We start from the raw sequence: 56,741 nt of genomic DNA on the forward strand, positions 1-56,741 counted from the left end.
GTGAGCGGGCTTGCCCCGCGTTGGGCTGCGAAGCAGCCCCATCAATCTGTGGTGAACCCGACGGGGGACAAGCCCCCTCACCACAGCAAGCCCGCTCCCACAGTTTGATTCGGTTTCTTCAGGAATACCGGGTTATTTACCCGGTACCAACGTCAACCGCGCTTTCCCATACACCGTATCAAAGTTCTGCGGCTGCATCGGGAAGCTCAGGTATTGCGCCTTCAGCCACGGGTCGATGCCGTTGGCATAGTTCGGGCTGGCCGGGTTGCCGGATTGGCCGATGCCGCTCTGGCCCATCATCGGTTCCGCCTGGCCGAAGTCGACGATCATCCGCAGCGCCGGCACCTGGGTCGTGTCGAAACTCTGCCCCCAGCTATACGGTGCGCTGTTCAGTGTGTTGTGATCGCCGCCCGCTGCCAATGGCCCGCGAATGGTCTGGCCGGTGGTGTTCTTCCAGGTGTAGCTGTGCAACTTGCCCCACTGCCAGGCTTTGTGATCGGCGCCCAATGCGCTGTCGCCTGCGGTAATCGCGGCGGCCAGGCTGCGAGCGAGGATCGCCGGCTTGTCGGTTTTCTGCCCGGTGCGCGCGTCATTCCAGAACGGGCTGTCTTCGCGCCCCAGCAGGTGGTCGGCCACGGCCGAGTAAGACAGGTTGGCGTTGCCGATAAAGGCTTTCCAGGTGGCGCTGTTTTCCGGGCCGAGTTCGTCGAGGAAAATCTGCTTGGCGCTTTCCTGCAGGAACAGTTCATAAATCGCCGCGTCGGCGGAGGTGGCGGCCAGTCGGCCATCGAAAGCCATCAGGCGGTCCAGCGCTTCCCGCGCCTTGGCTCGTTCGGCCACCGGCAATGCTTCTATCGCCTGTTTCAGCGGCTGGGCCATGCCCGGCGCCTGGAACATGCTCTTGAGCTTGGCGGCAAACGTGGTGGTCTGGTCGTACTGCATGGCGATCATGCTGCGGCTGTCATGCTTGCCGCTGCTGGCCAGTTGCGCGATCCGTTCGGCCCGCTCTGGCGCGGCCCACGAGTTGGACAGTTGCATGCCGTAGCCGCGTGGAATAGTGCGCTGGTTGGCGGTGCCGATCCAGCCTTGGGCAGGGTCCTGATCGTAAGGGTGCAGCATCGCGTCGGCGTAGCCATCCCAGTCGAAACGCCCGTCCCAGCCCGGCGACGGCACCAGGCCTTCGCCTTCACGACGATTGGGGAAGCGCCCGGTCACTTGCCAGCCGATGCTGCTGGCATCGGCGAAGACCATGTTCAAGGCAATCGCGCGAATTTCCCGGGTGGCGTCAGACGCTTTACCGGCATTTTGCGCGCGGGACAGGTCAAAGAACGCGTCCAGGCTCTTGTCGTCCTTGAAGTCGGCGGTCTGCAACGCCAGGCCGTAGCCGCTGTTCAGCGACTGGGCACTGTTGAGCAGCGGCCCGTGGCGGGTTTCATACACCGCTTCGCGAATCGGCCGCTGGCCCTTGGCGAAGTAGGTTTCGTTACGCACGATGGCCGGCTGCCATTTGCCGTTGTTCTCGTAGTACAGCGCGTTGCCCTGGCGCTTGACCTTCTCCAGGAACACATCCTGGGTGTCGCCCGCGACCTGGCTCATGCTCCACGCCACCTTGCCGTTGAAGCCGGAAAGCAGGGTGGGCAAACCGGTGATCGACACACCGGCAGCCTGGTATTTCGGCGAGCGGATCTGCACATAGTTCCACAGCGACGGCGCCTGCATCGAGGTCGACAGGTCATTGGCCAGCAGGCTTTTGTTGCTGCGGCTGCGCTGCGGGCCGATCGCCCAGTTGCTGGAGCTGGAAGTGCCCAGGGTGTTGAGGGTGCCGAGGTGTTCGCTGAGGCTGGTCAACGCAGCGAGGCCCGGGATCTGGCTCAGGTTGATGCCCTTGAGCTTGTCGGCCTCGGCCACCGGCAACGGTTCGTCCGGGTAGCTTGGGGTCAGCCAGGCGAGTTTGTCGGCGCCGACTTTTTGTGCCAGCACCAGCGAGGACAATTCTTCCTGCACGTTGGTCGACTCGCTGAAATTCAGCAGGCAGAACAGCAGCGCCGAATCTTCCGGCTTCCAGTATTCAGGCTTGTAGCCGCTCTGGGCCAGGTCTGGTGGCAGCTTGTCGCGGTAGCGGAACAGGTAGGCGTTGACCCCGCGCGCATACACTTCAAAGAAGCGCTTGAGGCGCGGCGACGAGGCGTTATACAGCTCGCCGGCGCTTTTGCGCAGGTTGACCGCCCGCATGAACCGGTCGACATCCAGCACATCCGGCCCGGACATTTCTGCCAAGCGGCCCTGGGCCAACAGGCGCAGGGTGACCATCTGAGTGATGCGGTCGCTGGCGTGCACGTAGCCCAGGGTGAACAGCGCGTCATGGAACGTGCTGCTTTCAATCAGCGGGATGCCCTGGCTGTTGCGGCGCACGGAAACATTCTGCGCCAGGCCCTTGATGGGCTGTACGCCGGAAACCGGAGGCAAGGTGTCTTGGGTGCTTTGTAACTGGCAACCGGCCAGGCCCAGGGCACTGGCGATAGCCGCGGCAACGCCGAACCGGGGAAGAAAATGTGAGAGGGCTGGCGAGGCCATGGCAAAGCTCCTGCGGGGGGTAGCGTCAGTAAAGGCGCTACGTTAGTGAGCGCGGCGAAACGACGCAAGCGGGAGGCGATGCTTATTTTCAGGATTTGCGTAAGGTTTCAAGTCGAGCGCAAATCAGTGTGGGAGCGGGCTTGCTCGCGAAAGCGGTGTGTCAGCTAAAAAGTTGTGACTGATCCACCGCCTTCGCGAGCAAGCCCGCTCCCGCATTTTTGATACGGCTTACCTTCAGGATTTCGGCGGATTGACCTTCTGCACCAGCTCATAAGCGCGCACCGTCGCCGGGCGTTGCTTGATGTGGTTGAACCAGCGTTCTACATGTGGGAAGTCTTCCAGCTTCTGGCTCTGCCACTTGTGGGAAACGATCCAGGGGTAGATCGCCATGTCGGCAATGCTGTATTCCTCACCTGCCACAAACTTGCGGTCGGCCAGGCGCCGGTCCAGCACGCCATACAGGCGGGCGGTCTCATCCACATAGCGTTTGATCGCGTAGGGAATCTTCTCCGGGGCGAACTGGCTGAAGTGGTGATTCTGCCCGGCCATCGGGCCCAGGCCGCCCATTTGCCAGAACAGCCATTGCAATGCTTCCTGACGACCACGCAGGTCCTGGGGAATGAACTGGCCGGTTTTTTCCGCGAGGTACAGCAGGATAGCGCCAGACTCGAACAGGGAAATCGGCGCGCCGCCGTCGGTCGGGTTTTGATCGACGATGGCCGGGATACGGTTGTTGGGGGCGATTTTCAGGAAGTCGGGCTTGAACTGGTCGCCCTGGCCGATGTTGATCGGGTGCACCTCGTAAGGGATACCGGCTTCTTCCAGGAACAACGACACTTTGTGACCGTTGGGGGTGGTCCAGTAATACAGGTCGATCATGAAGCTCTCCAAGGGTGGTGACGCTTGAGCGAATGCCTGTAGGTATAGGTAATGTTAGGGTGACGAAAATTCAATGAAACATTTGGGTCTATCGATATGGAAATCCGTCCGGGCGCAGCGTTGATTCTGATTGATCAGCAAAAAGGCATTCATCATCCCAAGCTGGGGCGGCGCAATAACCCGCAGGCGGAAGCGCGCATGCTTGAGCTTTTGGCCCATTGGCGGCGCAACGCGTGGCCGGTGATTCATGTGCAGCATTTGTCCCACTCGCCGGAGTCGGTGTTCTGGCCGGAGCAGTCGGGGGTGGAGTTTCAGGAGGCGTTTGTTCCCCAGCCGGGTGAGCAATTGATCCAGAAGCGGGTGCCGGATGCGTTTTGTGGGACGGGGCTGGAAGCGAATTTGCGTGAGGCCGGGCTTCGGCAAGTGGTGCTGGTGGGCGTGGCCACCCATAACTCGGTGGAGGCCACGGCCCGTAGCGCCGGCAACCTGGGGTTTGAGACGTGGGTTATCGAAGATGCTTGCTACACCTTCGATAAGGCGGACTTTTTTGGGCAGATGCATTCGGCCGAGGCAGTACATGCCATGTCTTTGGGCAACCTGCACGGCGAATATGCCACGGTGATTTCTTCCGAACAGTTGCTGGAGTGACCTTTGTGGCGAGGGAGCTTGCTCCCGCAGGACCGGGCTGGCGCTCCAGTGCGAAGCGCTCCCAAGTGCCTCACCTCGGTCCGCCTGAAGAAGCGCGTGCTCAGGTTTTGGGGCTGCTGCGCAGCCCAGCGGGAGCAAGCTCCCTCGCCACAGAAGGCCTAAGCCACCGCTCCATCTACTAACACCTGCAACGTCTGCTGCGAACACCGCTCAATGCGCACCTGCACGGCATAAACTTCTGCAAACAGAGCCGTATCCAGCACCTCATCCGCCGCGCCACTGGCGTATAACCGGCCTTGGCGCAGCACCGCGATATGGTCGGCATAACGCGCCGCCAGGTTGATGTCGTGCAGCACCACCACCGCAATCAGGTTGTGCTCGCGCACCAAACCCCGAACGCAGTCCATCACCTTCAACTGGTAGTTCAAATCCAGCGCACTGGTCGGCTCATCCAGCAGCATCACCTGCGGGCGGCGTGCAATCAGTTGTGCCAGGCTGACCAGTTGCCGTTGGCCGCCGGATAACGTGCTTAATAGCTGATCCGCCAGATGAGCGATGCCAATCCTTTGCAACGCATCAAAAGCCTCGCGCATGCACGCTTCGCTTGAAAGCGGGATGCCATCGACACTCGCCACCCGCAGCGCCGCGATCACGCTTTCCATCACGCTCAGGCTCAACCCCGGCGGCAGGTTCTGCGGCATATAGGTCACACGGCGAGCCCGCTCGCCAACAGACATTTTAGTCAGGTCCAGGTCACCCAATCTGACAACACCCTGCATCTTTTCCAGCCCGGCCACCGCCCGCAGCAACGTCGACTTACCCGCACCGTTCGGCCCGATCAACGCAGTCAAGCTGCCATGGGCCAAGGTCGGCAAACTCAGGTCATGCACGATCTGGCGCCGTCCATAACTCACGTGGGCGTTCTGAATCGACAACCCGCTACTCATAACTGCCTCCCGCGCTTGAACACCAGCAACACGAAAATCGGCACGCCCACCAGCGCGGTGACGATGCCCACCGGCACTATCACACCGGGCATGATCAGCTTGCTGGCGATGGACGACAGCGACAGCAGCAACGCGCCGACAAGCGCGCTGGCCGGCAGCAGGAAACGCTGGTCTTCACCCACCAGAATCCGTGCGATATGCGGACCCACCAGGCCGATAAATCCGATGGTCCCCACAAACGCCACGGCGGTGGCCGACAGCAGGCTGATGCGCAATAACGAGAAAAACCGCAGGCGTTTCACGTCGACACCAAAGCTTTGCGCGCGGTCTTCGCCCATGCGCAGCAAGGTCAGGCGAGGGGCGGCGGCGAAGGAGAAGGGCATGACCACCGCGACCACAAACGCGAGGATGCCGAGCTTGTCCCAGTTGGCCCGGGTTACGCTGCCCAGGGTCCAGAACACTAGTTGTTGCAGCACGTCTTCGGTGGCAACCAGTTGCAACAGGGCGACCACCGCGTTGCAACTGAACACCAGCGCAATCCCGAACAGCACCAGGCTTTCGACCCCGGCACCGCGTAGGCGTGACATGGCTTGTAGCAAAAATACCGAGGCGGCGGCGAACACAAACGCCGAAATGGAAATTGCCGTGTTGGCCGACACCCACAGCGTCGTCACCGGAAACACAATCACCAGGGACGCGCCCAACGCCGCCGCCGAAGAAACCCCCAGCGTGAATGGACTGGCCAGCGGGTTGTTAAGGATCGCCTGCATCTCGGCGCCCGCCAGCGACAACGCGCAACCAACCAACACCGCCATCAAGGCGTAGGGCAGGCGCACGTTCCAGATAATCACCTGGTCGGTGGCGCTCAGGTGGGCGGGGTGCAGCAAACCATCGAGCAGGGCGCCAAGGCCCATGCCCGAAGGGCCGCTGGCCAGGTCCACGAGGATCGCGCAAATCAGCGTTCCACCCAGCAGGGCCAGTAGCCAGCAGCGGCGGGCCAGCAGGCGGCGGTAGCCCTGGCTGGCGGTGGCGAGGTTGAGGGCTTGGGTGGTCATTTAGCCTTGCCATCAATCCAGTAAGCACCCTGCAACGGCATGCCCAGGAACTGCTGGTTCATGGCTTCCATGGTCGCCTGCGGATCCAGCTTGGCGAACAACTCCGGATGCACCCACTTGGCCAGCGCTTCAATCGCCAGCAGGTTGTACGGCGAGTTGTAGAAGTCATGCCACAAGCCGTGGGAATTGCCCTCACGAATCGCCCGAAGGTTCACAAACTCTGGGCGAGCCAGCACGGTGTCAAAGGCCGCACGCGCGTCTTCGTTGCTCACGCCAGCGCCAAGAATCAACCCAGGCTTGTGATTGCCGGTGGCCACATACACGTCCGGATCAGCCTTCAGTGCGCACTCGACACTGATATCACCCAGCGCCCCTGGCACTACGTCGGCAGCGATGTTGCGACCGCCTACCAGCTTGATCACTTCACCCATGCCGCTCTTGCCGGTGGTGTGCCCCGGTGCCTGCCAGGCGCCGGCCAGCAATTCCAGGAACACGCTTGGGCGCGGGCCGGCTGGCAAGGTGGCCACTGCGTCAGTGATCACCTTGATGTGCTGGTCATAAAAGTCGAGAAACGCCTTGGCCTGGGGTTCCCGGCCAAGGGCCTGGCCCAGGGCCGTCATGCTGGTGTGAGTGCCTTGCACCGGGTTGATACGGAAGTCGACGAACAACACCGCGATCCCCGCCTTGGCCAACACATCCGCCACCGAGCTGTGTTCGGTCGGGCCGTGGCCGGAGATGCTGAACACGGCGAGGTCTGGTTTCAGCGAGAGGATTTCTTCGGCGCTGACGCTTTGCTCCGAGGCCTGACCAATCAGCGGAATGTCTTTTACCGTCTGAAATTTCGCCACGTAGGCGTTGTAGGTGTGGGCGTCCAGCAGCTTCAAATCATTCTGCCAACCGACGATCCTTTGGAACGGCGCGTCCTTGTCCAGCAAGGCAAACGCCGAAATCAACCGGCCTTCGCCGAGCACCACGCGCTGCACGTGGTCTGGCACCTCGACCTTGCGGCCCAGCACGTCGGTGACTTCACGGGCTGCGGCGGTTTCGGCGTGGCCAAGGATCAGCACGGCAAACAGCGCGCCCAGCTTGAGGAAGTTGCGGGGTTTCAGCATGGCGAGAACTCCAGGTGCAGGCGGTACTTGAGCTAAATTACAATTAATCTCATTTAGATTCGGTAGTCTAAAGACCGATACCGGCCGCCACGCCGTGGCTTTGTAATGGGGATGCGCAATTTCCGCTTCCCACAACATTCCATTACATTTGCGCGTACTCCTGGCTGACGTTTCGGCTATCTCCTGCCTTTTGAGTTTCGGACGAATTGCCCCATGGCCAAGCAAGATCATCTGCTGATCGTTGATGACGACCCGCAAATCCGCCAACTGTTGTGCGACTACTTAAGTGACGCCGGTTTTCAGGTGTCGACCGCTGGCGACGGCAAGGAAATGCGCCGCCGCCTGGCGCTGAATGTCATCGACCTGATCGTGCTCGACGTGATGCTGCCGGGCGAAGACGGCCTGAGCCTGTGCCGCGAATTGCGGGTCAGCTCCAACACGCCGGTGATCATGCTCACCGCCAAGGGCACGCTGATCGACCGGATCGTGGGCCTGGAAATCGGCGCTGACGATTACTTGCCCAAGCCGTTCGACCCGCGGGAGCTGCTGGTGCGGATCAAGGTGGTGTTGCGCCGGGTGCAGAGTTTTCCGGACCGGGCGCGGCTGGACGAGGCACCGAGTATCAGCTTTGCCGGCTGGCAACTGGACACCCGAGCGCGGCAATTGCTCTCGCCGGAAGGCGTGGTGGTGAGCCTCGGCAACTCGGATTACCGGGTGTTGCGCCTGTTGTTGCAGCATCCCAACCGGCCGCTCAGCCGCGACTTTCTGCTCAACCATGTGTTCGACAAGGACAGCACGCCGTTCGACCGCTCGATCGATGTGTGCGTCAGCCGCTTGCGTTCGCAATTGCCGGCTGGGCTGATCAAGACCGTGCGCAACGAGGGCTACATGCTCACCGCCGACGACGTGGCGCTGCAATCGTGAAACTGCTGCCGCGTTCGCTGTTTGGCCGGCTGGTGCTGATCCTGGTCAGCGGCATGCTCGCGGCCCAGGCCCTGACGAGTAGCATCTGGTATGACATGCGCCACGGCCAGGTCCTGGAAATCCCCAGCCGGCTGATCGCCACACGGTTGGCGGACGTAGTGCGGTTGGTGCACAGCGATCCGGCGCAGGCTGATGTGCTGATCAAGATGCTCGATACGCCGCGCTTTCATCTGGCGCTCAGAGAACAGGCAAGTGAGGTGACCAGCAGTATCAGCGACAGCGACCAGGCCACCGAGCGCTTGCTGAATAAAGTGCTTTCGGAAAAAACCGGCTACACCCAGAACCTGCATCTGTTGAGTCTCAAGTTGCTGGACGCTGAAGGCCAGCACGCCGGACTGTCGACCTTGCTCGGCTCCAAGCCGGTGGTGGGGCAGTTCCTGATTGACCTGCGTTTGCCGGACGGGCGCTGGTTGCAGGTGCAGGCCACCGAGGAACAGGGCTGGACCAGTACTTCGCCGATGGACTTGCTGTTCGACTACGTAATGCGCATTTATCTGCTGCGGGTGCTGGTGCTGGTGATCATCGCCCTGGTGGCGGTGCGCCTGGCCATTCGCCCGCTCAATGCCTTGGCCCAGGCTGCCGAAGCGTTGGGCCGGGACATTCAACGGCCACCGCTGGCCCTCGATGGGCCCACCGAAGTACGCCGCGCCGCCCAGGCGTTCAATGCCATGCAGCAGCGGCTGATCGCCAACATCGCCGAGCGCACGCGCTTTCTTGCGGCGATTTCCCACGACTTGCGCTCACCCATCACACGGCTGCGGTTACGTACGGAAATGCTCGACGACAACCGCACCAAGGAGCGTTTTCGCAGCGACCTGGAAGAAATGGAGCACATGGTTGCCAGCACCCTGGATTTTGTCAGCAGTGGCGAAATCAACGAGACGCGCCAGAACATCGACATCAACGCCTTGCTGCAAAGCTTGCAGGCAGATCTGCAGGATGTGGGTGAGACGGTAATGATAGACGGGCGGGCCAAACAGCCGCTGCCGGGGTATGCCCGCAGCCTCAAGCGCTGCGTGCAGAACGTGCTGGAGAACGCGGTGCGTTATGGTTGCGAGGTGGTGGTGCGGGTTGAGGACAAGGCGGACAGCTTGAAAATTGTGATCAGCGACCGTGGGCCGGGGATTCCCCAGGAACAGCTGGAACAGGTGATGGAACCGTTTTACCGGGTGGAAGGTTCACGCAATGTGGAAACCGGCGGATACGGGTTGGGGTTGAGCATCGCGCATACGATTGCCAGTGCCCATGACGGGCGGTTGAGCTTGAGCAATCGGGAGGGTGGGGGATTGGAGGTGGTGTTGCTGTTTCAACGCAAGGTTCAAGGCTGAGTCAGGATTTTGTGGTCAGGTAGATAGTGTGGCGAGGGAGCTTGCTGTGGCGAGGGAGCTTGCTCCCGCTGGGCTGCGCAGCGGTCCCAAAAAAAGCGGGAGCGCTGCGCACTCCAGCGGGAGCAAACGCCCTCGCCACAGCAAGCCCCTCATCACAAAAAGGTGCTTATCGCACAGGCATCAAGCCCCGTGGCACTTCTTGAATTTCTTCTCGCTGCCGCACGGGCAAGGATCGTTACGACCCACGTCCTTCAACGTATTGCGCACCGGCTCCTGATGAGCGTGGCCGCAGTTCGGGCCGTGGACATGGCCGTGGTCGTGATCATGGTGATTGTGATCGTGATCGTGGTTGCAGTCAGGACCATGGACATGGGGTTGCTGAGTCATCGATGTCGCTCCGGAATAAAATCGCCGGGGATTATCTCGCCATTGCGCATCACCTGCACGTCGTTCCCGATAAATAAACCGGTTTTCAACTCGCCTTCAAGACGATACGGCGTGGGTTGCTGAGGTTTTTTCAGCATATCGACCACGTCGCGGATCTGCGGCCACAGGTTGGTGCGCACCGATATCCGGAAAAACGTGTGGCCATGGGGCGGGACGGTGAGCCATTCGTCAGACTCGCCCTCGGTCAGCAGGATATTGCCCAGGGTGACTTTGTAGATAAGGCCGCGCACGGTCAGGTCCGAGTCATCGCGGTTATCCACACGGAAATACAGCTTGAATTTTTGCTCCAGCAACTTGACCCGTACGGGTTCAACCTTCACCAGGCGCACCTCGGGGGCGGGTGCTTCGTCGGCGAACCAGGACGCGCAGCCGGACAGCCCTAGCATCAATGCCAGTAGAAGGCTGTAAGTCCTGATTACCCGCGCCTGAGAAGCCATGCCGTTACTCCGTATGAAGAGTCAGCATAGCAAGCGCGAGCCTGCCGGGTATCAACGAATGTCAGAGGTAGCTGGAGCAGCACTTCTTGAATTTCTGCCCGCTGCCACACAGGCAGGCGTCATTGCGCCCGGCCTTCACGTCTACCGTCGGGTCGATGAAGTACCAGTGCTCATCGTTCTGTACGAATGAGGACCGCTCGCTGTGGCTGTGTTCGCCAGTGCTGTCATGCCAGCGTGCGGTAAAGGTCACGAAGGCATGTTCCGGCTGGCCGCCGAAGACCTCGGAGCTTTCCACTGAAAGGCCCAGCCAGGTGCTTTGCGCGCTCCAGGCGCTGATGGCGGCGGTGTCCAACCCGGCTTGTTGCGCAGGCAGGGTGGTTGCCACCAGGTAGTCCACCAGGCCCAGCACATAGGCGCTGTAGCGCGAGCGCATCAACGCTTCGGCGCACGGTGCCGGGTGGCCGGCGTGATAATGGCCGCAGCAGGCATCCAGCAGGTTGCCACTGCCGCAGGGGCAAATGGATGTACTCATCGGGTTACCACCAATACTTTCCAAAATTTTCCGGGTTGGCCCAGAAGCGGGCGTTCAGCCAATCCGGCACCTGTTTATAGTCAAGCAGATCATAGGTAAACAGCGTCAAAACCTGATCGTCGCGCTGGAAACGCTCACCGGCTTGCAGGGCCAGGGAGAAGAAGTCGGTGTCTTTCCAATTGCAGGCGGCCAAGTCCACCAGCACCGCAATGCGGCTGGCATTGAGGTTGCGAATGCCCCCCAGCAGAGTCAGGCCCTCAGGTTTTGACAGGTGTTCCAGGCAGTCGACCACCAGCGCCAGGTCAAAACGCTGGGCCGCGAGGTCGGCGGGCAAGGGGCCGGGCTCGGCAAAGGACACCACGGTGTCCGGATGGGCCTCCTTGAACGCATCCAGCGCCGGGAACTGGCTGGCACCCAATAACAGCAGGCGTTTGGGCGCGTGTAGATCAAGCAACGCGGCGAGCGCTTGCTGGGGTGTACGGGTAGAAATACCGGCGGTCATCGAAGATCCTCACATCAGGACCGTAGAGACTAGCCTGCCTGAGCGTGCGGGCCTAGAGCGGGCGGCGAGAATAAACAGCCCGGCCCAATGAATACAGGGGTGTGACACGCTGGCGCAGATGAAAAGAGCCGTCTTTACTCCACCCATCGGCCCCCGCCGATCCCCTCAGGAGAAAGTCAGATGAGCATCATGCGGACAGCTCTACCCTTGGTTCTGCTAACCGGAGTATTGACAGGTTGCGCAGGCTTGCAAAAAACCGACTGGCCCACGTGCGCCGCGGTCGGCGGTGTGACCGGTGCTGCCATCGGCGCGACTGAAAGCTCTGCCTATGCAGGCTATGGCGCGTTGCTGATCGGCGGCATGGCCGGCGCCTATTGCTGGGTGCATGGCGATGGCGATGAAGACGGTGACGGCGTGCCGGACAGTCGCGACAAGTGCCCGCACACGCCTAAAGGTGTGCAAGTTGATGCCAATGGCTGCCCTCCGGTCCCGGTAGCGGTGGTTCAAGAAGAAGTGGTGGTGGTCAAGGAAGAAACCATCGTGATTCGTGATGTGCACTTCGAGTTCGACTCCGCGAAGTTGACGGCTGCGGACAAAACCAAGCTGGATATCATCGCCACCCGCCTGAAAAAAGAGGCCCCGAGTGCGCAACTGCGCGTCAGCGGGCATACCGACAGCGTAGGTAAAGACGCCTACAACCAAAAACTCTCTGAACGACGCGCGCATTCGGTGACCGACTACCTGGTCAGTTCCGGCATCCCGCGCAGCAGTTTTGTCTCCGTGACCGGCGCTGGCGAAAGCCATCCGGTAGCCGATAACAAAACCGCTGACGGCCGCGCGCTAAACCGCCGCGTGGAAATTCAGATCAACCGCTGACCAACCCTCAAGGCCCCTGTGGGATCCACAGGGGCCCCTTCATCAATTTTTTAATCCTTCACTGGCATAACGCCTGTAGAAGTCGTTACTGTGCGCCCAAAGAATAATGTGCAAGGGGAGCGTGCGGGATGAAGGTGTTTTGGGGGCTGGGGAAGTTTTTGACGTTGCTGTTCTGGGGCGTGGTGGTGGTCAATCTGTTCACACCGCTGATCAACCCGTTCCACCTGTTGGTCAACCTGGCCGGCAGCCTGTTGTTGTTGACCCATATTCTGGAACTGCTGTTGTTCAACGGCAGTGTGAAAAACCGTGCCCATCCCTGGCGTGACCGCTTGCAGATCCTGCTGGTGGGTATGTTCCATGTGCAGAGCTTTTCGGCGCCGGCACCGGCTAATGATGTAAACAAGGAGGCCAATCATGCGTAAGGTTTTTCTGTTGGCCCTGCTGGTCAGCCCCATTGCCCTGGCCCAGAGCGTCAGCGTTGAGACCAACTCGTTGATGCGCTTGCCTAACAGCAGCGGCGTGTTGCAGTTGGAGCGGCTGGATGTGGCGGATTACGGCACCTTGCTGATTCCCGCCAATATCACCCAGGTGACGGTGGATGAACTGCACCTGGGCCGCGACGCACGTATCGCCATCGTGCCCGGCAGCACCGCCCTGCAACTGCAGGTGCGCCAGGCACAACTGGAGCATGGCAGCCAGATCACCTCACGTGGGGCTCCGGGTACCCATGAGCGCCCGGCAAAGGCTGGGCGTGACTTGATCTTGCGCATTAATTCGCTGACGGCCGATGAGCTGTCGGTGGATGCACGTGGTGGTGCGGGTGCCCAGGGTTATTCCGGGCTGGATGGTGCCAACGGCGAAGACCCGGGTTGCACCTGGGGCTCGGCCGGGCGCGGTTCCAATGGCGACAACGGCGGCGACGGGCTGCCGGGTGCGGCGGGCGCGCAGGTTCGGGTCGAGTTGCCGCAGGACTTCCCGGGCGAGAAGATCAAAGTCTGGGTGGACGGCGGTGCCGGCGGTTTGGCGGGCACGGCGGGCAAACCGGGTAAAGGCGGGCAGTCCAAGGGTTGCCTGGTGTACCGTGCCGATGGCGGTGAGAAGGGCCGGGCCGGGTTGGAAGGTCAGCCAGGGCCGGCAGGGCCTGCGGGGGTTGTGACTGTTCAGAGGCTCTGAGGCGACTGGCCTGACGCCTTCGCGAGCAAGCCCGCTCCCACACTTGATCGCATTCCCATAGGGTAAACGCGGTCAAATGTGGGAGCGGGCTTGCTCGCGAAAGCGGTATACGGGGCGCCTTAGAACATCGGCCGTGCCGAAGCAATCGCCACCAGCACCAACCCCACAATCAAATTAATCCCCACCAACTTACGAATCTGCCCCAGCGCCGCAGCCCCGGCTGGCCAATCCTCAGCCGCCACTGCGGTGCGCAACTCCGGCAACTTCAGCGCCTGAATCCGGATAAACAGCGCCGTCATCACCACATACAATCCCATCATGATCTGCACATAACGCGGCGCGGTCTCAAACCCGCTGAAGCGCAGTTGCAGCAGGCCGACACCGCTGATCGGCAAGACCAGCACCGCCACCCAGACCCACACGAAAAAACGTTGAAACACATTTACCCAGAGTTTCAGCCGGGCAGGCCCGTCCAGCGCGGCCATGGCGGCGGGGCGCAGGATCATCCAGGCGAAAAACATACCGCCGACCCAGATCAGGGCGGCCAGTACATGCAGGGTATAAGCAAGGCTAAACACGGTCATTGAGGTACTCCGTTCTGCGCGGGATTAATTAGCGAGGTATGATAGCGGCCGATCCGAACCACTGAAAATTTATCCAGCGTTTTTTGCGCCCGACTATTCATGATCAGCACTGAACTCAAAACCACGATCCAGGGCGCCTACTCGCGTTTTCTCGAAGCCAAGAGCTTGAAACCGCGCTACGGCCAGCGCCTGATGATCGCCGAAGTTGCCAAGGTCCTCGGGGATATCGACACCGACGACGAAGGCCGGCGCAGTGGCGACCCCGCCGTGGTGGCCGTCGAAGCCGGAACCGGCACCGGCAAAACCGTAGCTTATTGCATTGCGGCGATTCCCACCGCCAAGGCCGCCGGCAAGCGCCTGGTGATCGCCACTGCCACCGTCGCCCTGCAAGAGCAGATTGTCTACAAAGACCTGCCCGACCTGATGCGCAACAGTGGCCTGAATTTCACCTTCGCCCTGGCCAAGGGCCGTGGGCGCTATATGTGCCTGTCCAAGCTCGACGTGTTGTTACAGGAAGGCCACGCGCAAACCGCCACGGCCTCGCTGTTCGAAGAAGAAGGCTTCAAGATCGAAGTCGATGAGGTCAGTCAGAAGCTGTTTACCAGCATGATCGAGAAACTGGCCGGCAATAAATGGGACGGCGACCGCGACAGCTGGCCGAATGCCCTGGAAGACGCCGACTGGGCGCGCCTGACCACCGACCACAGCCAGTGCACCAACCGTCATTGCCCCAACTTTGGCCAGTGCGCCTTCTACAAGGCCCGCGAAGGCATGGGCAAGGTCGACGTTATTGTCACCAACCATGACATGGTCCTCGCCGACCTGGCCCTGGGCGGCGGTGCCGTATTGCCCGACCCGCGCGACACGCTCTACGTGTTTGACGAAGGCCATCACCTGCCCGACAAGGCTATCGGCCACTTTGCCCATTACACGCGCCTGCGTTCCACCGCCGACTGGCTGGAAACCACCGCCAAGAACCTCGCCAAGTTGCTGGCCCAGCACCCGCTGCCCGGCGACCTGGGCAAGCTGATCGAGCAGGTTCCGGAGCTGGCGCGGGAGATCAAGACCCAGCAGCAGTTCATGTTCAGCGCCTGCGAGCAGGTAGCAGACTTCAAGCCCGGCGAAGATGTAGAAGGCCGCGAACGGCCGCGTCATCGCTTCGTCGGCGGGCTGATCCCCGAACACATGCGGGAAATGGGCATCGAACTGAAGAAGGGCTTTTCACGCCTGACCGACCTGTTCACCCGTCTCACCGATTTGCTCAAGGAAGGCATGGACGGCGAGGTCAACATCGGCATCGCCAGCAACCAGGCCGAAGAATGGTACCCGTTGTTTGGCAGCCTGCTATCGCGTTCCCAAGGCAACTGGGAGTTGTGGACCGCCTTTACCGTCGAAGACCCGGAAGACAACCCGCCCATGGCCCGTTGGCTGACCTTGTCGGAAAGCGGTGCGCTGTTTGATATCGAGGTCAACGCCAGCCCGATCCTGGCGGCGGAAATGCTCCGACGCAACCTGTGGAACGTGGCCTACGGCACCCTGGTCACCTCGGCTACGCTGACGGCCCTGGGCACCTTCGACCGCTTTCGCATGCGCGCCGGGCTGCCGAAAAAGGCTGTCACCGCCGTGGTGCCGAGCCCGTTCCATCACGCCGATGCGGGTGTGCTGCGGGTGCCGGACCTCAAGGCCGACCCACGGGATGCGCCGGCACACACGGCGGCGATCATTCGTGACCTGCCGTCGTTGGTGGAAGGTTCCCGGGGCACGCTGGTGTTGTTCTCGTCGCGCAAACAGATGCAGGACGTGTTCGACGGCCTCGACCGTGACTGGCGCAAGCAGGTGTTTATCCAGGGCAACCTGTCGAAACAGGAAACCCTGAACAAGCACAAGGCACGGGTGGATGGCGGCGACTCCAGCGTGCTGTTTGGCCTGGCGAGTTTCGCCGAGGGTGTGGATTTGCCCGGCGCCTACTGCGAACACGTGGTGATCGCCAAGATCCCGTTCTCGGTGCCGGATGATCCGGTGGAAGCCGCGCTGGCTGAGTGGATCGAGGCCCGGGGCGGTAACCCGTTCATGGAAATCTCGGTGCCGGACGCCTCCCTGAAGCTGGTCCAGGCCTGCGGGCGCCTGCTGCGTACCGAAGAAGATCGCGGCACCATCACCTTGCTTGACCGGCGTCTGGTCACCCAGCGCTACGGGAAAGCTATCCTGAATGCTTTGCCGCCATTCCGGCGGGAAATTTCTTAAGACCCTGTGGGCGAAATCGCCCACTTCGTGGTCTATCTCACCATCGCTTCACGTCATCAGGCCAGTCATCGGCCGTTTGGGAGAACCCTGTTCACATGATTCGCACGCTGCCTGCTGTTTTTGCCTTGTTGTTTGCCGCGCCATTGCTGGCTGCGCCTGCCGGGCAACAAACGTTGTTCAACTTTGTACGGCCCGCCGATGTGGTCAAGGTGGCGACCCAGGACGCCAGCCTGCCGCAATACAACGCTGAACAAACCCCTGAAGGCGAAGTGCTGCGTCGTATCACCTTCAACCCGGCGGCCGAGCCGAGCCTGGTGCTCAGCCCGCAAACCGGCGCCTGGGACTGGTCGCAATCCGGCGCCATCAGCCTGCGCATTCAAAGCGCGATGGACTGGGCGCTGACCCTGTACGTCAAGGTGCAAAGCAATGATGGCAGGACACTGTTCAGCCGTATCGACCTGCCCGCAGGCCCGGCGCAGACACTGCTGATTCCCCTGCAAGCCAACTCGCCGCTGAGCCAGGGCATGAAGGCCGGGCCGCCAATGCCGATCACCGTCGATGGCCAGCGCGTGTTGCTGGCCAGCAGCGAAGGGGAGATCGATCGCAGCCAGATCGTGTCGGTGACCCTTTCGATGATCAAGCCCAACGTTGCCCAAAGCATCTTGCTGGAGCGCTTTGGCGTGCAGGACATCGAGCCGGTGCTCAAGGCCACCTACAGTGACTTGGTGGACGCCTACGGGCAGTCTACCCGTGCCAAATGGCCGGAAAAGGTCAGCAGTGACGACCAGTTGAGGGCCGCGGCGGTCAAGGAACAGCAACAGCTCAAGGGCTGGCTGGCCGAACGCGACAAGGCCTCCCTGGACAAGTACGGCGGCTGGAACAAGGGCCCGGCCTTTGACGCCAGTGGCTTCTTCCGCACCGAGAAGCGCGACGGGCGCTGGTACCTGGTGACACCGGAAGGCCATCCGTTCTATTCCCTTGGCGTCAACACCGTGGCCCCGGACAATAGCCAGACCTACGTGGCAGGCCGCGAATGGATGTTTGCCGCGCTGCCCAAGGCCGGCGAGCCTTTCGATAAATACTACGGCAGCGGTGACAGCCGAAGCGGCAACGGCGCCGATCAGGGGCGCAGCTTTAATGTCGGCCGCTGGTACGACTTCTATGGCGCCAACCTGCAGCGTACTTATGGCCAGCCTTGCGTGCCGCCTGCGCCTTGCGCGCCGCAAGGTTTCGACCAGAAACGCTGGGTCAGCCACACCCTCGACCGCTTGCAAGCCTGGGGTTTCAACACCGTTGGCAACTGGAGTGCGCCGCAGTTGGCGACCGCCGACCGCGTGCCTTACACCCTGCCACTGTCGATCGTCGGCGATTACGCGAGCATCAGCACCGGCACCGATTGGTGGGGCGGCATGCCCGACCCGTTCGACCCGCGCTTCGCCATGGCCACCGAGCGTGCGGTGGCGATTGCCGCCCGTGATCATCGGGATGACCCGTGGCTGATCGGTTTCTTTGCCGACAACGAACTGGCCTGGGCCGGTCCCGGCGACGATGCGAAGTCCCGCTACGCCTTGGCCTACGGCACTTTGCGCATGACCACTGACGTACCGGCCAAACGCGCGTTTCTCAAGCAATTGCGCGACAAGTACCGTAACCAGGACGGCCTGTCGAAGGCTTGGGGCATCGAGCTGCCTGCCTGGGAGCTGATGGAAGACCCGGGCTTCGTGCCGCCAATGCCGAACCCGGAGCACCCGGAAATCGAAGCGGATTTCAAATACTTCCAGAAGACCTTCGCCGATGCCTATTTCAAGACCATCTCTGATGCGTTGAAGTGGCATGCGCCCAACCAGCTGTTGCTGGGTGGCCGATACGCGGTCAGCACGCCGGAAGCGGTGGCGTCCTGCGCGCAGTATTGCGATGTGCTGAGTTTCAATATGTACACCCTCAAACCCCAGGATGGTTACGACTTCGCAGCCCTGCGGGCCTTGGACAAGCCGGTGCTGATCACCGAGTTCAACTTTGGCTCGGCGGACCGTGGCCCGTTCTGGGGCGGCGTGACGCAGCTGGCCAAGGAAGATGATCGCGCAGTTGCCTACGCCAACTTCCTCAAGCAGGCCATGGCTGAGCCGTCAATTGTTGGCGTGCATTGGTTCCAGTACCTGGACCAGCCGGTAACCGGTCGTCTGTTGGACGGTGAAAACGGCCACTTCGGCCTGGTAGGTATCACCGATGTGCCGTTCCAGGGTTTCGTCGACAGTGTGCGCAAAAGTAACCTGGCCGCCGTCGACCAGCTGGGCAAAGAGGCCGAAAAGGCCAAGGCTGCCAGCGCGGTTCATTCCGGTGAAGGCGGCAAGCCCGGGCGTGACGGCAATGCTGAAGGACCGGGGGCAGGGCACTCCGGCGGGCACTCGGGCAAGGGGCATTGATGGGGCCTGATCGACGAGTGCGGGTTCACAAATCACTCAATGGCTGGAACAATGTCGGCCACTTTTTGCGGTACTTTTCCGAGGGGGCTTAGGTGCAGATTCAGGGTCATTACGAGCTCCAATTCGAAGCGGTGCGTGAAGCCTTTGCCGCGCTGTTCGACGACCCTCAGGAACGTGGCGCCGCGCTGTGCATCCAGGTTGGCGGCGAAACCGTGGTCGACCTGTGGGCCGGTACCTCCGACAAGGACGGTGCCGAGGCCTGGCACAGCGACACCATCGCCAATCTGTTCTCCTGCACCAAGACCTTTACTGCCGTCACGGCGCTGCAACTGGTGGCCGAAGGCAAGCTGCAGCTTGATGCGCCGGTCGCCAGATACTGGCCGGAATTCGCGGCCGCCGGCAAAGAAGCTATCACCCTGCGCCATCTGCTCTGCCACCAGGCCGGGCTGCCGGCCTTGCGTGAAACGTTGCCTGCCGAAGCGCTGTACGACTGGCAAATGATGGTCGACGCCCTCGCGGCCGAAGCGCCGTGGTGGAAGCTCGGGGAAGGTCATGGCTATGCGGCGATTACCTACGGCTGGCTGGTGGGCGAATTGCTCCGTCGCGCCGACGGGCGCGGGCCGGGTGAGTCCATCGTGGCCCGGGTTGCACGGCCGTTGGGCCTGGACTTTCATGTGGGTCTGGCAGACGAAGAATTCTATCGAGTTGCCCATATAGCCCGGGGCAAAGGCAATGTAGGCGACGAGGCGGCACAACGTTTACTTCAAGTAACGATGCGCGAACCGATGGCGATGACTACCCGTGCATTTACCAACCCACCGTCTATTCTGACCAGCACTAATAAACCCGAATGGCGACGTATGCAGCAGCCAGCGGCAAATGGTCACGGTAATGCGCGAAGTCTGGCGGGTTTTTATAGTGGGCTGCTCGACGGTAGTTTGCTGGAAGCCGATATGCTTGAAGAGTTGACCCGCGAACACAGTATCGGCGCGGATAAAACCTTATTGACACAAACCCGGTTTGGCCTGGGCTGCATGTTGGATCAACCGCACGTGCCAAACGCCACGTTCGGCCTTGGCCCACGGGCCTTCGGGCATCCAGGTGCCGGTGGTTCGGTGGGCTTTGCCGACCCGGAACATGATGTAGCCTTTGGTTTTGTGACCAATACATTGGGGCCTTATGTACTTATGGACCCGCGGGCGCAAAAGTTGGTAAGAATATTGGCCGGTTGTCTGTAAATAGCTTGCTGTCTTGCGTTTTTTTGTTACAAAGACACCTACAAAAAGACGCTAGGCAAAATGTTGTAACTTTAATGTTCCAGAAGCGTCTGTTTAACGGGTCATTCAGGCCCCTGATTTTTTCTCATTTTGTGGATATCTCATGTTATCGAACAAGTCCTTGGCACTGGCGCTATGCCTCACTATTACTGGCTGTGCACAAACCCCACAAAATGATGCCGAAGGTGGGCATTGGTGGTCATTTGGCTCCGATAAGGCTGCTACCAAGGACGCAGTGAGCCAAGCCGACACCAAACCGGATGCCAAGCCTGCCGTTGCTGCCAAGGCGGCTGCGCCGGTAGCGCCTGCCGCTGCTGCACCTGCCCAAGCCCCGGCCCCGGTTGCCAAGGCGGATACCGGTTCCAGCTGGTGGCCGTTCTCGTCGAAAGCCGACGATGCCAAGGCTGACCTGAAAGCCGACCTCAAGGCCGCAACGCCTGCAACCGGCGCACCGGCTGCCGCGCCAGCTGCTGCCCCTGCTGTTGCCAAGACAGATACCGATACCAAGTGGTGGTGGCCGTTCGAAAGCAAGCCAAAACCATTGGCCAAGGTCGACGTTGCCAATATCCCGATGCCTGATCCAAAGATCACCCAGGCCTGGCTGGACGATTACGAGCCACGCCTGCGTGCCGCAATCAAGGACAGCAACCTGCAACTGGAACGTCGCGACAACGTATTGGTCGTGATTGCCCCGGTAGACGGCTCCTACAACCCGAAACGCCCGGCGATGTTGCTGCCGGTGACCCTGGGTCCGTTCACCCGCGTTGCCAAGGCCGTTGAAGGCGATCCGAAGACCGCCGTACTGGTCCTGGGCCACGTTGATACCTCGGGTGCCGAGCCGGTAAGCCAGGCGCTGACCAAGGAACGTGCACAGTCCATCGCTTCGATCTTCAGCCTCAGCGGCCTGAAGCAGGACCGCCTGATGCTGCGTGGCATGGGCGACATGATGCCGCGTGCCGCCAACGACAGCACCCAGGGCCGTGCCCTGAACCGTCGCATGGAAATCATGTTCACCCAGCGCACCACCATGCTGGCCTTGCTGAGCAAATACAACTCGGCCAACCCGCCGAAGGCTGAAATGGTGGCTGTGCAGGACGTTCCTGCTCCAGCGGCTGCTCCGGTCAAAAAAGCCGCTCCGGCGAAAAAGCCAGTCGCCAAGAAAGCTGCCGCCAAGCCGGCTGCCAAAAAGGCCCCAGCCAAGCCCGCCGTGAAAAAACCGGCACCGGCCAAGGCCGCTGCTCCAGCCGCTTCGAACGACCAGGCAAAAAACTGATTATTTGAGCAATAAGGATAAAGCCGCATGACCCAGGCACTGGCCGATATGCGCCGTGACTACACACGGGATGGTTTGAGCGAGGCCCAGGCCCCGGACGAACCGTTTGCCTTGTTCCACCAGTGGTTTGCGGATGCGGTGAAAACCGAGCAGCCGCCGGTGGAAGCCAATGCAATGACCCTGGCAACGGTCGACCAGGACGGTCGCCCGCATTGCCGGATCCTGCTGCTCAAGGGTCTGGACACACAAGGCTTTACCTTCTTCACCAATTATCAGAGCGCCAAGGGCGAACAGCTCGCGGCGCAGCCGTTTGCCGCCATGACCTTCTTCTGGCCGACCCTGGAGCGCCAAGTGCGTATCGAAGGTCGGGTAGTGAAGGTCTCGCCCGAGGAGTCGGACGCTTACTTCCAGGTCCGCCCGCTGGGCAGCCGCCTGGGTGCCTGGGCTTCCCCGCAAAGCCGGGTGATCAGGGACCGCGAAGAGTTGCAGGACCTGCTCAAGGCCACCGAACAACGCTTCAGCGATACCCAGCCCGACTGCCCCGAGCATTGGGGTGGTTATCGGCTGCTGCCGGAGCGCATCGAGTTCTGGCAAGGCCGAGCGAGTCGTTTGCACGACCGCTTGAACTACCGCTTGCAGGATGCTGACTGGACCCGTGAGCGTCTGGCGCCCTGAGCCCACCTTTCGTCACCTCGCCTGAATGTAGCACTGCACGCTGAAGTCTCTAATCAGGGGCTTCGGTGGGGCAGCGCTGCGCCGTGTCATGCAGCCGTCGCGGATGGCTACAATCGGTCCATGAAGATCCTGATGGCGGCGGGGTTGCTACCGTTCGTCGAGTTTTTCGGCACAGTTACTCTGTACTAAGGCTGAATGAAAACAATTTTCTGCCCGGCATGCCGTGACAGGCGGCAAGCCACAGCGGTTTAATGGATACCTGTCCTTTGGAGTTGATGCTATGCGTAAGTCCGTTTTACTGGTTGCCTGCTTTACCACCCTGTCGCTGCTGCTGGGTGGCTGCGCCTCGAGTCTGACCGGCGACTCGTACTCCCGTGACGAAGCACGTCGTGTACAGACTGTTCGCATGGGCACCATCGAATCCCTGCGTCCGGTGAAAATCGAAGGCACCAAGACCCCAATTGGCGGCGCTGCTGGCGCAGTCATCGGCGGCGTTGGCGGCAGCGCCATTGGCGGCGGCCGTGGCAGCATCGTGACTGCCGTTATCGGCGCAGTCGCCGGCGGCCTGCTGGGCTCGGCCACTGAAGAAGGCCTGACCCGCACCCAAGGTGTTGAAATCACCGTTCGCGAAGACGACGGCAGCATGCGTGCCTACGTCCAGGCCGTTCAAGAGAACGAAATCTTCCGCATCGGTGATCGCGTTCGCATCATGACTGTGGATGGGACCAGCCGCGTTACTCGTTAAGGGTACGTTGCGGGAAAAGAAAAACCCCAACCGGGTGACTGGTTGGGGTTTTTTGTTGGGTGGCGTATGGCGGCTCACGCATTGCAGGTGAGTTGAAAGTAATAAAGTGGGTCACTGAGGGCTCTGCCCACCAAAGCTTCAATAGCTGAAAGCTGAACCGCAGTCAGATCGTAACCTTCCCATCCCTGTTGTTTTGTGGGCCATTGCATTATGGCTTCAAGCTCCTCTTCGCAGTCATGCGGCAGTTCGACTACGAACTCTTGCAAGTCAGTATTCTTATCAAATGCTTCCAACAAATACTTCATGGTTCGACTCTCCTTACTTTTTTCTTCTTTGTTTTTTTCTTGGAGGTGGGCTCTCCAGTAATGTGATCAAACTCACCCAGATGCCTGCCTCTGGCGTCATACATTTCGAGCGCGCCATGTTGGAGATCCCATTCAAGTATTAAACCCGCGGGCGTTTTCCACCTTTTTCTTAGTGCTCCCCCGCCTTTTACAGGAGTTTTGCGACCTGCGACTTTGGCGTCAGGGTACGCAGGAAGCAACGCTGGCGCCGAGTGGTAGTCATGGTCCCCCGGTCTAACGCTGACCACCACGTAGAGCGGCCGAACCCCCGAGTCCGCCGGAAACACCAGAATGAAATCCCTGTATTCCGGCGGGTAGATCGGGTCAACGATGATGCTGGCGGCCTTCTCGGTCGGCGGATACACCCAGATTTGCGGTGCCTGCGGCGCAGCTTCCAAAGCAGGGATACCAAGTGTGCCAGCCGGATCGATGGCAGGCGTCCAGATCAGCTCAATCCCGTCGCCCAAGTCCGCGACCTGATGTGTGCCTCGCAGCCCAAACTGCACGACATCGATCATTTCCCAGTCGCGATTTTTCCCTGTGTAGAAGGCGTATCCCTTGAGGGTGCCGTTAGCTAATTGCTCGACGTGCAGGCGAACCCGTGTGCGTGCTCGTGGCATTGAGCGCAGTTGACGGTCGCTGTAGAACGCGCTGTCGCCCAAGCTGGAGGGCCAGATAAGTGCTGCAATCCCAAGCATCAGGCCTGCTGCGACTGTTCCAGCACCGGCTGCGACGCTTGATGCCCCGCCGATCGCGGAACCGCCCAGTGCCAATGTTCCGAGCCCGGCCGGGAGGGCGCTGCCGCTGATCTTCTTGAGTGGCAGTAGCCCCTCACTGTCGGTTTCACGGCCACCAAGCAGCACGTGCTCGCCATAGTCCGCTATGCGATCAAGCGGTATGTAACCGGACGGATTGTTGTAGTCGATGAGGGCGTCCGGCAGATTACAGGACTTTGCGAATACGCAGCCGACCATGGGCAATGGCGTTGGCGGCGGCTCCACTTTGCGCCTGGCCTCGTAGCCTTCCTGGCGAGCAAGCATGGCTTCATATGCTTGCTGCCTGGCCTCACGCTCAGCCAACTCGCGCTCGTTCATGTTCTCGAGCCGTCGGTAGCCCCCCGTGCCGGTCCCGTAGCATCGCCAGACCTGAGGTATATCCTTGTTGCTTGCCATCGTGCCCTCCTGGCGTGTTGCATAACGACGTCCGGTGTTGGAGCCGGGAGCACGACGTTATTGCAAGCAGCGAAGGGTGGATGTAGGACGGTTCTGTGAGATGGCGCCGAATGGGCCGAGAGGAGGTTGGAGCCGGCAGCCCGGCTCCAAAAAGCGATTACGCCTGAACGAGCGCCTGCTTGCGACTGGCCATCGCCGTCACCGCATACCCGATCAACGCCGCCAGTATCGAACCGGTCAGGATGCCCATCCGGTCCATACCCGCGTATTCACTGCTGCCCGGCAAAAACGCCAGGGAGCCGACAAACAGGCTCATGGTGAAGCCGATGCCGCACAGGATCGCCACGCCCAACACCTGGCCCCAGTTGGCGCCTTGGGGCAGCACGGCAAGGCCGGTTTTTATCGCGACCCAGGTGAAGCCCAGCACGCCCACGGTCTTGCCCAGCAGCAGGCCGGCGGCGATGCCCAATGGCACATGGTGGGTGAAGCTTTCCAGGTTGACGCCGGCCAGCGAGACGCCGGCATTGGCAAAGGCAAACAGCGGCAGGATCGCGTAGGCCACCCAGGGATGCAGCGCGTGCTCGAGGGTCAGCAGCGGCGAAGGCTCGGCATTTTTGGTGCGCAGCGGTATGCAGAACGCCAAGGTCACCCCGGCCAGGGTGGCATGCACGCCACTCTTGAGCACGCAGACCCACAGGATCAGCCCCACAATCATGTAAGGCCCCAGCTTGACGACGCCGAGCCGGTTCATCGCAATCAAGGCGATCAGGCACGCCGCCGCACCGGCCAATGAGGCCCCGGACAGATCAGTGGAGTAGAAAATAGCGATAACGATGATCGCGCCAAGGTCGTCGATGATGGCCAGGGTCATCAGGAACAACTTCAGCGACACTGGTACGCGCTTGCCCAACAGGGCCAAGACGCCCAGGGCGAAGGCAATGTCGGTGGCCATGGGAATCGCCCAGCCACCGAGCGCGGCCGGGTTGTCCTTGTTCAGGGCCCAGTAGATCAGCGCCGGCACGACCATACCGCCGATGGCGGCCGCGCCGGGTAGCACCACTTGCGAGGGCTTGGACAGTTGGCCATCGAGCACTTCGCGTTTGACCTCAAGGCCGATCAGCAGGAAGAACAGGGCCATCAGGCCATCGTTGATCCACAGCAGCGCCGGCTTGGCGATTTTCAGCGCGCCAATTTGTGCGACCACCGGGACGTCGAGAAAACTCGCGTAAAAGTGCGACAGCGGTGAGTTGTTGATGATCAGCGCCAAAGCGGCGGCAGCGATCAGGAGCAGACCGCTGGCGGCTTCCAGCTGGAAAAAACGGGTGAAAGTGCTACGCAGAGGCAAGGGATGCTCTCCAATCAAGGTTCAATAGGTGGGTACCCTAACCCGTACCGTTAGTTGTTAAAACAAAAGTTATATTCTTATTTGTTATAAGGGCTCGGCCTGATCACTTGCCCGCCAAACCCCGAAAATTGTGTGTCCAATTGAGTCATGACTGTATCTGTGTGGAGTGTAGGAAACATCCTAAGATCAAGTCTGAAATCCTTAGAGAAACCGATCATGAGCGACAACCGCCAATGGGCCCGGGAAGCCATTCGTATTATTGAAGCGGACTTCCAGCGCAGCGCCGACACCCACCTGATTCCCTTGCCGTTGCCGGGTTTGCCGGGTATCGAGTTGTATTTCAAGGATGAGTCCAGCCATCCCACCGGTAGCCTGAAACACCGGTTGGCGCGTTCTTTGTTCCTCTATGCGTTGTGCAATGGCTGGCTCAAGCCCGGTGCTCCGGTAATCGAGGCGTCCAGCGGCTCCACGGCGATTTCCGAGGCGTACTTCGCCCGGCTGCTGGGCTTGCCGTTTATTGCAGTGATGCCGGCCACCACCTCCCAGGAGAAAATTGCGCAGATCGCGTTTTACGGTGGCAAGAGCCATCTGGTACAGGATCCGACGCAGATCTACGCCGAATCCGAGCGTCTGGCCCAAGAAAGCGGCGGCCATTTCATGGATCAGTTCACCTACGCCGAACGCGCCACCGACTGGCGCGCCAACAACAACATCGCCGAATCGATCTTCCAGCAACTGCGCTTTGAGCGTTACCCGGAGCCGAGCTGGCTGATTTCCAGCCCTGGCACAGGCGGCACCACGGCGACGTTGGGGCGTTATGTGCGTTATCGCCAGCATTGCACTCGGGTGTTGTGCGCGGATGCGGAGCGTTCGGTGTTTTTCGACTATTACCTGAGCGGCGATGCCAGCCTACGGCTGGAGTGTGGTTCGCGTATCGAGGGCATTGGCCGGCCACGGGTTGAGGCGTCGTTCTTGCCCAAGGTGATTGACGCGATGGTCAAGGTGCCGGATGCGCTGTCCCTGGCGGCCATGCATTACCTGGCCCAGCGGTTGGGGCGGCGAGTGGGCGGTTCCAGCGGCACCAACCTGATCGGTGCGTTGATTGCGGCGCAGCAGATGAAAGCAGCGGGGGAGTCGGGTTCGATTGTGGCGATCTTGTGCGATGGTGGTGAGCGCTATGCCACGACCTATTACGATCAGGCCTGGCTGGCAGGGCAGGGGTATGAATTGGACGGTTTGATTGCGGCCGTTGCGGCCAGTGTTGAGCAGGGCGAGGCGCTGCCTGACAGCGTGTTGCGCGCCAATATCTAAACACCGCAGAACCTGTGTGGGAGCGGGCTTGCTCGCGAATGCAACCTGTCAGTTAATACAGCTGGCACTGAAAGACCGCTTTCGCGAGCAAGCCCGCTCCCACACTTGATCTATTGCGTTTTCGTTGCAGTGTTTAGGCCCCCAGGCCCAACATATCCCGCGCCAACGCCTCGGCAATCCGAATCCCGTCGACACCCGCCGACAAGATCCCACCGGCATAACCGGCACCTTCGCCCGCCGGGAAAAGGCCTTTCACGTTCAGGCTCTGCATCGACTCGTTACGGGTAATCCGCAGCGGAGATGACGTGCGGGTCTCGATCCCGGTCAAAACCGCGTCGTGCAGCGAATAGCCCTTGATCTGTTTCTCGAACGCCGGCAGTGCTTCGCGGATGGCTTCGATGGCAAAGTCCGGCAACGCCAGCGCCAGGTCGCCCAAGGCCACACCGGGTTTGTAGGACGGTTCCACAGTGCCGACGGCGGTGGACGGCTTGCCGGCGATGAAATCACCTACCAGTTGCGCCGGTGCTTCGTAGTTGCTGCCGCCGAGGATGAACGCATGGGATTCCAGGCGCTCCTGCAACTCGATCCCGGCCAGCGGGCCGCCCGGGTAATCCACTTCCGGGGTGATGCCCACCACGATTCCGGAGTTGGCATTGCGCTCGTTGCGCGAGTACTGGCTCATGCCGTTGGTCACCACGCGGTTCAGCTCCGACGTCGCCGCTACCACGGTGCCGCCCGGGCACATGCAGAAGCTGTAGACCGAACGACCGTTCTTGGCGTGGTGCACCAGCTTGTAATCGGCCGCGCCGAGTTTCGGGTGCCCGGCGTACTTGCCCAGGCGCGCGGCGTCGATCAGCGATTGCGGGTGTTCGATACGGAAACCCACCGAGAACGGCTTGGCTTCCATGTACACGCCACGGCCATGCAGCATGCGGAAGGTGTCACGGGCGCTGTGGCCGAGGGCCAGGATCACGTGCCTGGACAGGATCTGCTCGCCGCCATCCACCACCACGCCATTCAACTGGCCGTCTTCGATCAGCACATCGGTCACACGCTGCTCAAAGCGCACTTCACCACCCAGGGCGATGATCTGCTGGCGCATGTTTTCCACAACGCCCGTCAGGCGGAACGTACCGATGTGCGGCTTGCTGACGTAGAGGATTTCGTCCGGCGCGCCGGCCTTGACGAACTCGTGCAGCACCTTGCGACCGTGGAATTTCGGGTCCTTGATCTGGCTGTAGAGCTTGCCGTCGGAGAAGGTTCCGGCGCCGCCTTCACCAAACTGCACGTTGGATTCGGGGTTCAGCACGTTTTTGCGCCACAGGCCCCAGGTGTCCTTGGTGCGCTGGCGCACTTCGCGGCCGCGTTCGAGGATGATCGGCTTGAAGCCCATCTGGGCCAGCAGCAGCCCGGCGAAGATCCCGCACGGGCCAAAACCGACGACGATCGGCCGCTCGGTCAGGCCTTCCGGCGCATGGCCCACGACCTTGTAGCTGATGTCCGGTGCCGGGTTGACGTTGCGGTCGTCGGCGAACTTGAGCAGCAGGGCCGCCTCGTCTTTGACTTGCAGGTCGATGGTGTAGATGAAGCACAGCTCCGACGACTTTTTGCGGGCGTCGTAGCTGCGTTTGAACAGGGTGAAATCGAGCAGGTCATCACTGGCGATGCCCAGGCGCTGCACGATGGCAGGCCGCAGGTCTTCTTCGGGATGGTCGATGGGCAGCTTGAGTTCGGTGATTCGTAACATGACAGGAATCCGGTAGGCGGCGGGCAAAGAGGCCGGCTGTTTTGCAAACCGGCGATTATAAGCCCCAACAGCGGTTTTCCGTCATGTTAAAACAGCGCAGCGCGCAATCAGTCGTCCCGCGAACCGCCGAACGACGCGCAGCCGCGCTGCACCTGGCCGTTCACTCGAAGCTCGGCAGACATGTGTTGCAGGCTGCCGCTGGCGCTGTCGACACAACGTTGCGGGGCTACCCACAGTTCGATGTGCTGGTTATTGGCTTCGGTCATCAGGTTGAACCGTCCGTCGCCGGATTGCTCTTCCACATAAGGCACGGCCAACGGCGGCTGGCCTTCGCGTTCCAGCACCATGCCCTTGGCGGTGACGTTCATCGCCCAGGCCGGCTTGTGGCCGTTGGCCCGCAGGATCATGCGCTTGAAGTCCGGATCATCGCAGGCCGAGGTCGAGCGCTCGACGCGATACACCTGCTGCAGGTCGACCGTGCCCTGGGTGCCGCTGGCGACGCCGGAGAACTTGCCACGCACGTCGGCAAACAGCGCCCCTTGCTGGCCGGCCAAGGAGGCGGCTTCCTGCAGGATGCTGGTGCCACCGGTGTCGTTGACCGCGTAGTTGCGTTTGTCGTTGCAGGGCTGGAACAGCAGTTTGTCACCCTGCGCCGTCAGCTCACCCTGCATACGGGTCAGCCCGGTGAGAGAGGGCTTGGCCGGCTCGTTGTCGAACATCTGGCAGGCGGTGAACAGGGGCAATAGGGCAAACAAAGCTAGGGTACGGGCGGCACGCATTATCGGGTCTCCTGATAAGTGCCGCCACGTTACGCAGGCTGGCGGTGCATCACAAGCCCGGGACACAGGTTGAATTAACCAACGATAAACGTCTGCCCCGTCTGCAAGCCTTCCACGCTTTTCGCGTAGGCCAACGCCACCTCTGCACCCGGAGCCGGTTTGTACCCACGGAAGTACGGCGCGTAACTGCCCATGGCTTCCAGCAGCACGGTAGGGCTGACCGAGTTGATGCGCAGGCCGCGCGGCAGCTCGATCGCTGCGGCCTTCACGAACGCATCCAGCGCGCCGTTGACCAGGGCTGCCGAAGCACCGGTGCGAATTGGATCACGGTTGAGAATGCCGCTGGTGAAGGTGAATGACGCACCGTCATTGGCGAACTCACGGCCGATCAATAGCAGGTTGACCTGGCCCATCAGCTTGTCTTGCAGGCCCAGGTCGAAGTCGGTTGTGCTCATCTCGCCCAGCGGCACGAAGTTGACGCTGCCGGCGGCGCAGACCAGTGCGTCGAACTTTCCGGTTTGTTCGAACAGTTTGCGGATCGAGGCGCTGTCGCTGATGTCGACCTGAAAGTCGCCGCTCTTGCGACCGATGCTGATCACTTCATGACGTTGGGACAGTTCTGCCTTGACCGCCGAACCCACGGTGCCGCTTGCGCCAATCAACAGGATTTTCATCGTGCCTTCCTCCAGATGTGTAGGTGAGGTTTCAGTCTAGAGTGATTTTTTGCGCGGATAAGTGCACTAATAGGCAACCTTTGGTTTTCAATTGGAAACAATCCATGAGCGAAATGGATGACCTGGCGGCGTTTGCGGTGTTGATCGAAGCCGGCAGTTTTACCCTGGCAGCCCAGCAACTGGGCTGCAGCAAGGGCCAGCTGTCCAAACGTATCAGCCAACTGGAAGCCCAGTTTTCGGTGGTGCTGTTGCATCGAACCACTCGCCGTTTGAGCCTGACGGCGGCGGGGGCGGCGCTGTTGCCGCAGGCCCAGGCGTTGGTGGTCCAGGTGGAGCGGGCGCGTCAGGCATTGGCCAGGCTCAAGGACGACTTGGTCGGCCCTGTGCGTATGACGGTTCCGGTGTCCCTGGGCGAAACCTTCTTCGATGGTCTGTTGCTGGAGTTTTCCCGGGAGTACCCGCAGGTGCAGATCGAACTGGAACTCAACAACCACTATCGAGACCTGGCCCGCGACGGCTTTGACCTGGCGGTGCGTTCGGAAGTCGCCAACGATGAGCGACTGGTGGCCAAGCCGTTGCTGGCCTGGCACGAGATGACCTGCGCCAGCCCGGCTTATCTGGAACAGCATGGCGAGCCGCTGACCCCGGCCGAACTGGTGGGCCACAACTGCCTGCTGAACAGCCACTACAGCGGTCGTGAAGAGTGGCTGTATCACCAGCAACATGAGCTGCTGCGGGTTCGCGTATCCGGGACCTTTGCCTCCAACCACTACAACTTGTTGAAGAAGGCGGCGCTGGTGGGCGCGGGCATCGCACGTTTGCCCTCCTACGTGCTGCATACGGAATTGGCCGACGGTCGACTGCGCTGGCTCCTGCGTGATTATCAGACCCGCAGCATGCCGATGTACCTGGTCCATCCGTATCAGGGCGGCCTGCCACGGCGCACCCAGGTACTGGCGGATTACCTGGTGGGCTGGTTCAAGCGCAGCGGCGAGGCGCTGGATCGCCTTTAGCGGTAGCGCCGTGCAATCAGGTGATCAATCGAGAAACAGCCCGGCCCCTTGGCCATCAACAGCAACAGCAGCGCGATCCAGGTGCCGTGGGTCGGGTAGGCGTCCGGGTACACAAAGAGTTGGATGGTTAGCGTCATGCCCAGCAACGCCAGCGCCGAGAACCGCGTGGCAAATCCCACCAGTATCAGCACCGGGAAGAAGTGCTCGGCGAATGCGGCCATATGCGCCGCCACTTCCGCTGACAGCAGCGGCACGTGATATTCGCTGCGAAACAGCGGCAGCGTGGACGGCGCCAAGTGTGGCCAGCCTAGCTGGAAGGTGCCTCCGATCAAGTCCACGGCGAAGCCTTCGACCTTGGTCTGGCCGGACTTCCAGAACACCGCCGCAATTGAGAAACGTGCGACAAAGGCGATCAGGCTGTAGGGGATTTTCTCGAAGAGTTGGATGATCCGCTGGATCAGGCCGGGGGCGGTGGTGTTCATGGCGATACCTTTTGTTCTGTGTGCAAGTGGGTGATGGCGCCGTGGCCGATCAGCAGGGCCAGGCATTGGTGCAGGTCAAATTCGGCGGCGGCATCGAGGGCGTAAGCGACGGCCATCTCCAGCGACCAGCCGTTGTTCAGGCTGTTGATAAACGCCACCGAGCCGCTGTCGATGCGAAACACCTGCACGTCCAGGCCGTTGCGCAGCACCAGCGCGCTTTGGGCATGGAAAGGGTCGAGGGTGGCGAGGGATTCGTCCGTCTGGTGTGCAGCCCATAGCGCCACCACGGCGTAGGCCGAGTTCAGCGTGGCAAGTGATGGATGCAGTTGCAGGCGCAGTTCGCCCAGGTCCGACTGTTGTTGCAGGGCGGCGATGAGCGCCTGCTGATCCAGCGGCATCGCGTCTGCCGCGTGATAGGCCCTGACCCGCAGCCGCTCCAGGCGCGCCATGTCAGCCAGGTACGGCACGCTGGCGGCGGGGGCGAAGCCTTCGATAAAGTCGGCCAGGTCGCCGCCGTACTCATTGATCAACGGGCTTGTCGGCGGAAAATCCTGGACATACAAACCGGCCATCGCCCGAAAAAACTCATCGCCCACCAGCTGCAGGGTGACCGGGTAACCGGTGGCCAGGGCGTTGATCAGCGAGCTGTGAACATTGTTGCGATACACCGCAAAACGGCTGGCGGGATCGGCGCCATTGCGGCTGAACAAGCCCTGCGGGCAACTCGCTTCTGGCGACAGCAGGGCGCGGGTAAAGACGTCCTGGCGGCTCATGCACGCACCTCCAGCAGAAACCGTTCGGCCTGGTGCGCTTCGGCGTGCAGCACGCTGAATGCCGGCACCTGGTTATCGCGCTCGATCAGCGTGGCGACCGGCCCGGTGCGCGTCAGCACGTGCTGATAGAGCTGCCACACTGCGTTGTCGATCGGCGCGCCGTGATCATCAATCAGCAAACGATCACCGAGGCTGTCGGTGTCTTCGGCAAACCCTGCCAGATGGATCTCGCCGACGGCGTGCAGCGGCAAGGCATCAATGTATTTCAGCGGGTCTTGCTGATGGTTGATGCACGACACATACACATTGTTGACGTCCAGCAGCAGCCCGCAGCCGGTGCGGCGGATCACCTCGTTGATGAAGTCAGTTTCCTCCAGGGTGGAGCACTGGAATTGCAGGTAGGTCGACGGATTCTCCAGCAGCATTGGCCGTTGAAGACGGGTTTGCACCTGGTCGATGTGTTCGCACACCCGCCTCAGGGTTTCATCGTCATACGCCAGCGGCAGCAAATCATTGAGAAACACCGGGCCGTGGCTGGACCAGGCCAGGTGTTCGGAAAAGGAGTGGGGTTGATAGCGTTCGATCAGCTTCGCGAGGCGCGTAAGGTGCTCGCTGTTCAGCGGACTTTCGCCGCCGATGGACAGGCCCACGCCGTGCAACGACAGCGGGTACTGTTCGCGGATCAAGCCCAGGTAGTGATGGAAAGGTCCGCCGGCCACCATAAAGTTTTCGGCGTGGACTTCGAAAAAACCGATGTCGGGGGCAGTCTCGAGCACTTCACGCAAGTGCTCGTTCTTGAGTCCCAGCCCGGCCCGATGTGGGAGGCCGGGCGCCTGAGCCTGGGAGATGGAGTGGGTGCATGAGAGCGTCATCGTCAGTACTCAGGCTGTGCAGGGTTTCAGGACTTGGCGGTGAAGGCTGCTTCCTGGCCGAAACCCGTTGGCGAGGTGGCGCTTGGGGTTTTCAGGCAGGTGCCGGCCGGGACCAGTTTCCAGGCGTTGGCTTGATCCTTGACCTTCGAGGTGCCGGCGCAGGAAGTGCCAGCGCCTGCAGCGCAATCGTTCTTGCCGGCTTCGGCCACACCGAAGCATTTCTGCATGTCATCGGCAGCGTGGGCAGTGGTGGTCAGGGCGGACAGGCTCAGGGCCGAACCCAGGGCCAGGATGAGGGTGGCGGCGGACAGCGAACGGGTTTTGGTAGTCATGGTGTATCTCCAGCAGTGGGTTGAGTTGGCAAGCGTAGTTGCCTGCTTACACCACTAGAGAAAGGGGGAAGGGATTCGTTACAAACCCGGCGAAAATAATTTCAGGTTTCGCTGAATTCTTTGGTTCACACAAAACAAATGTGGGAGTGGGCTTGCTCGCGAAGGCTGTGGGTCAGTCACCAAGTAAGTTGGCTGATCCACCGCCTTCGCGAGCAAGCCCGCTCCCACAAAAGCCCGCTCATATTAACCAGATGGGCGTTAGCCGCCCAAGTAGGCCTCACGCACTTTCGGATCGGTCAGCAGTTGTTCGCCGCTGCCCTGCATCACCACCCGGCCGTTTTCCAGCACATAGGCACGGTCGGCGATCTTCAGCGCCTGGTTGGCGTTTTGCTCCACCAGGAACACCGTCACACCGTCCTTGCGCAGCTGTTCGATGATATCGAAGATCTGCTGGATGATGATCGGCGCCAGGCCCAGTGACGGTTCGTCCAGCAGCAGCAGCTTGGGCTTGCTCATCAGCGCGCGGCCGATGGCGAGCATTTGCTGTTCGCCGCCCGACATGGTGCCGCCGCGCTGGCTGAAGCGTTCCTTGAGCCGCGGGAACAGGTGCAACACCTTGTCCATCTGCTCCTGGTAATCGCCCTTGTCGGTAAAGAACCCGCCCATGGCGAGGTTCTCTTCCACGGTCAGGCGGGCAAACACCCGACGGCCTTCCGGAACCACGGCAATGCTCTTGCGCATGATCTCGGAGGAGGCCTGGCCCACCAGCTCCTCACCCATGTAGCGGATGCTGCCGCTGTGAGCCTGGGGCGAACCGCACAGGGTCATCAGCAGTGTGGATTTACCGGCACCGTTGGCGCCGATCAGGGTAACGATTTCGCCTTGGCGCACTTCGACGTTGACGCTGTGCAGCGCCTGGATCTTGCCGTAGAAAGTGGAAACGTTTTCGAATTGCAGCATTTTACGCTTCCCCCAAATAGGCTTTGATCACGGCCGGGTTGTCGCGGATCTGCTCCGGCGTACCGTCGGCCAGTGGCGTGCCCTGGTTGATCACAACGATATGGTCGGAAATGCTCATGACCAGTTTCATGTCGTGTTCGATCAGCAGTACGGTGGCGTTGTTTTCTTCACGCAGCACACTGATCAGCGCCTTGAGGTCTTCGGTTTCCCTTGGGTTCAGGCCGGCGGCCGGTTCGTCGAGCATGAGGATCCGCGGGCGGGTCATCATGCAGCGGGCGATTTCCAGGCGACGTTGCTGACCGTAGGCCAGGGTGCCGGCAGGGCGGTTGGCAAACTCGGTGAGGTTGACCTTGTCCAGCCAGTACTCGGCGTATTCCATGGCCTCGCGCTCGCTCTTGCGGAACGACGGGGTCTGGAACAGGCCTGCAAAGAAGTTGGTGTTCAGGTGACGATGCTGGGCGATCAACAGGTTCTCGACCGCCGTCATGTCCTTGAACAACCGCACGTTCTGGAACGTGCGCACCACGCCCTTGCGGGCAATCTCGTGACCGGCCAGGCCCTGGATCGGCTGGCCGTCCAGCAGGATCGTACCGCCAGCCGGCTTGTAGAAGCCGGTCAGGCAGTTGAACACCGTGGTCTTGCCGGCACCGTTGGGGCCGATCAAGGCCACGACTTGTTTCTCTTGCACGGTCAGGGCCACGCCGTTGACCGCCAGTAAACCGCCGAAGCGCATGCTCAAGTTTTCGACTTTCAGGATCTCGCGGCTCATTTGCGCAGCTCCATGTGTGGACGTTGCATGGGCAGCAGGCCTTGAGGACGCCAGATCATCATCAGCACCATCATGGCGCCGAACATCAACATGCGGTATTCGCTGAACTCACGCATCATTTCCGGCAGCAGGATCATCACGATCGCCGCGAGAATCACACCCAGTTGCGAGCCCATGCCACCCAGTACCACGATGGCGAGGATGATTGCCGACTCGATGAAGGTGAACGACTCCGGGGTCACCAAACCTTGGCGAGCGGCGAAGAAGCTGCCAGCGAAACCGGCGAATGTCGCCCCAAGGGTGAATGCCGAAAGTTTGATAACTGTCGGGTTCATGCCTAACGCACGGCAGGCGATTTCATCTTCGCGCAACGCTTCCCACGCGCGTCCGATCGGCATGCGCAGCAGGCGGTTGATCACGAACAGTGCGGCCAGTGCCAGCAACAGCGCCACCAGGTACAGGAACACCACCTTGCTGATCGGGTTGTAATCCAGCCCGAAGTACTCGTGGAAGGTTTGCATGCCTTCTGCGGCAGTACGGTCGAACGACAGCCCGAAGAACGTCGGCTTGGGAATGCTGCTGATGCCGTTGGGGCCGCCGGTGATGTCCGTCAGGTTACGCAGGAACAGACGGATGATTTCACCGAAGCCCAGGGTCACGATCGCCAGGTAGTCACCCCGCAGGCGCAACACCGGGAAGCCCAGCAGGAAGCCGAAGGTGGCCGCCATCAGGCCGGCGAGCGGCAGGCAGACCCAGAAGCTCCAGCCCAGGTAGTGCGACAGCAACGCATAGGTGTAGGCACCCACGGCGTAGAAGCCCACGTAACCCAGGTCGAGCAGTCCGGCCAGGCCCACCACGATGTTCAGGCCCAGGCCCAGCAACACGTAGATCAGGATCAGGGTGGCGATGTCCACCGCACCACGGGAACCGAAGAACGGCCAGATCAACGCGGCCACGATCAAGCCAATGATGATGTAGCGCTGGGTGCGCGGCAGGGTCAGGAACTGGCTGACCTTGGGCGAAACCAGCGGGCCACGGTTGGACTTGAGGAGTGCACCGACCTGCTGGGTGAACAACACGCGCAGGAACATCAGCACCGAGCACAGGGCGATGATGGTCAATGTCACGGGACCGGTGCCATGCACTTCAAGGTTGATCCCGACAATGCTCAGCTTGAGCCCGAGTACCGGAAAGGCCACGGCCCAGACCAGCAAGGCGCTGAAAAACGCCGATTTAAGATATCTGCTCATACTTTCTCAACCTCCGGACGGCCCAGAATGCCGGTCGGCCGGAACAACAGCACCAGAACCAATAGACCGAATGCCACCACGTCCTTGTACTGGTCGCCGAACACATCGGCGCCAAAGGCTTCAGCCACACCCAGCACCAGCCCGCCGAGCATCGCGCCCGGAATACTGCCGATGCCGCCCAATACCGCTGCGGTGAAGGCCTTGAGGCCCACCAGGAAACCGGCGTTGGGGTTGATCACGCCATACTGCATGCTCAGCAACACGGCGGCGACAGCCGCCAGTGCGGCACCAATGACGAAGGTCAGGGCGATGATGTTGTTGGTGTTGATGCCCAACAGGTTGGCCATCTTGATGTCTTCGGCGCAAGCCCGGCAGGCGCGCCCCAGACGGGAGCGGGAGATGAACAGGGTCAGGCCCAGCATGGCCACCAGGGTGACGACGAAGACCAGGATCTGCATGTAGGAAATCAGCACTTCTTGTGCGCCGCCTGGGCCGAAGGAGATGCTCCCCGGGATCAGGTTGGGAATGGATTTGTCCTTGGAATCCTGGGACAGCAATACGGTGTTCTGCAGGAAAATCGACATGCCGATCGCAGAGATCAGCGGGATCAAGCGGTTGCTGCCACGCAAGGGGCGGTACGCAACGCGTTCGATGCTGTAGCCATAGGCACTGGTTACAACGATGGACGCCAGGAACGCAGCGGTCATCAACAGCGGCAGGGAGTGGATACCCAGCATGGCCAGCCCGGCAAGGGCGATGAAGGCCACGTAGGAGCCAATCATGTACACCTCGCCATGGGCGAAGTTAATCATTCCAATGATGCCGTAAACCATTGTGTAGCCAATGGCTATCAAGGCATAGGTGCTGCCAACGGTCATGCCGTTAACCAGCGTTTGGAAAAAATGATAGATCTCAGGCATTACAGCGCTCCTAAAAACCCGATACGCATTTCACTGGTGGAGTCAATTTCCGGCTCGGTGCCCTGTTCTGTGATCAGGTTGCACAAAGCGTTTGCCAGCGAACCGCTGGTGACGGTTTTAAGATTTTCAGGTGAGCCAGCGCCCGGATCGCGGGTGACAGGCCCATAAACCTCGTAAAACAAAGCCCACTGCTTGCACAGTGGGCTTGTTGACCAGTAACGCCTGGCTTACTGAGGGGAAACTTCGGTTTTTGGTTTGCCGAAGTGCCATTCGTAGACCACGAACTTGAAGTCCTTCAGGTCGCCCTTGGCGTCGAAGCTCAGCTCGCCAGTTGGGGTCTTGAAGGTACCGGCGTGGATGGCAGCAGCCACTTTGGCGGTGTCTTCGCTTTTCGCGGCAGTGATGCCACCGGCGATCACTTCAACAGCCGAGTAGGCCGGGAACACGAACGGACCGGTTGGGTCCTGCTTGTTCTTGGTGAACTCTTCAACGATTGCCTTGTTGGCAGGATCGGTGTCGAACGACTTCGGCAGGGTGACCAGCAGGCCTTCGGAAGCGCCCTGGGCGATTTGCGAGATGGAATCGTTGCCGACGCCTTCTGGGCCCATGAACTTGGCGTTCACGCCTTTTTCCTTGGCTTGGCGCAGGATCAGGCCGAGTTCAGGGTGGTAGCCGCCGTAGTAGACGAAATCGACGTTGGCTTGCTTGAGCTTCTGGATGAGCGAGCCGAAGTCTTTGTCGCCAGCGTTGATGCCTTCGAAGAGGGCAACTTTCACGCCTTTCTTCTCGAGGGTCTGTTTAACGGCGGTGGCGATGCCTTCACCGTACTGCTGTTTGTCGTGAATAACGGCAACGACTTTCGGCTTCACGTGGTCGGCGATGTAGTTGCCAGCCGCAGGGCCTTGAGCGCTGTCCAGGCCGATGGTGCGGAAGATCAGCTTGTAGCCACGGGCGGTGATTTCCGGGCTGGTGGCAGCCGGTGTGATCATGATCACGCCTTCGTCTTCGTAGATGTCGGACGCTGGCTGAGTGGAGCTGGAGCAGAGGTGACCGACTACAAACTTGACGCCGTCGTTGACCACTTTGTTGGCTACGGCCACGGCTTGTTTTGGATCACAAGCGTCGTCGTATTCTTTGGCTTCGAGCATTTTGCCATCGACGCCGCCTTTGGCGTTGATGTCGGCGATAGCCTGCTTGGCGCCCATGAACTGCATGTCGCCGTACTGGGTCACAGGGCCGGTTTTAGGGCCGGCAATACCGATCTTGATGGTATCAGCTGCGAACGAATGGCTGGCAACCCCGGCCAGGACCATAGCGGCAAACAGTTTGGAAATCTGCTTAGTAGCCTTATTCATAGTGCTCCACTCTTACTGTTGTATTTTTTATAGTTCTAGCGGCCTTGTGAGCTGCAGAACCGGATCAGATATCTCGGATATCCCCCGGCAGCGGCCTGGCAACTGTACCGGTACAGTGTAGAGCGCCGGTTGAGCGCTTGAAAAGCTGGCTGCTGGGGGCAAAACCCGGGTATGTCGCTTAAATGAAAGAAAAAGACAGAATTGCGGCGGGGTGATGCCAGAGTTTCGGGCAATCCTTGGCTTTCCTGACACTTTCGTTCGGTACTTCATTTGCAACTGGGTTTTTCTGCCTGGGGCTCGACGGTATGATTGCGCCGATTTTTTCTTCAGGTGAACTCCCATGACGCAAGAACCTAGCACCCTCTATGCCAAGCTGCTTGGTGAAACCGCCGAAATTTCCTGGAAGGAGCTGGAGCCATTCTTTGCCAAGGGTGCCCTATTGTGGGTCGACGCTGGGCTGGATTTGATCGAGGCCGCCGAGGGCATGGCGGAGGATAACCGTGAGAAAGTCGCTGCCTGGCTGGCTTCGGGGAGTCTTGGCGAGGTGTCTGCGACGCGGGCATTGGACCTGGTTGAGCGCGATCCTGCGCTTTGGGCGGTGGTGGTTTCGCCCTGGATTTTGATCCAGGAAAGGGCAGTGTAGGAAATGCCTGAGCGAAAATGGTGCGTGAATTTTCCGGGTTTAAGTGTGTAGCGGGGTAACTGGTTTCGCCGTGATGGCATGTTGCCGTAGAGAAAGGTCACAGGCGGGGGTTACGTGCGCGTCATGGGAACAGTTTTGTTCGCGCCTGAATGCGGGGGGAATTGTTTCTGGGTGTGAGTTTTTTGAGTACATATCTGTTATTTAGGTAACGGCTACTTAGGGTTCTGCTCTTACAGCGGGTCACTTTTGGCAAACGCCCGGAATGCCGGCCCAGCCAAAAGTAACCAAAAGGTCTTTGCCCCACCACTCGGTGCCTCGCTTAGGCTCGGCATGCCGGAACGAAGGCACCGCGAAGCGGGTCGCCGCGACGGCCCGTCCCTGGCCCGTCGCGGGTAAATCGGCATCCTTGCCGATTTACCCGCTCCAGCGTGCCTACTTGCGGCCATCGTGGTTGACGGGGCCCGCAGATCAAAATCAAAAGCAGAGCTGCTTTTATGTGGGAGCGGGCTTGCTCGCGAAAAACCTGAGGGCGCCGCGTTCATTCAGGACGCCAGCGTCATCGTTAACGACCTTCGCGAGCAAGCCCGCTCCCACATTTTTGGACCGCGTTCGCTTTTGCTTTTGCTTTTGATCTACACCACTCAAGCCGGCCGGTAGGCCGCTGTGCTCTTGCTTTTGATCTTGATCTTAGGCGCCCCGTTAAACCACGCTGGCCGAACGCAGGTAGTACGGAGCGGGTAAACCGGCAGGACGCCGGTTTAGCCGCGACGGGGCAGGGACGCCCCGTCGCGGCGGCCCGCGTAGTAATACCGGAGCTGAGGGCACACCGAGCCTAAGCGAGGTGCCGAGTGGTGGGGCAAGAGCCTTTTGGTTACTTTTGGGCTCCTTTCAAAAGTGACCCGCTGTAAGAGCGGAACCCATATCAAAAATCACCCAGAAAACGGATATACACCCCACCCAAGAACCAAGCCTACGCAGTCTTCCCGGTATGGTTATTCAGCGAAATAACCTTGGTCTTCCCAATCCGGTGACGATAAATCTCACGCAGATACTTGATCGCCTTCTTCACACAATCCCGCGACAGCCGAATATCGTTGATCGACACAAACTTGTCCTTGTCGTTGATCAACTCACGATACTTCTTCTCATACATCGGTTTGATCGCATACCAGTTGGTATCCAGAATCTTCGCCGGGTTCTCAAACTCATTGAGCAGCTCATCAATCCGGTCCTCATCAAAATCCTCATGGATGATGAAATCCAGAATCGAATTATCCAGCGTGTCATCAAACCGATACGGATTGCGCGCAAAGCAGCGCTTGATAAACGCCACGATCAACGTCAAAAAGTCATCCGACAGGCACGGACTTTTAGCGATCAATGTAGTCAGCGACAAGTTGGCCGACGCCCCGATCACCAACGCATAACGCTTGAGCGTGGTGTTGGGGAACAGACTGTTGAGGTGCGTCTTGAGCCGATTCAGGTCCATATAGGACAGCTTGTAATCCTTGGGCAACGACACAATCGACACCACCGACGAGCAGTTCTTGAAGAAGTGCAAGTCATGCAGCGCCGCCGCGTCATACCCCGAATTCTTGTACTGCTCCAGGGACGCCTTGTAGCGCTTGGATTCAATCGGCAACAGGCTGATGCCCTCGATCGCCTGGGTTACCTTGTTGAAGTGCGGCAGATCAATGGAGCGGAAAAACAGGTCATCAATATTCAGCCGCTGCGGCTCTTTTTCGAACACCTTGAACTTGTCGCTAGAAGGCGCCGGGGTTTCCGGTACCACCGACTCGGCGTAAGCAATCGCCACCGGCCCCGCCAGGCTCATGAACAGGTCGTTGGCGTCCAGGCGAATGGTCTCGCCAATGTCGATCCCGGCCCGACGGAAATAGTTCTGGTCGTAGTCGGTCGTAACCGCCTGGGCCGTCAGAATGTTGAAGATCTGCTGCGAGATGTACTGGTTGGCGTGTTTTTCCATGGCATTGACATCAATGTTCTGGATGTTGCCGTCATCGCTTTCTTCGGCATACCGCATGATGTCGTTGGAGATCAGCATCATCGCGTTCCACGGCCGGATGCGGCCTTTCACGCTGGCTTCGCTGCTGTCTTCATTGTCGAAGTTGTACGAGAAGTCCCATTCTTCCGACAGGTATTTGCACAACAGCCGCCCGGCGTTGATGTGCAGCGCCTCGGACATTTCGCTGCGGTGATCGGAGATGTTCGGCAGCACGCAAATGCCGCTGGTGAAGATCGGCTCGAACACAAAGGCGTGGCCGCTCTTGCTGTCGTGCTCGTCGGCGGGCTTGGTGTCGAACGTCTTGTTCATGTACGAGTGCTGCTGCGCCAGGCCGAACTCCGAGGCCATGCCCGAACCGGTACCGCCGCCGGCGCTGAAGATCGAGAAGTACAGGCGCGACTGGTTGGCCTTGATGCCGCAGGAGTCGATCAGGTACGAGTGGATCATCTTCCAGTCGGGGCTGGAAAAGCGCTGGGTGTCTTTGTTGAGGATGATCTTGGCCAGGTACTGGCCGAGGATCGGCGCGTTACCGGCGCCGCCGGCATGGACTTCCGAGAGGTCCATGATTTTCATCTTGCTGTAGTCCCGCAGGAAACCGCTTTTCTCACCCTTGCGTGAGAAGCGGATGCGCCCGGCGATGTCCTTGTCCAGGTCGCCCAGCATCACCAGCGGCTCTACCAGGAATACCGGCTTGGTACCTTTGTTCGAACCCAAGCGCAGGTTGTTGCGAATCCACTGGGCCGGGCGATAGCCCTTGTCGGTGGATTTGTCTTCATTGCTGAATTCGTTGAGGTAGAACTTGCGGGCGTTGTACACCAGCTCTGCCACATCCAGGGCAATGTTCGAACCACAGCGACCCAGGCCGATCAGGCACACCGAGGGAAATTCCTGCTCGTTGCGCAGTTCTCCGTCGACTTCCAGGTGCGGTGCACGCGGGAACACCATGTCGCGCAGGCCGTCGAGGTTATCGAGGATGCGGTCGGTGTTGGTCTCGGTGAAGTACAGGTACTGCTGGGTGGCTAGCGGGCGGGCGGTGCTCAATGACTTTGAACCTGAGGGTTTTTCTGCAGGGGCTGTCAGCAACACGTCGGATACCGCGGTGGCAGAGTTATTTTTAGAAGTCATTGTGCGCCATGTGCCTGGACGGATGGCTGAAGATGTATCAAATAGCCATCACGGAATGAGAGATCGCGACTTTACAGTGCGTCCTGGTCCTGGGCGATAGGGTTTAACCCTAGTGGTTCAAGGGGAAATCCTGGCCGGACTCTGATGAATCGGCCGTTTGTCGGGCTTCTTTAATGAAATGATGGCGATTTGCCAAATATGTGGGAGCGGGCTTGCTCGCGAAAGCAGTGTGTCAGGCAACGAATAGGCTGACTGATCCACCCGTTTCGCGAGCAAGCCCGCTCCCACATTCAGCGAATTGGCCGCACGATCGAGGCAGGGCCTGTACGACCCGAAGGCGGGTCTTTAGGCGCGGGGTCACCGCCGGTGAGGCCCAGCAGGCTGAACATGTTGTGCTGATCCAGGCCATGGATCACCGCGCTGATATCACTCATCGGCACCGCAGCGCTGAGCAGGTAGCCCTGAACGAAATCACAGCCGTGTTTTTGCACCACTTCAAACTGTTGCAGGGTCTCCACGCCTTCGGTCACCACCTGCAAGTGCAGGGTATGGGCCATGCCGATAATGGCCTGCACGATCTCGATGTCGGCGTTGGACTTGGGAATGTCCTGAATAAACGAACGGTCGATTTTCAAGGTGTTCAGCGGCAGGCGCTTGAGGTAGGCGAGGGACGAATAGCCGGTACCGAAGTCGTCGATCGACAGCGACACGCCCAGGGCGCGGATTTGCCGCAGCAGCGACAGCGTGCTGCTGATATTGCCCATCAGGGCGTTCTCGGTCACTTCCAGTTCGAGGCGGTTGGCAGCGATCCCGCCGAAGCGCAGGGCGTTCTCGATTTCATCGGCCAACTCGTCACGGGTCAGGTTCAGGGCCGAGCAATTCACGGCCATGACTAGTTCAGTGTGACCCTGCTCCGACAGCAGGCTCAGGTCGTGACAGGCCTGGCGCAGCACCCAATGATCGAGCTCGGCAATCAGCCCGTTGTTTTCGGCAATGCTGATAAACCGGTCCGGCGTCAGTAATCCATGTTGCGGATGTTGCCAGCGCACTAAGGCTTCGAGTCGGGTGATCTTGCCTTTTTTCAGGTCAAGAATCGGTTGGTAGAACAGCACCAGTTCGTTCTTGCCGCGCAGCGCGGCGCGCAGTTCTTCTTCCAGTTGCAGCTCCAGGAAGGCCCGGGTTTTCAGGTTGGAGCTGAAGAAGTTCAGGCTGTTACGCCCGGCATCCTTGGACTGATACAGCGCCAGGTCGGCGGTTTTCAGCAGTTCTTCGCTGGTTTTGCCGTCTTCGGGGAAGAGGCTGATGCCGATGCTGGTGGTCATCACCATGCGCCGGCCGGCCAGTTCGATCGGGTCTTTCATTTTCTGCATGATGCGCTGGGCCATGTGCCGCGCTTCATCGCGATGATGGATGCTGATCAGGATGCAGAACTCGTCACCGCCAAACCGCGCGACCACGTCGTCATGGCTGCGCACCGAGCTTTTGATATGGCCGGCCAGCACGGTGAGCAGTTCGTCACCGGCGTCATGGCCGAGGCTGTCGTTGATACGCTTGAAGTGGTCGATGTCCAGGAAAATCACCGCCAGCATACCGTCGGTGGCGGTTTTTTCCGCGAGCTTCTCGGCGAAGATCTGGTTGAAACCACGGCGGTTCAGCAGGCTGGTCAAGGCGTCGTAATGCGCCACTTGTTGCAGCGAGGCGCGGGCCTGGTCCAGCTCTGTGAGCAGTGCATTGACCCGGCGCAGGTCGGTTTCCTTGTGTTGCAGTTTTTTGTCCGCCAGTGCGGCGCTGATGCTGCTGCCAATCACCAGCAAGGCGATGACCGCCACCAGCAGGCCCAGTTGCACTGGGTTGTTGTCCACCGCCAACGCCGACGGTACGACGTCCTCGGGCAACAGCAGTTGCATGGCCGCCATGCCGGTGAAGTGCATGCTGATAATGCCGGCGCCGAGCACCAGACTGGCCGCGTACTTGAGCAACTGATGGAACATGCCGGTGCCGTTGCGCAGGTACAGCGACAGCAGCAACGCCGCCAGGCTGGCGCCGATGGCGATCACCACCGAGGTCAGGAACAGCCCGGTCTGAAAATACACGCCCGCCTCGGATTGCATGGCCGACATGCCGACGTAGTGCATCAGCGCAATACCCAGGCCCATCCACACCGACGCCAGCACATATTGGTGCAGCCGCAGCCTTGGATGACTGAGGGTTTGCATGGCGAACAGCGAGGCGATCAGGGCGATCAGCAGCGAGGCGAACGTCATGATCAATTCGTAGTGAATCGCGATCGGCGCCTGGAAGGCCAGCATGCTGATGAAGTGGGTCGCCCAGATTCCGCCAGCCAGGCAGCCGGCGCCTACCCAGCGCCAATGCCGTTGAGCCTTGGGGTTGTCGACGTGGCCAACTCGCTCGGCCGTGTCCAGGGTGCCGAAGCCCGCTGCACACGCCACCACGTAAGCCAGTAGCACCAGAAAGGGGTTATGACTGCAATTGAGTAATAAGTGCCCGCTGTCCGGAAGGTCGGTAAAAAAATGCAAACCAAGCCATTCCATAGCATGTCCCGTCACAGAGTCTTTGTCTGACAATGCTTTGAGTATAGAGAGCCTGAGCAGGTTGCAAGGGCTGATGGCAGATTGCTTCTAATTATTTTGCGATCAGTTTATAAACAACTAGAACTAAATGAATAGGGATGACAGCCAGGGTCGCCCGATGGAGTGACATCAGACTTACGAATCATTACAGACAATCACCACGGGGCTGACTAAATTGCAGGTTCCGGGCTCAGGATGCGTCTGGCATCGCGGCTCACATAACAATAAAAGAGACGGACCCATGCAGAACTCGACCCAAGCGGCGAATGCCTGGCGCATTCTGTTCCTCCTGTTCCTGGCCAACCTGTTCAACTTTTTCGACCGCACCATCCCCGCCATTATCATCGAACCGATCCGTATGGAGTGGCACCTCAGCGACTTCCAGCTGGGCATCATCGGTACCGCGTTCACCCTTGTTTATGCGATTGCCGGCTTGCCCCTCGGGCGCATGGCCGATACCGGCTCGCGCAGCAAACTCATGGGCTGGGGCCTGGCGGTGTGGAGTGGCCTGACAGCGGTGAATGGTCTGGTGGGCAGTTTCTGGACCTTTTTGCTGGTGCGCATGGGCATCGGCATTGGCGAGGCCAGCTATGCGCCGGCGGCCAACTCGCTGATCGGCGACCTGTTTCCCGCCCACCGCCGCGCTCGGGCCATGGGGATCTTTATGCTGGGCCTGCCTTTGGGCCTGTTGCTGGCGTTCTTTACCATCGGTGCGATGGTCAAGGCGTTCGACAGCTGGCGCGCGCCGTTCTTTATTGCGGCGGTACCGGGGCTGATCCTTGCGGTGTTCATGTTCTATATCAAGGAACCCAAGCGCGGCGCGGCAGAAACCGTGCAAGTCTCCCAGGAGAAAGTCGACCGACCGATTCGCCGGGTGCTCGCGGTGCCGACATTCCTTTGGTTGGTGCTGGCGGGCTTGTGCTTCAACTTCGCCACCTACGCCTGCAACTCGTTCCTGGTGCCGATGCTGCAGCGCTATTTTTTGCTGCCGTTGCAGGATGCGGCGGTGGCGACGGGGGTGATTGTCGGCGTGACCGGTTTGTTTGGCCTGACATTGGGCGGCTGGGTGGCAGACAAGATCCATCAGCGGGTAGCCAACGGTCGGCTGCTGTTCGCGGCTTGCAGCTTGATTATCTCCACCGTCACCACCGCCTGGGCGTTGCATGCCGGCCGGATTGAGATTGGTGTGTTTGTGGCGCTGTTCAGCGTCGGCTGGTTGTTTGCCTACAACTTCTATACCTGCGTTTATACGGCGATCCAGGACGTGGTTGAGCCGCGCCTGCGGGCCACGGCGATGGCGTTATTCTTCGCCGGCTTGTATTTGCTGGGCGGTGGCATGGGGCCCATTGTGGTGGGTGGGTTGTCGGATCATTTTGCTCATTCGGCGATGTATGCGGCGGGTGCGGAGCAGATGACCGAGGCTTATAAAGCCATTGGGTTGCACGATGCCATGTACCTGATTCCGGTGGCGCTGTTCCTGACCATGCTGTTTCTGTTCCAGGCGTCCCGCAGTTTTGTGCGCGATGCCAAGCGGATGAAGGATGGGTTGGTGGAGGTGGAGGTGCCGGCCAGGGCGGTGACTGCTTGAATACATAATCCCTGTGGTGAGGGGGCTTGTCCCCCGTTGGGCTGCGTAGCGGCCCCAAAAGAGCGGGAGCGCTGCGCACTCCAACGGGGGACAAGCCCCCTCGCCACAGAGGTTACCGATACCCATAAAAAGGCCCGCATTGCGCGGGCCTTTTTTGTTCAGCAGGGCAGGGCGGTAATCAACCCGCTACCAGCACCCGAATCGCTTCCAGTCGCAGCGCCGCCTTGTCGAGCATGGCCAGGCCTTGCTCGCGCTGTTGGCGCAGGGCAACCAGTTCGCTGTCACGCACGGTCGGGTTGACCGCTTGCAACGCGGTCAGGCGCGCCAGTTCTTCGTCGGTGTCCGCCGCCAGGCGACGTTGAGCCTCGGCCACACGCTCGGCGTGGCGCGGGGCGATCTTCTCTTCACCGGCGTTGATCCGTGGTGTGAGCTGGTCGCGCTGGGCTTGCACGAACTTGTTGGCGCTGGCCCGTGGCACGCTTTCCAGCTGGTCGTTCAAGGTCAGGAACGAGACGCGGCCCGACAAATCATTGCCGTTGGCATCCAGCAGGCAACGCAGCGCGGCCGGTGGCAGGTAGCGGCCCAATTGCAGCGAGCGCGGGGCAACCACTTCGCTGACGTAGAGCAGTTCCAGCAACACGGTGCCGGGCTTCAGCGCCTTGTTCTTGATCAGCGCCACGGCGGTGTTGCCCATGGAACCGGACAGCACCAGGTCCATGCCGCCTTGCACCATCGGGTGTTCCCAGGTGATGAACTGCATGTCTTCGCGCGACAGCGCCTGGTTGCGATCGTAGGTGATGGTCACGCCTTCGTCGTCGCCCAGGGGGAAGCTGGCGTCGAGCATTTTTTCGCTGGGTTTGAGGATCAGCGCGTTTTCCGAATGGTCTTCGCTGTCGATGCCGAAGGCGTCGAACAGGGTTTCCATGTAGATCGGCAGGGTGAACTGATCGTCTTGCTCAAGGATGTCTTCCACCAGCGCATCACCTTCGCCAGCGCCGCCGGAGTTGAGCTCCAGCAGACGGTCGCGGCCGGTGTGCAGCTCGGCTTCGAGGCGCTCGCGCTCGGCACGGGCTTCGTCGATCAGCGCTTGCCACTCGCCGTCGTCGGCGTTTTCGAGCAGCGGCAGCAGGCGCGGGCCGAACTGGTGCTGCAAGGCGTTGCCGGTGGGGCAGGTGTTGAGGAACGCGTTCAGCGCTTCGTGGTACCACTGGAACAGTCGCTCTTGGGGACAGGTTTGCAGGTACGGCACGTGCAGTTCGATCACATGTTTCTGGCCGATCCGGTCCAGACGGCCGATCCGTTGTTCCAGCAGGTCCGGGTGGGACGGCAGGTCGAACAGCACCAGGTGGTGGGAGAACTGGAAGTTGCGGCCTTCACTGCCGATTTCCGAGCAGATCAGCACTTGGGCGCCGAACTCTTCATCCGCAAAGTAGGCAGCAGCGCGGTCGCGCTCGAGGATGTTCATGCCCTCGTGGAACACCGTGGCCGGGATGCCGGAGCGCACGCGCAGGGCGTCTTCCAGGTCCATCGCGGTTTCGGCGTGGGCGCAGATCACCAATACCTTGGTGCGCTTGAGCATTTTCAGCTGGTCGATCAGCCACTCAACGCGCGGGTCGAAACGCCACCAGCGTTGTTCTTCATCGACGTCCGGCTGCGACTGGAAGCTGACTTCCGGGTACAGCTCGGCGTGTTCGCCCAGGGGCAGTTCGAGGTATTCGTCCGGGCACGGCAGCGGGTAGGCGTGCAGCTTGCGCTCCGGGAAGCCTTGCACGGCGGCGCGGGTGTTGCGGAACAGCACACGGCCGGTGCCGTGGCGGTCCAGCAGTTCGCGCACCAGGCGGGCGCTGGCTTCGGCGTCGCCATCGTTGACGGCGGTCAGCAGGGCTTCGCCTTCGTTGCCGAGGAAACCCTGGATAGTTTTGTGGGCGGCGGGAGACAGGCGGCCCTTGTCCAGCAGCTCCTGAACGGCTTCGGCCACCGGACGATAGTTTTCGCTCTCGGCGCGGAAGGCGTGCAGGTCGTGGAAGCGGTTAGGGTCCAGCAGGCGCAGGCGCGCGAAGTGGCTGTCCTGGCCCAGTTGCTCAGGGGTTGCGGTGAGCAGCAGTACACCGGGAATCACTTCGGCCAGTTGCTCGACCAGCGTGTACTCGGGGCTGGCTTTCTCTTCATGCCAGACCAGGTGGTGAGCTTCGTCGACCACCAGCAAATCCCAGCCGGCGGCAAACAGCGCGTCCTGGGCTTTCTCGTCGTCCACCAGCCACTCCAGGGCCACCAGCGCAAGCTGGGTGTCTTCGAACGGGTTGGCGGCATCGCTTTCGATAAAGCGTTCTTCGTCGAACAGCGCAACTTGCAGGTTGAAGCGGCGGCGCATTTCCACCAGCCATTGGTGCTGGAGGTTTTCCGGCACCAGGATCAGCACGCGATTGGCGCGCCCCGACAACAGTTGGCGATGGATCACAAGGCCAGCTTCGATGGTCTTGCCCAGGCCCACTTCGTCGGCCAGCAGAACTCGCGGCGCGATGCGGTCTGCGACTTCACGGGCGATGTGCAGTTGATGCGCGATCGGTTGCGCACGCACGCCACCCAGGCCCCAAAGCGCAGACTGCAATTGGCGACTGGTGTGTTCCAGGGTGTGGTAGCGCAGCGAGAACCAGGCCAGCGGGTCGATCTGGCCGGCGAACAGACGGTCGCTGGCCAGGCGGAACTGGATGAAGTTCGACAGTTGGGTTTCTGGCAGGGTGACCTGCTCGTTCTGCCCATTGAGGCCGTGGTAGACCAGCAGGCCGTCGACGTCGTCGACCTCTTGCACGGTCATCTTCCAGCCTTCGAAATGGGTGATGGTGTCACCCGGCGAAAACCTCACGCGAGTGAGGGGCGCATTCCGTAGCGCATACTGGCGGGTGTCGCCAGTGGCCGGATAGAGCACGGTCAACAAGCGGCCGTCCTGTGCCAGAACGGTGCCTAACCCCAGCTCTGCTTCGCTGTCACTAATCCAGCGTTGCCCCGGTTGATACTGCTGCGCCATGCTGCCTGACTCCCGCCGTGAAAAAGCCGACTATCTTAACGGAACAAGGGCCCCAGCCAAAGGACTCTGACAAAAACTACCAAGCTTTACGGGTGGTTCGGGCTGCAATCGACCGATGGCAAGGCACTTGCGACTGACGACTGAGTCACACGTTGGCAAACGAAGGCTCAAGTGGGCGCCGCGCCAGCCGACAGCCTGCTGACAGGAGACTGATAATTATGATTCCACCCATGCTGCCCTTGAGTGTTGTGCCGGTCACGTCGCAACTCGATCCGGTGCGCCAGAAACCGGATATTCCGCCCGTTGTTCCGGTTCAGGCAGGCTCCAACGAAAGCACCATCGACTTGAAAAAGGGCGATTCGGAGCAGGCGACCCTGTTGCTGCGCGAAGAACAGCAGCGCCAGCAGGAACAGCAAAAGCGCCGCCGCGAAGCCGATGAAGACCCGCAGGAGCACCTGGCCGTTCCCGGTGACGAACTCAACGCCGACAACACCGTGCCGGTGGTGCCATTGATTGAGGATGCGCCACGGCAAGGCTTGTGGGTGGACGTCGAGGTTTAGTCCCGCAGTTCGCGCAGGGCGGCTATCAGTTGCTCGATGTCTTGCGCCGTATTGAGGTAGCTCACGGAGATTCGCGCCACGCTTTCCAGCTCGCGAGCCTGCATGTCCAGCGGGGTGTACGGCACGCCGTTGGCACCGATGTTGATCCGCTTGAGCCCCAGGCGCCGCTTGAGCTCAAAGGCGTCCCAGCCGGCCAGGTTGAAGGCGATCAGGCCGGACTGGCTTCCAGCAGTTCCCAAATCATGCAAGGTAATCCCGTCGATCCCGCGCAGTGCTTCGCGCAGGGTCTGGCTTAGAAGCTGGACCGTCTGACGGATCCGCTCAACCCCCAATCGATTGATCTCCAGCAGCGCATTGCCCAGGCCTGCCAACAATGCGAATGACACTTCGCTGGTTTCAAAGCGCCGCGCGTCGTTGCGCAAATCAAAGCCCGCAGGGCTCCAGGGCGCAGAAAACACATCACGCTGGGCCGGATTCAAACGGTCGAGAAAATCCGGCTGCACATAGAGCAAGGCGGTCCCGCGCGGGCCTCGCAGATGCTTGCGCCCGGCGCCCTTGAGCACATCGCACCCCAGCGCTTGCACATCCACCGGCACCTGGCCGATGGCTTGGCCTGCGTCGATGAAATAGGCGATGCCGTGACGCCTGGCCAACTGGCCGATGGCCTCGGCGGGGTTGATCAAACCGCTGTTGGCGGGGAGCCAGGTCAGGTCGATCAACCGCACCCGGGCGTCCAGCATGGCTTCCAGGCCAGCGACGGACACCGCGCCGGTTTCATCGCAAGGGATCACCTCCACACGCGCGCCGGCTTGCACTGCTGTCTGCATGCTCGCCAGGTTGCCGCCCCATTCGTGGCGGCCCACCAGAATGCGATCGCCCGGTTGCCACGGGCCCAACGCCTGGAACGCCATGCTCCAGGCGGTCGAGCCACTGCTGGCAAAGGCAATCGAGGACACTGGCGCGTTGAGCAATTGCGCGGCGGCGCGACGGGCCTTCTCCGCCAACAGCGCACCGTGCTTGCCGGCCTCCATCGGGCCGTCGCGGGCTTCGCGTTGCAACTGGTCAATGATCGCGTCGAGCGTCCCCTGGCTGGGCAGGGATGCACCGGCGTGGTTGAAGTGGACGATGCCGGACTGGCAGCCCGGCGTTTCGTCCCGCAGTTCCCGCACTTGCGTCAGGGACAGCACGGTCACGGCTGCAGCTCGAAAATCGCATCGATTTCCACTGCCACGCCGCCCGGCAAACTGGAGACACCCACGGCAGTGCGGGCATGGCGGCCTTTGTCGCCGAGGGCGTTGACCAGCAGGTTCGAGGCACCATTGGCGACTGCGCCCTGACGCTGGAAATCACCGCTGCTGGCGATAAAAACGCCCAACCGAATGATGCGCACCAGCCGTGACAAGTCATCGCCCAGGGCATCGCTCAATTGCGCCAGCAGGCCCAGTGCCGCGAGTTCGGCGGCCTTGGCGCCTTCGTCTTCACTGATGGATTCGCCGAGCCGGCCGATGTAAGCCGGTTTGCCGTCCAGCAGCGGGATTTGGCCGGAGATGAACAGTTGGTTATGGCTGATCACGTAATTGACGTAGTTGGCGATTGGCTGGCTGGGTGTCGGCAGGCTCAGGCCCAGGGCTTGTACGCGTTGGGAGATGGAGTGGCTCATGGTGAATCCTCTTGGGAAGAGTCTTCAGCATGGGCGGGGTGGTTTTGGCCGACAAACGGATAGATCTAACCCAACGTATCGAAATAACTCATGCGTCTGCGCACGCTTCCCGTAGCCATTCACTGAAACACGCGGCCGCCTCGCTGGTATCGCCTTGCGGGGCGATCAGCCAATAGCCGATCTCGCTTTGGTAGGGCGGCCAGTCGAAGGCCTGTACCAAGGTACCTTCCTTTAGCCTGCGTTCGATCAAGCGGTGACGACCCATGGCGATGCCCTGGCCGGCGACAGCGGCCTCGACCACGATGTTGTAGTCGTGCAGCAGGGCCTTGGGGTAGTGCTCCACATCCACCTGATAATGCCGGGACCAGTCGGTCCACTCGAAGGGGCGGTGCGAGGTTGCCATCAACAGCGGGCCGTTTTCCAGCTGGCTGGCCTTGAACGTTGGGCTGCACACCGGTGAAAGGGTTTCGTTCATCAGGCGTGTTGCCTGCACGTCAGCCCAGTCGCCCTTGCCGTATCGAATCGCCAGGTCCACCTCGGCGGCGGCGACATCTGCCAGTTGAATCGCTGGCACCAACTCCACCTGGATGTGCGGATAGCGGCCGAGAAACCCGGCCAGGCGCGGTGCCAGCCACAAGGTGGCGAACGAGGCGAGCAAGCCGATTCGCAGCACGCTGGTGGTGGGCGGCGTTTGTTGTTGGCGGGTAGCGGCGGCGATGGCGTCGAGGGCGGGGCGGATTTGATCGTAGTAGTGTTGGCCGTCTTCGGTCAGATCGATGGCACGGGTGCGTCGGATAAAGAGAGGCTTACCCAAATGTTGTTCGAGCTTTTGCACTTGATGGCTGAGGGCACTCTGAGTTACCGACAACTCGGCGGCGGCCTTGATAAAGCTCAAATGCCGGGCCACGGCCTCAAAGGCGCGCAGGGCCAGAAGTGGGGGAAGGTCCTTGTGCAGTGCCACGTCGAACGCTCTGTGTGAGGGGTGGGATGGGGGGATTTTGCGGGCAAATACGCGGGATGACATCGATTTTGTTTACGCGGGATTGGCGCAGGACGCATTATTGGGGCATCCAAGCCATTACGTAAGCCAAGCCATGAGTGACGATGACAAGCTGATAGACCTGAATGCCGAGCGGGCCAAACGTGTGCATGACCTGAATGACAAGCGACTGAATGAAGTGCGCCAGGCGTTTGAGCAGGCAATGCCGTTGGGCAAGGCCAAGAAAAAGCCGAAAAATAAACCGAAAAAGCGTTGATATAGCCTGCATCGATTGATGCAGGTCAGTTATTTCCCTTCTTTACGCTCCTTCGCGGGCGACATTGATCCTCGTCAATTTCTTGTTTCGTCTTCTTGGTTAACTTAGCCCTATCGCAACAGGGCAAGTGCAGGAGGCCGGTCATGTTTTTCGATAATGTGGTGTTTGCCGGAGTGCTGACGGTTGGCCTCATGGTGATGTTCTTTGTTGGGTTTGGAATTTTTATCTGGAAAGACGCTAATAAGCGTAAGAGGCCTTAGGTCTTTCCGGGGTACATGAGCACGCAAGGCATTTTGGGCGACTTCGGTCGCCTTTTTTTTGTTTTGGGTTTAGTGGCGGGATGTGGGGGTATATCCATTATTTAGGTAACGGCCACTTATGGTTTCGTTCTTACAGCGAGTCACTTTTTTACAAACGCCTAAAAAAGTAACCAAAAAACGCTTTGCCCCACCACTCGGTGCCTCGCTTAGGCTCGGCATGCCGGAACGAAGGCACCGCGAAGCGGGTCGCCGCTCCACCGTGCCTACTTGCGGCCATCGTGGTTGACGGGCCCCGTAGATCAAGATCAAAAGCAGAGCTGCTTTTATGTGGGAGCGGGCTTGCTCGCGAAAAACCTGAGGGCGCCGCGTTCATTCAGGACGCCAGCGTCATCGTTAACGACCTTCGCGAGCAAGCCCGCTCCCACATTTGGACCGTGCCCGCGTTCGCTTTTGATTTTGCTTCACCACACTCAAGCCGGCCGGTAGGCCGCTGTGTTCTTGATCTGCTGTTGATCTTGATCTTAGGCGCCCCGTTAAACCACGCTGGCCGAACGAAGGTAGTACTGCGCGGCGGCCCGCGTAGTAATACCGGGGAGAGGGCACACCGAGCCTAAGCGAGGTGCCGAGTGGTGGGGCAAGAGCGTTTTGCTTACTTTTGACTGGGCCGGCATTTCGGCTGTTCAAAAGTGAGCCGCTGTAAGAGCGGAACCAATATCAGCCCCAACCCAAATAACGGATATACACACAATCATCCAGCCATAAAAAAAGGCGCAACCCTCACAGGTCGCACCTTCTTCACAATCATCAGAGCTGTCAGCTACCCAAAGCCTTGGAAGCCAACCAGAACAACCCAGCCGAAAGGCCCACAGTCGCCGGCAGCGTCAACACCCAAGCCATCAAAATGGTCTTAACGGTGCCACCTTGCAGCCCACTCTTGTTCGCCACCATGGTCCCGGCCACACCCGAAGACAACACATGGGTTGTAGAAACCGGCAGGCTAAAGATGTTAGCCAAACCAATCATGCTGGCCGTGGTGATCTGCGCCGACATGCCCTGGGCATACGTCATCCCTTGCTTGCCGATCTTCTCACCAATGGTCAACACCACACGCTTCCAGCCCACCATAGTGCCCAGGCCCAAGGCCAGTGCTACCGCCAGGATTACCCAGAACGGCGCATATTCGGTGGTAGCCGTCAGATCCTTGCGCAACTTATCCAGGTCCGACTTCTCACGCGCTTCCAGGCCAGGCAACTTGCCCACCTTCTTCGCCGTGTCATCCAGGCATAACAGATAACGACGCACTTCAATCCGGTGCTCAGCGGTCAACGAATGGTAGTCAGACACACCCTTCAACGTATCCAGCAGGGCGTTGATAGTCGGTTCAGTCTGCTGCGGATTGCACTGGAACTTGCCCGGCAAATCGTCTTTCACACTCTTGCCCAAGGCAAGGAACTCACCCAGCGTCTCGTGATTACGCTGGTAGAACTGATTCAAGTGCAGCGTGGCGTCGCGGGTGCGCTCGATCTGGTAAGTGGTGCTGCCCAGGTCCAATACAAACTGCGCCGGCACAATACCAATCAACACCAGCATGATCAGGCCAATACCCTTCTGACCATCGTTGGAACCGTGCACAAAGCTCACGGCCATCGCCGAAATTACCAGTACCAGGCGGTTCCAGAACGGCGGGTGCTTCTTGTCGTCGACTTTGCGGCGCTGGTCCGGCGTCTTGTGCATCTTCGACAGCGGGCGCCACCATTTCAGGCCCAGCAGCACCAAGGCTGCCACCACGAAACCGGCCATCGGCGAGAACACCAGCGAGGCGCCGATATCGATCGCTTTCTGCCAGTTGACGCCGTCAGCCAGGGGGATGTCGTTGATCAGGGCGTTGGCCAGGCCCACACCGAGGATCGAACCGATCAGGGTGTGGGAGCTGGACGCCGGGATCCCGAAATACCAGGTGCCGAGGTTCCAGGTGATCGCCGCTGCCAATAATGAGAAGACCATGGCCAGACCGTGGCCGGTGTTCACATTGATCAGCAGCTCCACCGGCAGCAAGTGCACGATGGCATACGCAACACCGACCCCACCGAGCAACACGCCGAGGAAGTTGAACACCCCGGAGAAGAACACGGCCAGATGCGGAGGCATGGCTTTGGTATAGATGACTGTGGCAACCGCGTTAGCGGTGTCATGAAAGCCATTGATGAACTCGAAGGCGAGGACAAAGGCCAGGGCGAGCAACAGGCTCACTAGAACCCAAGCATCCAGTCCGCTGAATAAATCGATCATGAAGGTTTTCTGACCCGGTCGTAAGGGGGCGCGATTATGCCAGAAAACATCGGTAATCAATGCACTAGCTGCTCATCGGTAACATTCTTCAACGAAAAAAAATGGGGGGTATGGGCGCATCCCGGCGTTTTCGGGGCTTTGGCAAGTGTTTGATTTATAAAGGATGTAGTGAAAATTTGCGGATTAAACCGCCGAAAGGGAATATCTGAAACAATTGTATGAAATTTCGGTAAGACGCCATGAAGGGGCTTCCCTCCGCCAGCGCGGTACTGGCAGAGAGATGGCACTTGGAAGCTCAACCCGAATCGCTTATGGCTCTTCGGCTTTGAGGTCCTGTTCAATCTTTTGGATTTCCTGGGCAAAAGCCTGGTCGAGCAGACTGGCTCGTTTGCGCCATGGCTTGCGTTCAGGTTCTGGCTGGGCGGCGTAGGTGGTGACTTCCCCGCCGTAAACATCCTTGTAACGTTGTTCCTGGCGCTCAAGTTCCGCGCGCAGTTCGTCTTTCGTCACATTGTTACCTAATTGAGTTGAGTTTGATTCCGGTGAAGCGCGATGCCGGGAAGTCGACCCGGTATACCGACAATCCTAAAGATCAGCGTGTGTAGGTATACAGGAAAAACCACTTCTTTATTGCACGCGGCCACGATACCGGAGAAGAACAGCTGTCGTAGCAACAGTTTCTTGTTCACAGCCACAAGCAGTTGGCAGGCATTTGAAATGAGTGTCAGGTACTTGCGGCGCAGCATGCACTTGCACAAAGCCGGTGCATGGCTGGGTGAGGTTCGTCCTCGGGGGCTAGACGAGGCACGCCTCTACACAGGATGCATTATAGCGATGCATTTGAATAACACTATCGCCATCAAGTTAAAAATCGTCAACTTTGTGTGAGGGTTTTGTTACGCGGGCAT

At 60.2% G+C, this 56,741-nt stretch carries 53 protein-coding genes; 19 read left to right on the forward strand and 34 right to left on the reverse strand.

The annotated features are described in order from the left end of the window. Positions 1-132 precede the first annotated feature (132 nt). Both CEC48_RS19235 and CEC48_RS19240 read right to left on the reverse strand, forming a co-directional pair. On the reverse strand, positions 133-2,574 hold the full coding sequence (locus CEC48_RS19235) for a penicillin acylase family protein (protein ID WP_088425179.1): 2,442 nt from the start codon (positions 2,572-2,574) through the stop codon (positions 133-135). Positions 2,575-2,808: 234 nt separating this feature from the next. Continuing rightward, complete coding sequence (locus CEC48_RS19240; protein WP_088425180.1) at positions 2,809-3,453, reverse strand: glutathione binding-like protein; 645 nt, start codon at positions 3,451-3,453, stop codon at positions 2,809-2,811. 96 nt (positions 3,454-3,549) lie between these two features. On the opposite strand from CEC48_RS19240, the gene CEC48_RS19245 reads away from it, so the two are divergent. Beyond that, positions 3,550-4,101, forward strand: a complete 552-nt coding sequence (locus CEC48_RS19245; protein ID WP_088425181.1) for a cysteine hydrolase family protein — start codon at positions 3,550-3,552, stop codon at positions 4,099-4,101. A gap of 158 nt (positions 4,102-4,259) precedes the next feature. On the opposite strand, the gene CEC48_RS19250 is transcribed toward CEC48_RS19245, so the two are convergent. The 3 genes from CEC48_RS19250 to CEC48_RS19260 are packed head-to-tail and all read right to left on the reverse strand — an operon-like array spanning position 4,260 to position 7,215. Next, complete coding sequence (locus CEC48_RS19250; RefSeq protein ID WP_088425182.1) at positions 4,260-5,048, reverse strand: ABC transporter ATP-binding protein; 789 nt, start codon at positions 5,046-5,048, stop codon at positions 4,260-4,262. Beyond that, positions 5,045-6,103, reverse strand: a complete 1,059-nt coding sequence (locus CEC48_RS19255) for an iron ABC transporter permease (protein WP_088425183.1) — start codon at positions 6,101-6,103, stop codon at positions 5,045-5,047. Before CEC48_RS19255 ends, CEC48_RS19250 begins: the two co-directional genes overlap by 4 nt. Beyond that, on the reverse strand, positions 6,100-7,215 hold the full coding sequence (locus CEC48_RS19260) for an ABC transporter substrate-binding protein (RefSeq protein ID WP_088425184.1): 1,116 nt from the start codon (positions 7,213-7,215) through the stop codon (positions 6,100-6,102). The genes CEC48_RS19255 and CEC48_RS19260 overlap by 4 nt, the downstream gene beginning before the upstream one ends. Before the next feature lie 213 nt (positions 7,216-7,428). Between CEC48_RS19260 and CEC48_RS19265 the strand changes: the two genes are divergently transcribed. Further along, the gene (locus tag CEC48_RS19265) at positions 7,429-8,139 is read left to right on the forward strand and encodes a response regulator (RefSeq protein WP_017479384.1); all 711 of its coding nucleotides are present in this window, start codon (positions 7,429-7,431) and stop codon (positions 8,137-8,139) included. After that, on the forward strand, positions 8,136-9,527 hold the full coding sequence (locus CEC48_RS19270; RefSeq protein ID WP_088425185.1) for an ATP-binding protein: 1,392 nt from the start codon (positions 8,136-8,138) through the stop codon (positions 9,525-9,527). Before CEC48_RS19265 ends, CEC48_RS19270 begins: the two co-directional genes overlap by 4 nt. Before the next feature lie 180 nt (positions 9,528-9,707). Here CEC48_RS19270 and CEC48_RS19275 read toward each other — a convergent pair whose 3' ends face one another. From CEC48_RS19275 to CEC48_RS19290, 4 genes are all read right to left on the reverse strand, one after another. After that, a complete protein-coding gene (locus CEC48_RS19275; RefSeq protein WP_088425186.1) occupies positions 9,708-9,914 on the reverse strand; it encodes an SEC-C metal-binding domain-containing protein in 207 nt (68 codons plus the stop codon). Continuing rightward, entirely contained in the window at positions 9,911-10,411 is a 501-nt protein-coding gene (locus CEC48_RS19280; RefSeq protein WP_088425187.1) for an LEA type 2 family protein, read from the reverse strand. Before CEC48_RS19280 ends, CEC48_RS19275 begins: the two co-directional genes overlap by 4 nt. Positions 10,412-10,472: 61 nt before the next feature. Beyond that, positions 10,473-10,943, reverse strand: a complete 471-nt coding sequence (locus CEC48_RS19285; RefSeq protein ID WP_088425188.1) for a YchJ family protein — start codon at positions 10,941-10,943, stop codon at positions 10,473-10,475. Between the two features lie 4 nt (positions 10,944-10,947). Beyond that, positions 10,948-11,445, reverse strand: a complete 498-nt coding sequence (locus tag CEC48_RS19290; protein ID WP_088425189.1) for a DUF6231 family protein — start codon at positions 11,443-11,445, stop codon at positions 10,948-10,950. A gap of 180 nt (positions 11,446-11,625) precedes the next feature. Here CEC48_RS19290 and CEC48_RS19295 point away from each other — a divergent pair, with 180 nt between their 5' ends. From CEC48_RS19295 to CEC48_RS19305, 3 genes are all read left to right on the forward strand, one after another. Next, a complete protein-coding gene (locus CEC48_RS19295; protein WP_088425190.1) occupies positions 11,626-12,321 on the forward strand; it encodes an OmpA family protein in 696 nt (231 codons plus the stop codon). A 128-nt stretch (positions 12,322-12,449) separates the two neighbouring features. Further along, entirely contained in the window at positions 12,450-12,743 is a 294-nt protein-coding gene (locus CEC48_RS19300) for a DUF1145 domain-containing protein (RefSeq protein WP_088425191.1), read from the forward strand. Further along, positions 12,736-13,494: a hypothetical protein gene (locus CEC48_RS19305; protein WP_088425192.1), complete on the forward strand. Its 759-nt coding sequence runs from the start codon at positions 12,736-12,738 to the stop codon at positions 13,492-13,494. The genes CEC48_RS19300 and CEC48_RS19305 overlap by 8 nt, the downstream gene beginning before the upstream one ends. A 119-nt stretch (positions 13,495-13,613) precedes the next feature. On the opposite strand, the gene CEC48_RS19310 is transcribed toward CEC48_RS19305, so the two are convergent. Next, positions 13,614-14,078 (reverse strand): CopD family protein, encoded by a 465-nt coding sequence (locus CEC48_RS19310; protein WP_088425193.1) that lies wholly within the window; start codon positions 14,076-14,078, stop codon positions 13,614-13,616. Between the two features lie 99 nt (positions 14,079-14,177). Here CEC48_RS19310 and dinG point away from each other — a divergent pair, with 99 nt between their 5' ends. The 6 genes from dinG (at position 14,178) to CEC48_RS19340 (ending at position 22,715) form a co-directional block, all read left to right on the forward strand. After that, positions 14,178-16,322: an ATP-dependent DNA helicase DinG gene (gene dinG, locus CEC48_RS19315; RefSeq protein WP_088425194.1), complete on the forward strand. Its 2,145-nt coding sequence runs from the start codon at positions 14,178-14,180 to the stop codon at positions 16,320-16,322. Positions 16,323-16,417: 95 nt separating this feature from the next. Further along, a complete protein-coding gene (locus tag CEC48_RS19320; protein ID WP_088425195.1) occupies positions 16,418-18,745 on the forward strand; it encodes a beta-galactosidase in 2,328 nt (775 codons plus the stop codon). A gap of 92 nt (positions 18,746-18,837) precedes the next feature. Further along, positions 18,838-19,983 (forward strand): serine hydrolase domain-containing protein, encoded by a 1,146-nt coding sequence (locus CEC48_RS19325; RefSeq protein ID WP_088425196.1) that lies wholly within the window; start codon positions 18,838-18,840, stop codon positions 19,981-19,983. Between the two features lie 142 nt (positions 19,984-20,125). Further along, on the forward strand, positions 20,126-21,295 hold the full coding sequence (locus tag CEC48_RS19330) for an OmpA family protein (RefSeq protein WP_088425197.1): 1,170 nt from the start codon (positions 20,126-20,128) through the stop codon (positions 21,293-21,295). A gap of 27 nt (positions 21,296-21,322) precedes the next feature. Continuing rightward, on the forward strand, positions 21,323-21,970 hold the full coding sequence (pdxH, locus tag CEC48_RS19335) for a pyridoxamine 5'-phosphate oxidase (protein ID WP_088425198.1): 648 nt from the start codon (positions 21,323-21,325) through the stop codon (positions 21,968-21,970). A gap of 280 nt (positions 21,971-22,250) precedes the next feature. Next, complete coding sequence (locus tag CEC48_RS19340) at positions 22,251-22,715, forward strand: glycine zipper 2TM domain-containing protein (protein ID WP_003189251.1); 465 nt, start codon at positions 22,251-22,253, stop codon at positions 22,713-22,715. 74 nt (positions 22,716-22,789) lie between these two features. On the opposite strand, the gene CEC48_RS19345 is transcribed toward CEC48_RS19340, so the two are convergent. The 3 genes from CEC48_RS19345 to nhaA all read right to left on the reverse strand — a co-directional run bounded on the left by CEC48_RS19345 (position 22,790) and on the right by nhaA (position 25,576). Then, entirely contained in the window at positions 22,790-23,020 is a 231-nt protein-coding gene (locus tag CEC48_RS19345; RefSeq protein WP_088425199.1) for a hypothetical protein, read from the reverse strand. After that, a complete protein-coding gene (locus CEC48_RS19350) occupies positions 23,017-24,231 on the reverse strand; it encodes an S-type pyocin domain-containing protein (protein WP_088425200.1) in 1,215 nt (404 codons plus the stop codon). The genes CEC48_RS19345 and CEC48_RS19350 overlap by 4 nt, the downstream gene beginning before the upstream one ends. Positions 24,232-24,388: 157 nt before the next feature. Then, positions 24,389-25,576, reverse strand: coding sequence for a Na+/H+ antiporter NhaA (gene nhaA, locus CEC48_RS19355; protein WP_088425201.1), 1,188 nt, complete (start codon positions 25,574-25,576; stop codon positions 24,389-24,391). A 213-nt stretch (positions 25,577-25,789) separates the two neighbouring features. Between nhaA and CEC48_RS19360 the strand changes: the two genes are divergently transcribed. Continuing rightward, positions 25,790-26,887, forward strand: a complete 1,098-nt coding sequence (locus CEC48_RS19360; RefSeq protein WP_176438739.1) for a PLP-dependent cysteine synthase family protein — start codon at positions 25,790-25,792, stop codon at positions 26,885-26,887. Between the two features lie 133 nt (positions 26,888-27,020). On the opposite strand, the gene CEC48_RS19365 is transcribed toward CEC48_RS19360, so the two are convergent. The 3 genes from CEC48_RS19365 to CEC48_RS19375 all read right to left on the reverse strand — a co-directional run bounded on the left by CEC48_RS19365 (position 27,021) and on the right by CEC48_RS19375 (position 30,087). Beyond that, entirely contained in the window at positions 27,021-28,634 is a 1,614-nt protein-coding gene (locus CEC48_RS19365; protein WP_088425203.1) for an NAD(P)/FAD-dependent oxidoreductase, read from the reverse strand. 107 nt (positions 28,635-28,741) lie between these two features. Continuing rightward, the gene (locus CEC48_RS19370) at positions 28,742-29,413 is read right to left on the reverse strand and encodes a COG3650 family protein (protein ID WP_088425204.1); all 672 of its coding nucleotides are present in this window, start codon (positions 29,411-29,413) and stop codon (positions 28,742-28,744) included. Positions 29,414-29,487: 74 nt separating this feature from the next. After that, positions 29,488-30,087: a short chain dehydrogenase gene (locus CEC48_RS19375; RefSeq protein WP_088425205.1), complete on the reverse strand. Its 600-nt coding sequence runs from the start codon at positions 30,085-30,087 to the stop codon at positions 29,488-29,490. Positions 30,088-30,191: 104 nt separating this feature from the next. Here CEC48_RS19375 and CEC48_RS19380 point away from each other — a divergent pair, with 104 nt between their 5' ends. After that, the gene (locus tag CEC48_RS19380) at positions 30,192-31,100 is read left to right on the forward strand and encodes a LysR family transcriptional regulator (RefSeq protein ID WP_088425206.1); all 909 of its coding nucleotides are present in this window, start codon (positions 30,192-30,194) and stop codon (positions 31,098-31,100) included. Here CEC48_RS19380 and CEC48_RS19385 read toward each other — a convergent pair. The 10 genes from CEC48_RS19385 to CEC48_RS19425 form a co-directional block, all read right to left on the reverse strand. Continuing rightward, a complete protein-coding gene (locus CEC48_RS19385) occupies positions 31,097-31,582 on the reverse strand; it encodes a DoxX family protein (RefSeq protein ID WP_088425207.1) in 486 nt (161 codons plus the stop codon). The two genes, CEC48_RS19380 and CEC48_RS19385, sit on opposite strands and share 4 nt — an antisense overlap. Next, entirely contained in the window at positions 31,579-32,355 is a 777-nt protein-coding gene (locus CEC48_RS19390) for a DUF2063 domain-containing protein (protein ID WP_088425208.1), read from the reverse strand. Before CEC48_RS19390 ends, CEC48_RS19385 begins: the two co-directional genes overlap by 4 nt. Continuing rightward, entirely contained in the window at positions 32,352-33,227 is an 876-nt protein-coding gene (locus CEC48_RS19395) for a DUF692 domain-containing protein (protein ID WP_088425209.1), read from the reverse strand. The genes CEC48_RS19390 and CEC48_RS19395 overlap by 4 nt, the downstream gene beginning before the upstream one ends. A gap of 26 nt (positions 33,228-33,253) precedes the next feature. Continuing rightward, positions 33,254-33,559: a DUF2282 domain-containing protein gene (locus CEC48_RS19400; protein WP_088425210.1), complete on the reverse strand. Its 306-nt coding sequence runs from the start codon at positions 33,557-33,559 to the stop codon at positions 33,254-33,256. 258 nt (positions 33,560-33,817) lie between these two features. After that, entirely contained in the window at positions 33,818-34,519 is a 702-nt protein-coding gene (locus tag CEC48_RS19405) for an ABC transporter ATP-binding protein (RefSeq protein ID WP_003211664.1), read from the reverse strand. Between the two features lies 1 nt (position 34,520). After that, positions 34,521-35,288 (reverse strand): high-affinity branched-chain amino acid ABC transporter ATP-binding protein LivG, encoded by a 768-nt coding sequence (gene livG, locus CEC48_RS19410; RefSeq protein WP_088425211.1) that lies wholly within the window; start codon positions 35,286-35,288, stop codon positions 34,521-34,523. Further along, positions 35,285-36,538, reverse strand: coding sequence for a high-affinity branched-chain amino acid ABC transporter permease LivM (locus tag CEC48_RS19415; RefSeq protein ID WP_088425212.1), 1,254 nt, complete (start codon positions 36,536-36,538; stop codon positions 35,285-35,287). Before CEC48_RS19415 ends, livG begins: the two co-directional genes overlap by 4 nt. Continuing rightward, positions 36,535-37,458, reverse strand: a complete 924-nt coding sequence (gene livH / locus CEC48_RS19420) for a high-affinity branched-chain amino acid ABC transporter permease LivH (protein ID WP_088425213.1) — start codon at positions 37,456-37,458, stop codon at positions 36,535-36,537. The genes CEC48_RS19415 and livH overlap by 4 nt, the downstream gene beginning before the upstream one ends. Beyond that, a complete protein-coding gene (locus tag CEC48_RS31170) occupies positions 37,458-37,640 on the reverse strand; it encodes a hypothetical protein (RefSeq protein WP_003211657.1) in 183 nt (60 codons plus the stop codon). The genes livH and CEC48_RS31170 overlap by 1 nt, the downstream gene beginning before the upstream one ends. Positions 37,641-37,685: 45 nt before the next feature. Then, positions 37,686-38,813, reverse strand: coding sequence for a branched-chain amino acid ABC transporter substrate-binding protein (locus CEC48_RS19425; RefSeq protein ID WP_088425214.1), 1,128 nt, complete (start codon positions 38,811-38,813; stop codon positions 37,686-37,688). A 340-nt stretch (positions 38,814-39,153) separates the two neighbouring features. Between CEC48_RS19425 and CEC48_RS19430 the strand changes: the two genes are divergently transcribed. Next, positions 39,154-39,456 carry a DUF2288 domain-containing protein gene (locus CEC48_RS19430; protein WP_088425215.1) on the forward strand — a complete coding sequence of 101 codons (303 nt, stop codon included), beginning with the start codon at positions 39,154-39,156 and terminating at the stop codon, positions 39,454-39,456. Positions 39,457-40,426: 970 nt separating this feature from the next. On the opposite strand, the gene CEC48_RS19435 is transcribed toward CEC48_RS19430, so the two are convergent. Both CEC48_RS19435 and CEC48_RS19440 read right to left on the reverse strand, forming a co-directional pair. Further along, positions 40,427-42,604: a hypothetical protein gene (locus tag CEC48_RS19435; protein WP_023659116.1), complete on the reverse strand. Its 2,178-nt coding sequence runs from the start codon at positions 42,602-42,604 to the stop codon at positions 40,427-40,429. 290 nt (positions 42,605-42,894) lie between these two features. Beyond that, entirely contained in the window at positions 42,895-45,156 is a 2,262-nt protein-coding gene (locus tag CEC48_RS19440; RefSeq protein ID WP_088425216.1) for a bifunctional diguanylate cyclase/phosphodiesterase, read from the reverse strand. Positions 45,157-45,436: 280 nt separating this feature from the next. On the opposite strand from CEC48_RS19440, the gene CEC48_RS19445 reads away from it, so the two are divergent. Next, complete coding sequence (locus CEC48_RS19445; protein ID WP_088425217.1) at positions 45,437-46,783, forward strand: MFS transporter; 1,347 nt, start codon at positions 45,437-45,439, stop codon at positions 46,781-46,783. A 178-nt stretch (positions 46,784-46,961) separates the two neighbouring features. Here the strand turns inward: CEC48_RS19445 and rapA are convergent, their stop codons facing one another. After that, the gene (rapA, locus tag CEC48_RS19450) at positions 46,962-49,808 is read right to left on the reverse strand and encodes an RNA polymerase-associated protein RapA (RefSeq protein ID WP_088425218.1); all 2,847 of its coding nucleotides are present in this window, start codon (positions 49,806-49,808) and stop codon (positions 46,962-46,964) included. Positions 49,809-50,026: 218 nt separating this feature from the next. Here rapA and CEC48_RS19455 point away from each other — a divergent pair, with 218 nt between their 5' ends. After that, complete coding sequence (locus tag CEC48_RS19455; protein WP_088425219.1) at positions 50,027-50,368, forward strand: aspartate-semialdehyde dehydrogenase; 342 nt, start codon at positions 50,027-50,029, stop codon at positions 50,366-50,368. Here CEC48_RS19455 and CEC48_RS19460 read toward each other — a convergent pair. From CEC48_RS19460 to CEC48_RS19470, 3 genes are all read right to left on the reverse strand, one after another. Then, positions 50,365-51,561: an aminotransferase class V-fold PLP-dependent enzyme gene (locus CEC48_RS19460; protein WP_371917772.1), complete on the reverse strand. Its 1,197-nt coding sequence runs from the start codon at positions 51,559-51,561 to the stop codon at positions 50,365-50,367. The genes CEC48_RS19455 and CEC48_RS19460 overlap by 4 nt on opposite strands. After that, positions 51,558-52,028, reverse strand: coding sequence for a RidA family protein (locus CEC48_RS19465; protein ID WP_088425220.1), 471 nt, complete (start codon positions 52,026-52,028; stop codon positions 51,558-51,560). Before CEC48_RS19465 ends, CEC48_RS19460 begins: the two co-directional genes overlap by 4 nt. Before the next feature lie 88 nt (positions 52,029-52,116). Then, positions 52,117-52,989, reverse strand: a complete 873-nt coding sequence (locus CEC48_RS19470) for a LysR substrate-binding domain-containing protein (protein WP_088425221.1) — start codon at positions 52,987-52,989, stop codon at positions 52,117-52,119. A 133-nt stretch (positions 52,990-53,122) separates the two neighbouring features. On the opposite strand from CEC48_RS19470, the gene CEC48_RS31610 reads away from it, so the two are divergent. Continuing rightward, positions 53,123-53,284, forward strand: coding sequence for a hypothetical protein (locus CEC48_RS31610; RefSeq protein WP_003172386.1), 162 nt, complete (start codon positions 53,123-53,125; stop codon positions 53,282-53,284). Between the two features lie 143 nt (positions 53,285-53,427). Further along, positions 53,428-53,544, forward strand: coding sequence for a cytochrome c oxidase subunit CcoM (ccoM, locus tag CEC48_RS32040; RefSeq protein ID WP_003210916.1), 117 nt, complete (start codon positions 53,428-53,430; stop codon positions 53,542-53,544). A gap of 813 nt (positions 53,545-54,357) precedes the next feature. Here the strand turns inward: ccoM and CEC48_RS19480 are convergent. Then, entirely contained in the window at positions 54,358-55,833 is a 1,476-nt protein-coding gene (locus CEC48_RS19480) for an inorganic phosphate transporter (RefSeq protein ID WP_088425222.1), read from the reverse strand. 309 nt (positions 55,834-56,142) lie between these two features. After that, positions 56,143-56,343, reverse strand: a complete 201-nt coding sequence (locus CEC48_RS19485; RefSeq protein WP_003219834.1) for a hypothetical protein — start codon at positions 56,341-56,343, stop codon at positions 56,143-56,145. Between the last annotated feature and the right edge of the window lie 398 nt (positions 56,344-56,741).

This window comes from Pseudomonas sp. K2I15, from assembly GCF_002204795.1.
Classification (GTDB): Bacteria; Pseudomonadota; Gammaproteobacteria; order Pseudomonadales; family Pseudomonadaceae; genus Aquipseudomonas.

Bases quoted from the DNA above. Each gene is read 5' to 3' on its own strand.
- CEC48_RS19235 (WP_088425179.1), bottom strand. From the start codon at position 2,574: ATGGCCTCGCCAGCCCTCTCACATTTTCTTCCCCGGTTCGGCGTTGCC.
- CEC48_RS19240 (WP_088425180.1), bottom strand. From the start codon at position 3,453: ATGATCGACCTGTATTACTGGACCACCCCCAACGGTCACAAAGTGTCG.
- CEC48_RS19245 (WP_088425181.1), top strand. From the start codon at position 3,550: ATGGAAATCCGTCCGGGCGCAGCGTTGATTCTGATTGATCAGCAAAAA.
- CEC48_RS19250 (WP_088425182.1), bottom strand. From the start codon at position 5,048: ATGAGTAGCGGGTTGTCGATTCAGAACGCCCACGTGAGTTATGGACGG.
- CEC48_RS19255 (WP_088425183.1), bottom strand. From the start codon at position 6,103: ATGACCACCCAAGCCCTCAACCTCGCCACCGCCAGCCAGGGCTACCGC.
- CEC48_RS19260 (WP_088425184.1), bottom strand. From the start codon at position 7,215: ATGCTGAAACCCCGCAACTTCCTCAAGCTGGGCGCGCTGTTTGCCGTG.
- CEC48_RS19265 (WP_017479384.1), top strand. From the start codon at position 7,429: ATGGCCAAGCAAGATCATCTGCTGATCGTTGATGACGACCCGCAAATC.
- CEC48_RS19275 (WP_088425186.1), bottom strand. From the start codon at position 9,914: ATGACTCAGCAACCCCATGTCCATGGTCCTGACTGCAACCACGATCAC.
- CEC48_RS19280 (WP_088425187.1), bottom strand. From the start codon at position 10,411: ATGGCTTCTCAGGCGCGGGTAATCAGGACTTACAGCCTTCTACTGGCA.
- CEC48_RS19285 (WP_088425188.1), bottom strand. From the start codon at position 10,943: ATGAGTACATCCATTTGCCCCTGCGGCAGTGGCAACCTGCTGGATGCC.
- CEC48_RS19290 (WP_088425189.1), bottom strand. From the start codon at position 11,445: ATGACCGCCGGTATTTCTACCCGTACACCCCAGCAAGCGCTCGCCGCG.
- CEC48_RS19295 (WP_088425190.1), top strand. From the start codon at position 11,626: ATGAGCATCATGCGGACAGCTCTACCCTTGGTTCTGCTAACCGGAGTA.
- CEC48_RS19300 (WP_088425191.1), top strand. From the start codon at position 12,450: ATGAAGGTGTTTTGGGGGCTGGGGAAGTTTTTGACGTTGCTGTTCTGG.
- CEC48_RS19305 (WP_088425192.1), top strand. From the start codon at position 12,736: ATGCGTAAGGTTTTTCTGTTGGCCCTGCTGGTCAGCCCCATTGCCCTG.
- CEC48_RS19310 (WP_088425193.1), bottom strand. From the start codon at position 14,078: ATGACCGTGTTTAGCCTTGCTTATACCCTGCATGTACTGGCCGCCCTG.
- dinG (WP_088425194.1), top strand. From the start codon at position 14,178: ATGATCAGCACTGAACTCAAAACCACGATCCAGGGCGCCTACTCGCGT.
- CEC48_RS19320 (WP_088425195.1), top strand. From the start codon at position 16,418: ATGATTCGCACGCTGCCTGCTGTTTTTGCCTTGTTGTTTGCCGCGCCA.
- CEC48_RS19330 (WP_088425197.1), top strand. From the start codon at position 20,126: ATGTTATCGAACAAGTCCTTGGCACTGGCGCTATGCCTCACTATTACT.
- pdxH (WP_088425198.1), top strand. From the start codon at position 21,323: ATGACCCAGGCACTGGCCGATATGCGCCGTGACTACACACGGGATGGT.
- CEC48_RS19340 (WP_003189251.1), top strand. From the start codon at position 22,251: ATGCGTAAGTCCGTTTTACTGGTTGCCTGCTTTACCACCCTGTCGCTG.
- CEC48_RS19345 (WP_088425199.1), bottom strand. From the start codon at position 23,020: ATGAAGTATTTGTTGGAAGCATTTGATAAGAATACTGACTTGCAAGAG.
- CEC48_RS19350 (WP_088425200.1), bottom strand. From the start codon at position 24,231: ATGGCAAGCAACAAGGATATACCTCAGGTCTGGCGATGCTACGGGACC.
- CEC48_RS19365 (WP_088425203.1), bottom strand. From the start codon at position 28,634: ATGTTACGAATCACCGAACTCAAGCTGCCCATCGACCATCCCGAAGAA.
- CEC48_RS19370 (WP_088425204.1), bottom strand. From the start codon at position 29,413: ATGCGTGCCGCCCGTACCCTAGCTTTGTTTGCCCTATTGCCCCTGTTC.
- CEC48_RS19375 (WP_088425205.1), bottom strand. From the start codon at position 30,087: ATGAAAATCCTGTTGATTGGCGCAAGCGGCACCGTGGGTTCGGCGGTC.
- CEC48_RS19380 (WP_088425206.1), top strand. From the start codon at position 30,192: ATGAGCGAAATGGATGACCTGGCGGCGTTTGCGGTGTTGATCGAAGCC.
- CEC48_RS19385 (WP_088425207.1), bottom strand. From the start codon at position 31,582: ATGAACACCACCGCCCCCGGCCTGATCCAGCGGATCATCCAACTCTTC.
- CEC48_RS19390 (WP_088425208.1), bottom strand. From the start codon at position 32,355: ATGAGCCGCCAGGACGTCTTTACCCGCGCCCTGCTGTCGCCAGAAGCG.
- CEC48_RS19395 (WP_088425209.1), bottom strand. From the start codon at position 33,227: ATGACGCTCTCATGCACCCACTCCATCTCCCAGGCTCAGGCGCCCGGC.
- CEC48_RS19400 (WP_088425210.1), bottom strand. From the start codon at position 33,559: ATGACTACCAAAACCCGTTCGCTGTCCGCCGCCACCCTCATCCTGGCC.
- CEC48_RS19405 (WP_003211664.1), bottom strand. From the start codon at position 34,519: ATGCTGCAATTCGAAAACGTTTCCACTTTCTACGGCAAGATCCAGGCG.
- livG (WP_088425211.1), bottom strand. From the start codon at position 35,288: ATGAGCCGCGAGATCCTGAAAGTCGAAAACTTGAGCATGCGCTTCGGC.
- CEC48_RS19415 (WP_088425212.1), bottom strand. From the start codon at position 36,538: ATGAGCAGATATCTTAAATCGGCGTTTTTCAGCGCCTTGCTGGTCTGG.
- livH (WP_088425213.1), bottom strand. From the start codon at position 37,458: ATGCCTGAGATCTATCATTTTTTCCAAACGCTGGTTAACGGCATGACC.
- CEC48_RS19425 (WP_088425214.1), bottom strand. From the start codon at position 38,813: ATGAATAAGGCTACTAAGCAGATTTCCAAACTGTTTGCCGCTATGGTC.
- CEC48_RS19430 (WP_088425215.1), top strand. From the start codon at position 39,154: ATGACGCAAGAACCTAGCACCCTCTATGCCAAGCTGCTTGGTGAAACC.
- CEC48_RS19435 (WP_023659116.1), bottom strand. From the start codon at position 42,604: ATGACTTCTAAAAATAACTCTGCCACCGCGGTATCCGACGTGTTGCTG.
- CEC48_RS19440 (WP_088425216.1), bottom strand. From the start codon at position 45,156: ATGGAATGGCTTGGTTTGCATTTTTTTACCGACCTTCCGGACAGCGGG.
- CEC48_RS19445 (WP_088425217.1), top strand. From the start codon at position 45,437: ATGCAGAACTCGACCCAAGCGGCGAATGCCTGGCGCATTCTGTTCCTC.
- rapA (WP_088425218.1), bottom strand. From the start codon at position 49,808: ATGGCGCAGCAGTATCAACCGGGGCAACGCTGGATTAGTGACAGCGAA.
- CEC48_RS19455 (WP_088425219.1), top strand. From the start codon at position 50,027: ATGATTCCACCCATGCTGCCCTTGAGTGTTGTGCCGGTCACGTCGCAA.
- CEC48_RS19465 (WP_088425220.1), bottom strand. From the start codon at position 52,028: ATGAGCCACTCCATCTCCCAACGCGTACAAGCCCTGGGCCTGAGCCTG.
- CEC48_RS31610 (WP_003172386.1), top strand. From the start codon at position 53,123: ATGAGTGACGATGACAAGCTGATAGACCTGAATGCCGAGCGGGCCAAA.
- ccoM (WP_003210916.1), top strand. From the start codon at position 53,428: ATGTTTTTCGATAATGTGGTGTTTGCCGGAGTGCTGACGGTTGGCCTC.
- CEC48_RS19480 (WP_088425222.1), bottom strand. From the start codon at position 55,833: ATGATCGATTTATTCAGCGGACTGGATGCTTGGGTTCTAGTGAGCCTG.